The organism is Muricauda brasiliensis, from assembly GCF_003057865.1.
Taxonomy (GTDB): domain Bacteria; phylum Bacteroidota; class Bacteroidia; order Flavobacteriales; family Flavobacteriaceae; genus Flagellimonas; species Flagellimonas chongwuensis.
On sequence record NZ_QBTW01000004.1, the window covers coordinates 1 to 57,671 of the forward strand.

54 protein-coding genes and 1 tRNA gene are annotated in these 57,671 nt (G+C 42.0%); 28 read left to right on the top strand and 27 right to left on the bottom strand.

Annotated features, from left to right (window positions below; all coding sequences use genetic code 11):
* Window positions 1–64 precede the first annotated feature (64 nt).
* The 3 genes from DCK90_RS03115 to DCK90_RS03125 all read left to right on the top strand — a co-directional run bounded on the left by DCK90_RS03115 (window position 65) and on the right by DCK90_RS03125 (window position 2,919).
* The gene (locus DCK90_RS03115) at window positions 65–829 is read left to right on the top strand and encodes a creatininase family protein (protein WP_108244734.1); all 765 of its coding nucleotides are present in this window, start codon (window positions 65–67) and stop codon (window positions 827–829) included.
* A 2-nt stretch (window positions 830–831) separates the two neighbouring features.
* Window positions 832–1,782, top strand: a complete 951-nt coding sequence (locus DCK90_RS03120; protein WP_108244735.1) for a GlxA family transcriptional regulator — start codon at window positions 832–834, stop codon at window positions 1,780–1,782.
* Window positions 1,783–1,881: 99 nt separating this feature from the next.
* Window positions 1,882–2,919 (top strand): DJ-1/PfpI family protein, encoded by a 1,038-nt coding sequence (locus DCK90_RS03125; RefSeq protein ID WP_108244736.1) that lies wholly within the window; start codon window positions 1,882–1,884, stop codon window positions 2,917–2,919.
* A 280-nt stretch (window positions 2,920–3,199) separates the two neighbouring features.
* On the opposite strand, the gene rsmG is transcribed toward DCK90_RS03125, so the two are convergent.
* Window positions 3,200–3,835, bottom strand: a complete 636-nt coding sequence (gene rsmG, locus DCK90_RS03130) for a 16S rRNA (guanine(527)-N(7))-methyltransferase RsmG (protein WP_108244737.1) — start codon at window positions 3,833–3,835, stop codon at window positions 3,200–3,202.
* A 114-nt stretch (window positions 3,836–3,949) separates the two neighbouring features.
* Between rsmG and DCK90_RS03135 the strand changes: the two genes are divergently transcribed.
* On the top strand, window positions 3,950–5,053 hold the full coding sequence (locus DCK90_RS03135; protein WP_108244738.1) for a fatty acid desaturase family protein: 1,104 nt from the start codon (window positions 3,950–3,952) through the stop codon (window positions 5,051–5,053).
* A gap of 14 nt (window positions 5,054–5,067) precedes the next feature.
* Entirely contained in the window at window positions 5,068–6,255 is a 1,188-nt protein-coding gene (locus DCK90_RS03140) for a pyridoxal phosphate-dependent aminotransferase (RefSeq protein WP_108244739.1), read from the top strand.
* Window positions 6,256–6,343: 88 nt separating this feature from the next.
* Here DCK90_RS03140 and DCK90_RS03145 read toward each other — a convergent pair whose 3' ends face one another.
* Together DCK90_RS03145 and trkA are read right to left on the bottom strand one after the other, a co-directional pair.
* Entirely contained in the window at window positions 6,344–7,834 is a 1,491-nt protein-coding gene (locus DCK90_RS03145) for a TrkH family potassium uptake protein (protein ID WP_108244740.1), read from the bottom strand.
* Window positions 7,834–9,183 carry a Trk system potassium transporter TrkA gene (gene trkA, locus DCK90_RS03150; protein WP_108244741.1) on the bottom strand — a complete coding sequence of 450 codons (1,350 nt, stop codon included), beginning with the start codon at window positions 9,181–9,183 and terminating at the stop codon, window positions 7,834–7,836. Before trkA ends, DCK90_RS03145 begins: the two co-directional genes overlap by 1 nt.
* Window positions 9,184–9,377: 194 nt before the next feature.
* On the opposite strand from trkA, the gene ubiE reads away from it, so the two are divergent.
* Both ubiE and porT read left to right on the top strand, forming a co-directional pair.
* Window positions 9,378–10,106: a bifunctional demethylmenaquinone methyltransferase/2-methoxy-6-polyprenyl-1,4-benzoquinol methylase UbiE gene (ubiE, locus tag DCK90_RS03155; protein ID WP_108244742.1), complete on the top strand. Its 729-nt coding sequence runs from the start codon at window positions 9,378–9,380 to the stop codon at window positions 10,104–10,106.
* A gap of 4 nt (window positions 10,107–10,110) precedes the next feature.
* The gene (gene porT / locus DCK90_RS03160; RefSeq protein WP_108244743.1) at window positions 10,111–10,809 is read left to right on the top strand and encodes a type IX secretion/gliding motility protein PorT/SprT; all 699 of its coding nucleotides are present in this window, start codon (window positions 10,111–10,113) and stop codon (window positions 10,807–10,809) included.
* 1 nt (window position 10,810) lies between these two features.
* Here the strand turns inward: porT and DCK90_RS03165 are convergent, their stop codons facing one another.
* A complete protein-coding gene (locus tag DCK90_RS03165) occupies window positions 10,811–11,530 on the bottom strand; it encodes a TrmH family RNA methyltransferase (protein ID WP_108244744.1) in 720 nt (239 codons plus the stop codon).
* Window positions 11,531–11,554: 24 nt separating this feature from the next.
* Here DCK90_RS03165 and tamL point away from each other — a divergent pair, with 24 nt between their 5' ends.
* From tamL to DCK90_RS03220, 11 genes are all read left to right on the top strand, one after another.
* Window positions 11,555–14,143, top strand: coding sequence for a translocation and assembly module lipoprotein TamL (gene tamL, locus DCK90_RS03170; protein WP_108244745.1), 2,589 nt, complete (start codon window positions 11,555–11,557; stop codon window positions 14,141–14,143).
* A 52-nt stretch (window positions 14,144–14,195) separates the two neighbouring features.
* Window positions 14,196–15,263: a class II fructose-bisphosphate aldolase gene (gene fbaA / locus DCK90_RS03175; protein WP_108244746.1), complete on the top strand. Its 1,068-nt coding sequence runs from the start codon at window positions 14,196–14,198 to the stop codon at window positions 15,261–15,263.
* Window positions 15,264–15,290: 27 nt separating this feature from the next.
* Window positions 15,291–16,151: an acetyl-CoA carboxylase, carboxyltransferase subunit beta gene (gene accD / locus DCK90_RS03180; protein ID WP_108244747.1), complete on the top strand. Its 861-nt coding sequence runs from the start codon at window positions 15,291–15,293 to the stop codon at window positions 16,149–16,151.
* 164 nt (window positions 16,152–16,315) lie between these two features.
* Window positions 16,316–16,585, top strand: coding sequence for a 30S ribosomal protein S15 (gene rpsO / locus DCK90_RS03185; protein WP_108244748.1), 270 nt, complete (start codon window positions 16,316–16,318; stop codon window positions 16,583–16,585).
* A 215-nt stretch (window positions 16,586–16,800) separates the two neighbouring features.
* Entirely contained in the window at window positions 16,801–19,041 is a 2,241-nt protein-coding gene (locus DCK90_RS03190; protein WP_108244749.1) for a polyribonucleotide nucleotidyltransferase, read from the top strand.
* Window positions 19,042–19,197: 156 nt separating this feature from the next.
* Complete coding sequence (locus DCK90_RS03195) at window positions 19,198–20,061, top strand: sigma-70 family RNA polymerase sigma factor (protein ID WP_100817395.1); 864 nt, start codon at window positions 19,198–19,200, stop codon at window positions 20,059–20,061.
* 270 nt (window positions 20,062–20,331) lie between these two features.
* Window positions 20,332–21,600, top strand: coding sequence for a serine hydrolase domain-containing protein (locus DCK90_RS03200; RefSeq protein WP_108244750.1), 1,269 nt, complete (start codon window positions 20,332–20,334; stop codon window positions 21,598–21,600).
* A 66-nt stretch (window positions 21,601–21,666) separates the two neighbouring features.
* On the top strand, window positions 21,667–22,326 hold the full coding sequence (rpe, locus tag DCK90_RS03205) for a ribulose-phosphate 3-epimerase (protein WP_108244751.1): 660 nt from the start codon (window positions 21,667–21,669) through the stop codon (window positions 22,324–22,326).
* Window positions 22,326–23,312 (top strand): YpdA family putative bacillithiol disulfide reductase, encoded by a 987-nt coding sequence (locus tag DCK90_RS03210; RefSeq protein WP_108244752.1) that lies wholly within the window; start codon window positions 22,326–22,328, stop codon window positions 23,310–23,312. The genes rpe and DCK90_RS03210 overlap by 1 nt, the downstream gene beginning before the upstream one ends.
* Before the next feature lie 82 nt (window positions 23,313–23,394).
* Window positions 23,395–23,814: a DoxX family protein gene (locus tag DCK90_RS03215; protein WP_108244753.1), complete on the top strand. Its 420-nt coding sequence runs from the start codon at window positions 23,395–23,397 to the stop codon at window positions 23,812–23,814.
* 5 nt (window positions 23,815–23,819) lie between these two features.
* Window positions 23,820–24,293, top strand: coding sequence for a glutathione peroxidase (locus DCK90_RS03220; protein WP_108244879.1), 474 nt, complete (start codon window positions 23,820–23,822; stop codon window positions 24,291–24,293).
* A gap of 5 nt (window positions 24,294–24,298) precedes the next feature.
* On the opposite strand, the gene DCK90_RS03225 is transcribed toward DCK90_RS03220, so the two are convergent.
* The 4 genes from DCK90_RS03225 to DCK90_RS03240 form a co-directional block, all read right to left on the bottom strand.
* Complete coding sequence (locus DCK90_RS03225) at window positions 24,299–25,339, bottom strand: ATP-grasp domain-containing protein (RefSeq protein ID WP_108244754.1); 1,041 nt, start codon at window positions 25,337–25,339, stop codon at window positions 24,299–24,301.
* A gap of 5 nt (window positions 25,340–25,344) precedes the next feature.
* Window positions 25,345–26,061, bottom strand: a complete 717-nt coding sequence (locus tag DCK90_RS03230) for an NRDE family protein (RefSeq protein ID WP_108244755.1) — start codon at window positions 26,059–26,061, stop codon at window positions 25,345–25,347.
* Complete coding sequence (locus DCK90_RS03235; protein WP_108244756.1) at window positions 26,049–26,534, bottom strand: hypothetical protein; 486 nt, start codon at window positions 26,532–26,534, stop codon at window positions 26,049–26,051. The genes DCK90_RS03230 and DCK90_RS03235 overlap by 13 nt, the downstream gene beginning before the upstream one ends.
* Before the next feature lie 61 nt (window positions 26,535–26,595).
* Window positions 26,596–27,042 carry a YHS domain-containing (seleno)protein gene (locus tag DCK90_RS03240; RefSeq protein ID WP_108244757.1) on the bottom strand — a complete coding sequence of 149 codons (447 nt, stop codon included), beginning with the start codon at window positions 27,040–27,042 and terminating at the stop codon, window positions 26,596–26,598.
* Window positions 27,043–27,271: 229 nt separating this feature from the next.
* Here DCK90_RS03240 and DCK90_RS03245 point away from each other — a divergent pair, with 229 nt between their 5' ends.
* Complete coding sequence (locus DCK90_RS03245) at window positions 27,272–27,832, top strand: hypothetical protein (RefSeq protein ID WP_108244758.1); 561 nt, start codon at window positions 27,272–27,274, stop codon at window positions 27,830–27,832.
* 193 nt (window positions 27,833–28,025) lie between these two features.
* Window positions 28,026–30,407, top strand: coding sequence for a 7TM diverse intracellular signaling domain-containing protein (locus tag DCK90_RS03250; protein ID WP_159075749.1), 2,382 nt, complete (start codon window positions 28,026–28,028; stop codon window positions 30,405–30,407).
* Window positions 30,408–30,447: 40 nt separating this feature from the next.
* Here DCK90_RS03250 and DCK90_RS03255 read toward each other — a convergent pair.
* The 15 genes from DCK90_RS03255 to DCK90_RS03325 all read right to left on the bottom strand — a co-directional run bounded on the left by DCK90_RS03255 (window position 30,448) and on the right by DCK90_RS03325 (window position 46,527).
* Window positions 30,448–30,524: transfer RNA gene (locus tag DCK90_RS03255), tRNA-Arg, on the bottom strand.
* Window positions 30,525–30,536: 12 nt separating this feature from the next.
* Window positions 30,537–30,989, bottom strand: coding sequence for a GatB/YqeY domain-containing protein (locus DCK90_RS03260; protein WP_108244760.1), 453 nt, complete (start codon window positions 30,987–30,989; stop codon window positions 30,537–30,539).
* A 100-nt stretch (window positions 30,990–31,089) separates the two neighbouring features.
* Window positions 31,090–33,099 (bottom strand): cell division protein FtsZ, encoded by a 2,010-nt coding sequence (gene ftsZ, locus DCK90_RS03265; protein ID WP_108244761.1) that lies wholly within the window; start codon window positions 33,097–33,099, stop codon window positions 31,090–31,092.
* A 27-nt stretch (window positions 33,100–33,126) separates the two neighbouring features.
* Window positions 33,127–34,473 (bottom strand): cell division protein FtsA, encoded by a 1,347-nt coding sequence (gene ftsA, locus DCK90_RS03270; protein WP_108244762.1) that lies wholly within the window; start codon window positions 34,471–34,473, stop codon window positions 33,127–33,129.
* A gap of 3 nt (window positions 34,474–34,476) precedes the next feature.
* Window positions 34,477–35,196: a cell division protein FtsQ/DivIB gene (locus DCK90_RS03275; protein WP_108244763.1), complete on the bottom strand. Its 720-nt coding sequence runs from the start codon at window positions 35,194–35,196 to the stop codon at window positions 34,477–34,479.
* Complete coding sequence (gene murC / locus DCK90_RS03280; protein WP_108244764.1) at window positions 35,186–36,535, bottom strand: UDP-N-acetylmuramate--L-alanine ligase; 1,350 nt, start codon at window positions 36,533–36,535, stop codon at window positions 35,186–35,188. Before murC ends, DCK90_RS03275 begins: the two co-directional genes overlap by 11 nt.
* Entirely contained in the window at window positions 36,532–37,620 is a 1,089-nt protein-coding gene (gene murG / locus DCK90_RS03285) for an undecaprenyldiphospho-muramoylpentapeptide beta-N-acetylglucosaminyltransferase (protein ID WP_108244765.1), read from the bottom strand. Before murG ends, murC begins: the two co-directional genes overlap by 4 nt.
* Window positions 37,607–38,812: an FtsW/RodA/SpoVE family cell cycle protein gene (locus tag DCK90_RS03290; protein ID WP_108244766.1), complete on the bottom strand. Its 1,206-nt coding sequence runs from the start codon at window positions 38,810–38,812 to the stop codon at window positions 37,607–37,609. Before DCK90_RS03290 ends, murG begins: the two co-directional genes overlap by 14 nt.
* A gap of 3 nt (window positions 38,813–38,815) precedes the next feature.
* A complete protein-coding gene (gene murD / locus DCK90_RS03295; RefSeq protein WP_108244767.1) occupies window positions 38,816–40,150 on the bottom strand; it encodes a UDP-N-acetylmuramoyl-L-alanine--D-glutamate ligase in 1,335 nt (444 codons plus the stop codon).
* A 2-nt stretch (window positions 40,151–40,152) separates the two neighbouring features.
* Entirely contained in the window at window positions 40,153–41,373 is a 1,221-nt protein-coding gene (mraY, locus tag DCK90_RS03300; RefSeq protein ID WP_108244768.1) for a phospho-N-acetylmuramoyl-pentapeptide-transferase, read from the bottom strand.
* A gap of 8 nt (window positions 41,374–41,381) precedes the next feature.
* Window positions 41,382–42,845 (bottom strand): UDP-N-acetylmuramoyl-L-alanyl-D-glutamate--2,6-diaminopimelate ligase, encoded by a 1,464-nt coding sequence (locus DCK90_RS03305; protein ID WP_108244769.1) that lies wholly within the window; start codon window positions 42,843–42,845, stop codon window positions 41,382–41,384.
* A complete protein-coding gene (locus DCK90_RS03310; protein WP_108244770.1) occupies window positions 42,842–44,851 on the bottom strand; it encodes a penicillin-binding protein in 2,010 nt (669 codons plus the stop codon). Before DCK90_RS03310 ends, DCK90_RS03305 begins: the two co-directional genes overlap by 4 nt.
* Window positions 44,851–45,168 carry an FtsL-like putative cell division protein gene (locus DCK90_RS03315; protein WP_108244771.1) on the bottom strand — a complete coding sequence of 106 codons (318 nt, stop codon included), beginning with the start codon at window positions 45,166–45,168 and terminating at the stop codon, window positions 44,851–44,853. The genes DCK90_RS03310 and DCK90_RS03315 overlap by 1 nt, the downstream gene beginning before the upstream one ends.
* Window positions 45,169–45,176: 8 nt before the next feature.
* Window positions 45,177–46,079, bottom strand: coding sequence for a 16S rRNA (cytosine(1402)-N(4))-methyltransferase RsmH (gene rsmH / locus DCK90_RS03320; protein WP_108244772.1), 903 nt, complete (start codon window positions 46,077–46,079; stop codon window positions 45,177–45,179).
* Window positions 46,072–46,527 carry a division/cell wall cluster transcriptional repressor MraZ gene (locus DCK90_RS03325; protein WP_108244773.1) on the bottom strand — a complete coding sequence of 152 codons (456 nt, stop codon included), beginning with the start codon at window positions 46,525–46,527 and terminating at the stop codon, window positions 46,072–46,074. The genes rsmH and DCK90_RS03325 overlap by 8 nt, the downstream gene beginning before the upstream one ends.
* A gap of 264 nt (window positions 46,528–46,791) precedes the next feature.
* On the opposite strand from DCK90_RS03325, the gene DCK90_RS03330 reads away from it, so the two are divergent.
* The 4 genes from DCK90_RS03330 to DCK90_RS03345 all read left to right on the top strand — a co-directional run bounded on the left by DCK90_RS03330 (window position 46,792) and on the right by DCK90_RS03345 (window position 49,616).
* Window positions 46,792–47,556, top strand: coding sequence for an alpha/beta fold hydrolase (locus DCK90_RS03330; protein ID WP_108244774.1), 765 nt, complete (start codon window positions 46,792–46,794; stop codon window positions 47,554–47,556).
* Between the two features lie 2 nt (window positions 47,557–47,558).
* The gene (yihA, locus tag DCK90_RS03335) at window positions 47,559–48,173 is read left to right on the top strand and encodes a ribosome biogenesis GTP-binding protein YihA/YsxC (RefSeq protein ID WP_108244775.1); all 615 of its coding nucleotides are present in this window, start codon (window positions 47,559–47,561) and stop codon (window positions 48,171–48,173) included.
* A gap of 105 nt (window positions 48,174–48,278) precedes the next feature.
* Window positions 48,279–49,007: a pirin family protein gene (locus tag DCK90_RS03340; protein WP_108244776.1), complete on the top strand. Its 729-nt coding sequence runs from the start codon at window positions 48,279–48,281 to the stop codon at window positions 49,005–49,007.
* Between the two features lie 108 nt (window positions 49,008–49,115).
* Window positions 49,116–49,616 (top strand): hypothetical protein, encoded by a 501-nt coding sequence (locus DCK90_RS03345; RefSeq protein ID WP_159075750.1) that lies wholly within the window; start codon window positions 49,116–49,118, stop codon window positions 49,614–49,616.
* A gap of 1 nt (window position 49,617) precedes the next feature.
* On the opposite strand, the gene gldC is transcribed toward DCK90_RS03345, so the two are convergent.
* On the bottom strand, window positions 49,618–49,953 hold the full coding sequence (gldC, locus tag DCK90_RS03350; protein WP_108244778.1) for a gliding motility protein GldC: 336 nt from the start codon (window positions 49,951–49,953) through the stop codon (window positions 49,618–49,620).
* On the bottom strand, window positions 49,954–50,943 hold the full coding sequence (gldB, locus tag DCK90_RS03355) for a gliding motility lipoprotein GldB (protein ID WP_199912643.1): 990 nt from the start codon (window positions 50,941–50,943) through the stop codon (window positions 49,954–49,956).
* A gap of 66 nt (window positions 50,944–51,009) precedes the next feature.
* On the opposite strand from gldB, the gene nadE reads away from it, so the two are divergent.
* Together nadE and DCK90_RS03365 are read left to right on the top strand one after the other, a co-directional pair.
* Window positions 51,010–51,798, top strand: a complete 789-nt coding sequence (nadE, locus tag DCK90_RS03360; RefSeq protein WP_108244779.1) for an NAD(+) synthase — start codon at window positions 51,010–51,012, stop codon at window positions 51,796–51,798.
* Between the two features lie 158 nt (window positions 51,799–51,956).
* Window positions 51,957–52,586, top strand: coding sequence for a response regulator (locus tag DCK90_RS03365; protein WP_108244780.1), 630 nt, complete (start codon window positions 51,957–51,959; stop codon window positions 52,584–52,586).
* A 67-nt stretch (window positions 52,587–52,653) separates the two neighbouring features.
* On the opposite strand, the gene dnaG is transcribed toward DCK90_RS03365, so the two are convergent.
* The gene (gene dnaG, locus DCK90_RS03370; RefSeq protein ID WP_108244781.1) at window positions 52,654–54,627 is read right to left on the bottom strand and encodes a DNA primase; all 1,974 of its coding nucleotides are present in this window, start codon (window positions 54,625–54,627) and stop codon (window positions 52,654–52,656) included.
* A 200-nt stretch (window positions 54,628–54,827) separates the two neighbouring features.
* Between dnaG and DCK90_RS03375 the strand changes: the two genes are divergently transcribed.
* A complete protein-coding gene (locus tag DCK90_RS03375; protein ID WP_234414614.1) occupies window positions 54,828–56,606 on the top strand; it encodes a Xaa-Pro dipeptidyl-peptidase in 1,779 nt (592 codons plus the stop codon).
* Window positions 56,607–56,643: 37 nt separating this feature from the next.
* On the top strand, window positions 56,644–56,955 hold the full coding sequence (locus DCK90_RS03380; RefSeq protein WP_108244783.1) for a phosphoribosylpyrophosphate synthetase: 312 nt from the start codon (window positions 56,644–56,646) through the stop codon (window positions 56,953–56,955).
* Here DCK90_RS03380 and DCK90_RS03385 read toward each other — a convergent pair whose 3' ends face one another.
* Window positions 56,956–57,585, bottom strand: coding sequence for a 2OG-Fe(II) oxygenase (locus DCK90_RS03385; protein WP_234414599.1), 630 nt, complete (start codon window positions 57,583–57,585; stop codon window positions 56,956–56,958).
* Window positions 57,586–57,671 lie beyond the last annotated feature (86 nt).

A 57,671-nucleotide genomic window follows, 5' to 3' on the forward strand; every position in this document is an offset into this window, starting at 1 on the left:
GAGTAACTTCAAGGCCGTCATCCAAACATGACGGCCTTTTTGTTTAACCTAACCCTTCTTAGACATGCCCAGACCCTATATTTTGGCAGAGACCAACTGGAAACACTTGAAAGATGAATCTTTTGACCTTGCCATCCTACCATGGGGCGCCACTGAAGCCCATAATTACCACCTCCCCTACGCCACCGATGTAATCGAAGGAACATCGATTGCGGAAGAATCTGCCAGAATTGCTTGGGAGCAAGGAAGCAAAGTAATTGTATTGCCCACTATACCGTTTGGTGTAAACACAGGTCAATCGGACATTTATCTGGACATGAACCTAAACCCAAGTACACAATTTGCCATATTAAAGGATTTGATTACCGTGCTTGACCGACAAGGAGTAAAAAAATTCATGATCTTGAACAGTCATGGAGGCAATAATTGGAAGGCCATCATCAGGGAACTCGGACTACTCTTTCCAGAAATGTTCCTTTGCGTTACCAATTGGTTCAAACTTGGCAGTAATTCGGGTGTATTTGAAAAACCGGGCGATCATGCCGATGAAATGGAAACCAGTCTTATCCTACATTTAACCCCCGAACTGGTGCTACCTAAGGAGGACTGGGGAGAAGGCAGGGAATTCAAAAACAAAATCAAAGCATTTTCTGAAGGCTGGGTATGGACAGAGCGACCTTGGTCTAAAGTGACCCAAGACACAGGGGTTGGTGACCCCAGTCTGGCCACGAAAGAAAAAGGCGAGACATTCTTCAATTTGGTGTGTGCCAAAATGGGCAAGCTACTTGTTGATCTCTCCAACGCTGATATCAACGACCTCTATCAGTAAAAATGTCCAAAAGCAATCCATTACGCGTATTCTTTTTGATACCACCAGAAGTCCAACTTTTGGATTTTGCAGGTCCCGCCCATCTTTTTTACGAAGCCAAAGAGTACGGTGCCGAAATAGAAATACACTATATAAGTTTAAACGAGAACTCTTCACAGCAATCAAGTGCCAGAGTTGCCATTGGGGGGCTTTTACCATTTACCACTTTTGAATTGAATAGCAATGACTTACTGTTTGTACCAGGACTGGAGTCCAAACTCTTTTTGTCAGAACAGTTTATCAAACAACACCAAAGCTTTTTTGAATGGCTGAAAAAGCAGGGCAAAGCCAAGGCTAGAATTTGCTCAGTTTGTACCGGAGCTTACCTTTTGGGGATTGCGGGGCTTTTAGACAACAAGGAGTGTACCACCCATTGGAAGTATCTCGATGATTTTAAACAAAGATTTCCAGATACAGAAGTGCTGACCGACCGCTTGATCGTAAAGGATGATAACATCTATTCAAGTGCAGGTGTTTCATCTGGCATCGACCTTTCCCTTTTTATTCTAGAAGAGCTTTTTGGAGCAGTATTCGCTTCCAAAATTGCCAAGGAAGTGGTCATTTATGCAAGAAGGACATCAAAAGATCCACAATTAAGTATTTATCTCCGTTTCAGGAACCATTTGGAAAACCGAATACATAGGATACAGGACATCTTGAGCCAAAACCTTGACAAAAAGATTAAAATCGAGGAACTGGCCGAAATGGTACACATGAGCCGAAGAAATCTCACGAGGCTGTTTAAGACCACCACAGGAATCACCATTGGAGAGTACTTGGAACAATTAAGAGTGGAACATGCCAAACAGTTGATTGAAAATGGTTCCAAGGTCAGTACTGCCGCAATGGCCTGTGGACTCAAAAGCAGCAACCAACTTAGGACACTACTAAAAAAGCATACTATCACCCCATAGTGAGGCATCCATCTTGATGGCCCGATACTGAGCACAATTGTCCTTTCAAAAGATTAATTACCCATTTAATTTTGGACCATTCATCAAATCCAAAAGAGAATGAAAAAGTCATTAATCATATTGTGCAACCTAATATCAATGGTCACAATGTCTCAAAATTCAAGTGACCAAGCCACAGCTTATGTTTGTCCACCCTGCAACAGTGCTTGCGACGACATCACATACAATACTCCCGGCACATGCCAGCATTGCAATATGCCGTTTGTCAAAAAAGAAATGTCCAAAACCATTGCATTTTACCTTCAAGACGGAGTGGAGGTATTGGACTTTTCAGGCCCAATGGAAGTATTCAGCTATGCTGGTTATCGCGTTTTTACCGTATCGGCCACCAAAGACCCCATTAAGTCACAGGGTATTTTAACCGTAGTTCCTGACTACAGTATTTATGATGCCCCAAAGGCGGATATATTGGCCTTCTTTGGAGGCAATTCCCAAGCTGCCTCCCAGAACAAGGAGGTTATCACATGGGTAAAGGAACAAAAGGATATTGAATACCATTTCTCAGTATGTACCGGTGCATTTGTGCTGGCTGAAGCAGGTATTCTTGATGGAAAAGTAGCCACAACTTTCCATAACGCCCTATCCGACCTGGAAACGAACTATCCCAAAGTGGATGTGCGTAAAAATGTTAGATATGTAGACAATGGAGAAGTAATCACTACCGCAGGGATTTCTGCCGGAATCGATGGCGCCCTTCACCTTGTGGCCAAATTACAGGGTATAAACGCAGCCAAAAGAACAGCTTTCTACATGGAATACGACAACTGGAATATGGGCAACGGGCTCCTATTATCAGAATCTAATCCTTATGCCGACCAAAAGCATGATGTCTTTTTTAAAGATTTTGAAGGCGTTTATCAATACAAAAATGATACAACCTTCAATCTAAAATATGATAAGAACCAAGAAAATTTATTGGTAGAAATCGACGATGTATTTTATCCCATTTACCATGAAATCGATGATGTTTTCTCTGACGTAAACAGTGAATATGTAGGGTTTCTAAGAAATCCTTCTGGGGAGATAATAGGTTACCAGCTGGAGAAAAATGGTGAAATATTCAAGAAACTTGATTAATCCAAAAATTAAGAAGACACAAAACCAAAAATCTCATATTAAGTCAATTAAAATTATATTTACCTATAAACAGACAATTTAAATGTAAATTTAACGTTAACTAATTGTAAATTAATCGTGACCTATTTATCTTTGATTACATAAACTCAATTAGTTATGACTGTTAGAATATATGCATGGGGGAAATTGATGAGTAAAAAATATCAGCAATTTTGGCTATATGCCAAGGATTATGCCCGAAAATGTAGATTGGTATACAAAAGGATGTACAGTATTTAGTCTATCCTTTATATTTCTGTGGTAAGTAAACCACTTTTTTGGTCTCAAAGAAATCCTCCTCAAAATACTCGTTTAAATCGAAAGTCTGAACGGTTTCATAGCCCTTCAGTTCTTCACTAAGATCTCCGCCCTTTAGATAAAGAATGCCATTTTTTCTCTGATGTGCGGAGTCTTTTTTGATTTTACCTTTGGTCCAATGCACAAAAGTAGGCATGGCTGCAACCGCTCTGCTCACAATAAAGTCAAATCGTCCCGGAATTTCTTCTACTCTGGAATGGTGGGTTTCGACATTCTCCAAGCCCAATCCTTCCACCACCTCATTAACCACTTTTATTTTTTTCCCAATGGCATCCACAAGGGTAAATTTTACATTTGGAAACATAATGGCCAACGGAATTCCAGGAAAACCACCACCGGTTCCAACATCCAAAATTTCCGCTCCCTCATTGAACAGCTGGACCTGGGCTATTCCCAAGGAATGAAGTATGTGTCGCAGGTATAACTCGTCAATATCTTTTCTGGAAACCACATTTATCTTCTGATTCCAATCTTGGTAAAGTGTTTCCAGTTTTACAAACTGCTCTTTCTGTTCCTCGTTGAGCGTCGTAAAATATTTAAAGATAAGTTCCGCTTTCATGTTGCCAACCGTATTTTTGACAAAATTAATACTTTTATAGACCTTAACACCGTTCTAACAAAAGGTTGTAACTCTAAAAAAGCATTTTAGTTACCTTTGTAAAAATATTTTTTTATGGATAAGAATACCGTCCGGTTTTCAAGAAGAGATTCAGCACAGTTTTTTAGAACACTGAACAAGAGAGTAAACGAATACTTCAAAGAAAACGACCTTAAGAAAACCGGGAACTGGAAACTTCACTTGAAAACCATTGTGATGTTTGCCATTTTTTTGACCCCTTATTTTTTAATGCTGACCCTCCACCTCCCTTTTTGGGGCTATCTTCTGCTTTCCATCACCATGGGCGTAGGAATGGCCGGAGTGGGAATGAACGTGATGCACGATGGAAACCACGGCGCATATTCCAACAAAAAATGGGTGAACAAGTTGATGGGGAGCAGCATCTACATTTTGGCCGGTAATGTTTACAATTGGCAAGTACAGCACAATGTACTGCACCATACCTATACCAACATCCACGAACATGACGAGGATATGGAAGCCGGACGCGTTTTAAGATTCTCCAAACATGCCGAATGGAGAAAGCACCACAAATTTCAACACTATTACTCTATTTTTCTATACGGCCTATTGACATTTAACTGGGCCATCACAACAGATTTCCAACAAATGTACCGTTACATGAAGAGGAAATTGAGCTACGGTAAACTGCCCAACCCAGTAATCAACTGGAGTACATTGGTTATTACAAAAATTATTTATTTGACCATTTGGATCGTACTTCCATTAATTTTTGTTGATATAGCCTGGTGGCAAGTATTGCTTGGATTCTTTATTATGCACTACGTTGCCGGTGTGATTCTAAGTGTAGTATTCCAGTTAGCCCACATTGTGGACCACGCGGAAACCCCCCTTCCGGATGAAGCTGGCAACATGAAAAACACTTGGGCCATTCACCAGTTGTTCACCACGGTAAATTTTGGTACCAAAAACAGAATAGTAAACTGGTTTACCGGCGGATTGAACCATCAGGTGGAGCACCATATCTTCCCGAACATAAGCCACATCCATTACACAAATATTTCCAAAATTGTGAAACAGACTGCTCAGGAGTTCAATTTACCGTACCACGAATATAAAACTACCAGAAAAGCTATAATTTCGCACTTCAAACACTTAAAGGAGTTGGGCAAAAACCCGGCACTCCAGTATCAGTAAAAAACGAAGCATCAATGAGCAACCATTTATCTGACAGGATCAAGAACATGTCCACGTCAGCAACTTTGGCCATGGCAGCCAAAGCGCGGGAATTACGAAATGAAGGAAAGGATATCATCGGTTTGAGCTTGGGGGAACCCGACTTCAATATTCCAGATTTTATCAAGGATGCCGCGAAGCAGGCCATCGACGAAAATTATAGCAGCTATACCCCAGTTGATGGGTACGCTGAGCTTAAGACAGCTATTTCCAATAAATTCAAAAGAGACAACGGCCTCGATTACGTAGCAAACCAAATCGTGGTTTCTACAGGAGCAAAACAGTCGCTCTTTAATGTGGCAATGGTAGTACTTAATCCTGGTGACGAAGTAATTCTTCCGGCACCATACTGGGTAAGTTATAGCGACATCGTAAAATTGGCCGAAGGAGTTCCTGTAGAGGTTCCCACTCAAATCGACACCGATTTTAAAATGACGCCTCAACAATTGGAAGCTGCCATTACCCCAAAGACAAGAATGCTTTGGTTCAGCTCTCCATGTAACCCAAGTGGCTCTGTATACAGCAAGGATGAATTGAAAGGATTGGCTGAGGTATTGAAAAAACATCCGGATATCTATGTGGTATCCGATGAAATCTATGAGCATATCAATTTTACCGAAGGTGGTCACACCAGCATTGCTGGCATTGATGGCATGTACGATAGAACGGTAACCGTAAACGGTGTATCCAAGGCATTTGCCATGACCGGATGGCGTATTGGTTACATCGGCGCACCGGAATGGATTGCCAAGGGCTGTACCAAATTGCAAGGTCAGGTAACGAGTGGAGCGAATGCTATTGCTCAACGGGCCGTTATTACAGCTTTGGATGCCCCTGTGAGCAAGATTCAATTTATGATCGACAAGTTCCACGAAAGAAGAGACCTTGTCCTAGGTCTATTGGGTGAGATAGAAGGATTTAACCTCAATGTTCCGGAAGGTGCATTTTACGTGTTCCCGGACATATCCGCTTACTTTGGAAAAACATTGAAAGGTGTGACGATCAACAATGCTTCTGATTTCTCACTGTATCTATTGGAACATGCAAATGTGGCCACGGTTACCGGTGAAGCATTCGGAAACCCTAACTGCATCCGTATATCTTATGCCGCATCGGAGAATGAGCTAAAGGAAGCTATTTCAAGGATAAAGTCAGTACTTTAACATAAAAAAGGAAATGCTGAAGTAAGTACATCGGCTATCCGTCATAATAAATCAAAACCTCTTGAAGTTTACTTTGAGAGGTTTTTTATTAGGTCTTTTTCCAGAAATATGGGGTAAGCACGATCAATACAGTGAACAGTTCCAAACGCCCCAACAACATCAGAAAGGCACACCACCATTTACCTGCATCCGGAAGACTATTATAATTGCTCACAGGGTTCAAACTACCCAAGGCAGGCCCAACGTTCCCTAAGGAGGAGGCGGAACCACCAACCGCGGAAACAAAATCCAAGCCCAAGAAACCAAGCACCAGAGAGCCGATAATAAACAGCAACATGTAGAGCACAAAGAATGCTACTACATTATATACAATATGCTCGGTAACCGTTTTTTGGTTGTAGCGAACCGGAATCACCGCATTGGGGTGCAGGGTACGTTTGAACTCCAGGATACCGTTCTTTATAATCAATAAATGGCGCATCACTTTAATTCCTCCCGCTGTGGAACCTGCAGACCCTCCGAGGAACATCAGGCCAAAAAAGAAAACGGTCAAGAAGTGGGTCCATGAAGTAAAGTCCGCAGAAACAAAACCTGTAGTCGTAATTACCGCGATCACCTGGAACAAGGTATGCCTAAAGGCGCTTTCCGCCTTTCCCCAAACCATCGGATGAAAATCGGATACCGGAACATCCGCCTTAAAATAAACGCCCAATGCGGCCAAAATGGTGAAAATCGCCACAAACCCAAAATAGTATTTGAACTCTTCATCTTGAAAAACACGCTTCACCCGTCCGGTCAGTGCAAAATAACTTAGTACAAAGTTACTGCCCGCCAAGAACATAAAAATGATGATGATGTATTGGATTATTGGAGAATCGTTCCAATAGGCCAAACTGGCATTTTTAGTGGAAAAACCTCCAGTGGACATCGTAGCCAAGGCATGGTTAATGGCATCAAAAAAAGACATTCCAGCAAATTTCAACAATATGGTCTCCAATACAGTATATCCAAAATAGATAAGCCAAAGCCTTTTAGCGGTATCCGTAATCCTAGGATGCAGCTTATCCCCACCGGGGCCAGGCGCCTCTGCACTGAACAACTGCATACCTCCAATACCAAGCAACGGCAAAATGGCTATGGCCAAAACTATAATACCCATTCCCCCGATCCAATGAGTAAGGCTCCGCCACAACAAAATACCTTCCGGAAGTGCTTCGATATCATCTAAAATAGATGCCCCCGTCGTGGTATAGCCGGACATCGTTTCAAAAAAAGCATCTGTTATGGAAGGGATAGAACCCGAAAAAAGATAAGGCAGCATACCGGAAATGGACATTACAATCCATCCAAAGGTCACCACAATATATCCTTCCTTCTTTTTAACCTCCTTTTTATGTCCACGGGTATAGAACATGGCCATCATCCCGAAAAGCATTGTTACAATGGCGGACAACATGATATCCATTGTGGCGCCATCTTTATAAATACCACTGGCCAATGCCGCCAATAGCATAAAGGAACCATTGCAAAGCAACAAAAGTCCCATAATATGGATAATGATTCGTGTATTGAGCTTCATTAGAGGAACAGCTTTTCTATACGAGGAATGGCTTTGGGCAAACAACACACCACCACTTTATCACCTTCTGCAATCCTAAAATCACCCAGTGCTATAATTCCTTCCCCATTACGGATAACACCACCTATGCTCGCCTCTCTTGGAAAGTTAAGCTCACGGATGATTTCCCCGTTCACCAGCGAGGACGCCTTCACCTCAAACTCCAAAATCTCGGCATTTAAATTGTTCAGGCGGGTGAGCGCCAGCACCTCTCCTTTTCTGATGTACCGGAATATACTGTTTGCCGCAAGTAGTTTTTTATTGATGAGGGTATCCACCCCAATGGAATGTGACAACTGGAAATAGTCCATGTTCTCTACCAAGGCTATGGTTTTTTTGATTTTCTTGTTCTTGGCCACCAAGCACGACATAATATTGGTTTCGGAATTACCCGTTACCGCGATAAAGGCGTCCATGGACTCTAGGCTCTCCTCTTCCAACAATTCCACATTACGCCCATCGCCATTGATAACAAGCGCATGCGGCAGTTCATCGGCAATATCAAAGGCCTTCTCCTTATTTTTCTCAATAAGTTTGACGTTGAATTTTTTATTACAAAGGTCGCGCGCCGTTTTGTAGCCTACCTTGCTTCCGCCCAGTATCATAACATTCTTGATATCCTGTTTTTGCATGCCGGAGAGCTTGTACAGCTCCTCGACCCCTTTATCCGATGTAATGAAATAGACTTGATCCCCCTCCTTAAAAACAGTATCACCCCTTGGAATCAAAGTGAATTGTGTTCCTTTTCGTTGTAGTGCAATGGGCATAAAATTAAGTTCCGGAAAAATCCTTGCGGCTTCCTTTACCATCTTGCCCACAAAAGGTGCGGTCTTGGGAAGAATCACACCGAACATGGTCAACAACCCTTCCTCAAATTGATAGGTATCGTTGAAGGCAGACTGGTTAAGCATCAACTGTATTTCCGTGGCAGCAAGACGCTCCGGGGAAATCAGTTCATCGATGCCCAATTGTTCAAACCTGATGAGTTCCCTGTTGTCCATGAACTCCGTATTGGAAATCCGGGCCATGGTACGTTTGCAGCCCAATTGCTTTGCCAGCACACAAAGGGTAAGATTGGTGGTCTCCGACGCGGTCACTCCGATCACGAGGTCGGAACCATCCACATCGGCATCCTGTAGCACCTGTATCGATGTGGCATCGCCCCGCAGCACGCGTATGTCCAAATGGGTATCCGCATAGGACAACCTTTCCTTATCTGTATCGATCAAAGTGATTTCCTGCGCTTCGTAGGACAATAGTTTGGCCAAATGAAATCCAACTTCACCAGCACCTGCAATAATTATTCTCATTGAATAGAATAGGATGTGTTCTTAAATAACTTCGGTTTGCACGCTGCAACCGATACTAAGAATGGTATGCTATACGTAAACTCCATACTTTTAACCAAATACGGAAAATAAATCCCTTTGGAGGGCAAAATTACACAAATATTTTTGTCCGCATCCCCTAACCTAAGTTGTATATTTGCCAGCAAATAAAAGCTATGTCGGAAAAGGTAAAACCTTACAAAGAATCTGAGCTCGGCAAAAAGGAGCAAGTAAAGCAAATGTTCGATAACATTTCCGGGAATTACGATGGCCTTAACCGGGTCATCTCCTTTGGAACAGATGTAAAATGGCGCAAGAAAATAGTGGCCTTTTTAAAAGAGAAGTCCCCCGATTCCATTCTAGATATAGCTACCGGCACCGGAGATTTGGCCATAGCCATGGCAAACACAGGGGCCAAAAACATTGTTGGACTAGACCTTTCGCCCGGAATGTTGGAAGTTGGAAAGAAAAAAGTAGCCAACAAAAACTTACAGAACACTATCGAAATGGTCGTTGGTGATAGCGAAAACCTGCCGTTTGAAGACAACTCCTTTGACGCCATCACCGTAGCGTTTGGGGTACGGAACTTCGAAAACTTGGAAAAAGGACTGGAAGAAATCCATAGGGTATTGAGGCCTGGAGGAAATTTTGTGGTCTTGGAGACCTCGGTCCCCACTAGAACACCTTTTAAACAGGGTTATAAAATCTACACAAAATACGTACTGCCCTCCATTGGCAATTTGTTCTCAAAAGATAGGTCCGCTTACAAATATTTGAGTGAATCGGCTTCTGTTTTTCCACATGGACAGGCTTTCAACAATATTTTGAAGAAAATCGGGTTTATAGGAATAGAGAACAAACCACAGACAATGGGTGTAGCATCCATTTATGTTGCTTCAAAATAGATTGATGAAAAATCTCCTAATCCTATTTGGACTGATTATAGTATCGCACCAATCTGCCGTTGCGCAATTTGGAAGCGACCCCATCCTCAACCTTCAGAACGAGGACAAGAAATTTCTCAACTGGGGATACTACCTTGGATTCAATCAATATGATTTTCAATTTGAATACAAGGATGATATTGGTCAGGATATACTTGTCGATAAAAGCATTGGGTTCAATGTTGGTCTAATCGGTGAGCTCAGGATCAATGAATTCTTGGATGCTCGTTTTGAACCAGGCTTGCTTTACACTGCAAGAACTTTGGGTTTTCCTGGTTTTACTACAGAGAACGATGCGCTTCGTGAGGTACGCTCGACCTATATTCGATTCCCTTTATTGCTCAAGGCGAGCACCCGAAGAATCGGAAACTGGAGACCATTTATTGTTGGAGGGGTTTATACTTCCATTAACCTAGGAAGTAACGAAGACAGTCTGGACGATAACAGTAGTGGCCAATTTAGGATGAAACAAAATGTGTACGGGTACGAAGTTGGTTTTGGGATTGATTTCTACACCGAGTATTTTAAGTTTACACCATCCATTCGAGGGGTTTTTGCCCTTACAGACGAGTTGGTCCCCGATGCCGACCCCAATAGTCCTTGGACAGGCAATATTGCCGCCATGCGCACGCGCGGAATCTTCATCAATTTTACTTTTGAATAACTTATCCTCTACGGATTTCGTTGAGAAGAATCGCCGTGGCCGTGGCCACATTTAAACTTTCCGCAGTAGCTGCACCAAATTGAGGAATCGCAATTTTATGCGTAATGAATTTACCAACCTCATCGGAAACACCATTGGCCTCGTTGCCCATAACCAGAATCCCTTTTTCAGTCAAATTGGAACCATAAACCGGTTCACCTTCCATGTAGGCTCCGTAAATCGGCCGATGCACATTTTCCAAGAAGACCGTCAAATCAGCGTATTCAATATTTACTCGGGCAATGGAACCCATGGTGGCCTGCAATACTTTTGGATTATAGCAATCGACAGTATCGGGGGAGCAGACCAACGTTTTAATCCCAAACCAATCACATAGCCTAATTATAGTACCCATATTTCCAGGGTCCCGAACAGCATCCAACGCCACTACCCAGTCTTCTAAATCTAAATCTTTGGAATCCTTCATACGGAAAACACCGAGTATGCCACTTGGATGTGTCAAGTTGCTCATCTGCTTCAATGTTTTCCCTGAGACCAATTCAGCCTGCTCGAATCTTTGAACCAAACCGGCATCGTCCACAAAAATCTGGTAAGGTTTTAAACCGGCACTCAACAACTCATCCACGAGCTTTTCACCCTCAACAACAAATAGTCCATGTTGAGATCGGTACTTTTTTTGCTTTAGGCTAACAACTAGCTTAATTTGGTTTTTTGTAACCATCTAAATCGTGTATTTTTGGCTTCTATGAGTGGTTATTTTGGTGTAAGGGGCAACTGGGCAAAAATAGGATTATTGTTGCTTTTGCTCAGTATTTTTGGCTGCAATACCTTAAAAAAGGTCGGGGAGGATGAATTATTGCTCACCAAGAACATCATTTTGGTAGATGAAGAAAAAGTGACAAATGCCGAAATCAAAGGCCTGATCACCCAAAAACCGAACAGCAGCGTACTTGGCTATCCTTTAAAATTAAATCTGTACAATCTGGCCAAGGAAAATCCCGACTCATCTTTCCAAGACTGGTTAAACCGAAAAGAAAAAAGGGAAAAACGACTGAAAAACCTATTGTCCGAAAAACAGGTTTATAGATTACAGGAATCGTTTTTGGTGAAAGGATATAGCGAATTTCTCAAAAGAATCGGAGAACCTCCTGTGGTCATTGACACTTCAAAAACCAACAAATCCGTAGACAAGCTCGAATCTTACTACAATAGCAAGGGTTATTTCAATAATACCGGGGAGTATGAGATAATTGAAGGTAAAAAAGCGAAAAAGGCCCAAATAGAGTACCGTGTTACTTTGAACAAACCTTACATTGTGGACACGATCCAGAAAAACATCACCTCCCCCGAACTGGATTCCATTTACAACCAAGCTGTTAAAGGTAGTTTTGTAAAACAGGGACAACAATTTGATCTGGACAATTTCACTTTAGAGCGTGAGCGCCTTACCGCCCTTTTCCGAAATTCTGGCGTGTACAATTTTCAAGAAAGCTCCATAAACTACAATATCTTTAGGGATACCACCCAAGCCTCGGACGACCAATTGATGGATGTGGAACTAAACATCCGCAAGTTTAGGAGCACTAATGATACCACGGACACCAACATGCCCTACAAAGTGGCACGGCACAGAAAAATCAATATCTATGCTGACTATGACCTGAACGGAAGTACAGACTCCCTAAAAACTCTAGAATACGATAATCACAACATAATTTATAGTGGAAAGCTCAGATATCGCCCCAAAGCGCTGACCGATGCCATTTTCTTTGAAAAAGACAGTATTTATCGTGATTTGGACAGGATACGGACCTACCGACAAATCACTAACCTAAATACTTTTAAATATCCTAACATTGAGTTTATCCCAGACTCCACCCAAACACAACTGGAAACAAACATATATCTGGCGGCCAAGCCCAAATATTCATTAAATCTAAATTTTGATGTTACCCATTCCAATATTCAACAGGTGGGGACTGCTTTTAGTGCATCCGTTATCACAAGGAACGTTTTTGGAGGTGCGGAGACATTGAACATTTCTGCAAGGGGTTCCATCGGTTTATTGAGTGATGCCTCCCTATCGGATGGAAATTTTACATCGGAACTCGGTGGAGATGTCAACATCACCTTTCCTCGCATCTGGCTCCCCTTTAACACAGAAGGCATCATTCCTTATTATATGTTGCCCCAGACCCGATTGTCGGCAGGTACCAACTTCCAACGAAACATTGGGCTGGACAAGCAATCCCTGAACTCCATACTTTCCTTTAATTGGACACCTTCTGAAAGGCTGAAAAACAACATTGAACTGCTGAATGTCGAATTTGTAAGAAACGTAAATCCCGACAATTTTTACAACGTATACAGAAATACATTTTCCAACTTGAACAGGGTTGCCGACCAATTTCAGGACGATCCGCAATATTCACAATACTTCAGCCCTTTGGAAGATGTTGATGACGAACCGGTACTTAGCATCCCAACTGGGGCGAATGGTTTTGTTCGAAACATATTGAATGATTCGATTCCTGTAAGCGCGGAGGACAAAGAATTGGTCAACAGCATTGAAGAAAGACGCAGAAGATTAACGGAAAACAACCTTATTTTCGCCACCAATTTCACCCACACCAAAAACAGTAAATCAGGCATCAACGACCTCGATTTTTATCAATATCGAATAAAAGTGGAAAGCGCCGGTGCCATGCTTTCATTGCTCACCAACGTAATTCCTTTCAACAAAAATGACAACGGACAGAACCTTGTTTTCAGTGTCCCCTACTCCCAATATGTAAAAACCGAGTTCGATTATATACGGCATTGGGAAATTGGAGGTTCACAGGTGATTGCCTTTAGAAGTTTTACAGGTCTGGCCATTCCGTATGGCAACTCGGACAATATTCCCTTTGTTCGAAGTTACTTTGCCGGGGGCTCCAACGACAACCGTGCCTGGAACGCTTACGAGCTTGGTCCAGGAAAAACAGACAATATCAATGACTTTAATGAAGCCAACTTTAAAATCGCTTTGAACCTTGAATACAGGTTCCCGATAGCTGGCGATGTAAAAGGTGCCCTTTTCGCAGACGCAGGTAACATTTGGAACGTTTTCGATAGCGAAACAAATCCAGACGCCATCTTCACTGGAATTTCCTCCCTTGCCGATCTAGCATTGGGAACCGGTGTAGGTCTTCGGTATGATTTCACCTATTTTGTGTTTAGGTTGGACGTAGGTTTCAAGACCTACAATCCCGCCAAAGATGGGTCCGCTCGTTGGTTCGATGGGTACAACTTCAAACAAGCCGCCTTTAACATAGGTATCAATTATCCTTTCTAGAGCAAATAATTTATTACTTTTGTTTTCTATTTAATTCGAAACCAATATAACTATGTCCCACAATATCAAGCCCGGTGTCGCTACCGGTGATGAAGTACAGGCAATTTTCAACCATGCAAAAGAAAATGGATATGCGCTTCCGGCCGTAAACGTAATCGGTTCGGACAGCATCAACGCCGTAATGGAAACCGCTGCAACCTTGAACTCTCCTGTAATTATTCAATTTTCCAACGGAGGTGCCCAGTTCAACGCAGGTAAAGGGTTATCCAACGAAAACCAAAAAGCTGCCATTTTAGGAGCCGTTTCAGGAGCCAAGCACGTGCATCAATTGGCAGAGGCCTACGGAGCTACCGTAATCCTTCATACCGATCACTGTGCCAAGAAATTATTGCCATGGATCGATGGTCTATTGGACGCAAGTGAAAAACATTATAAAGAAACTGGCAAATCATTGTTCAGTTCTCATATGATCGACCTTTCAGAAGAGCCGATCGAGGAAAATATCGAAACCTGCAAAAAGTATCTTGAGCGAATGAGCAAAATGGATATGACTTTGGAGATAGAGTTGGGAATTACCGGAGGTGAAGAGGATGGTGTGGACAACACCGATGTAGACGATTCCAAATTGTACACCCAACCGGAAGAAGTGGCATACGCTTACGAAGAACTTTCTAAAGTAAGCCCAAGGTTCACCATCGCCGCTGCATTTGGTAACGTGCATGGCGTATACAAGCCGGGCAATGTAAAACTGACTCCAAAAATCCTTAAGAATTCCCAAGAGTTCATTACCGAAAAATACGGAGTCGAGCACAACCATATCGATTTCGTATTCCACGGTGGTTCCGGGTCTACGGTCGAGGAAATCAGAGAAGCTATCGGTTACGGGGTAATCAAAATGAACATCGATACCGACTTGCAGTATGCGTTCTTGGAAGGGGTTCGCGATTATGTACAAGGAAAAGGAGGTTACCTTCAGGCCCAAATAGGCAATCCTGATGGCGAAGAACAACCTAACAAAAAGTATTACGATCCACGTGTATGGCTTAGAGAAGGACAAAAAACTTTTATTGCCCGTCTAAAAAAGGCATTCGAGGACCTGAACAACGTAAACACTTTGTAAGCCTTAGTCTAACTAAATATTGATTGCATGTCGTCTTGGTTTAAAAGAAAGGAAAAAGGAATACAGACCGCTACGGAGGAAAAAAAGGACACCCCCAAGGGGCTGTGGTACAAATCCCCTACCGGTAAGATTGTTGAGGCCGAAGATCTGGCCAAAAACTTTTACGTAAGTCCAGAAGATGATTATCACGTACGAATAGGAAGCAAAGAATATTTTGAGATTCTTTTTGATGATAACAAGTTTCGTGAACTTGACACAAAAATGACCGCCAAGGACCCTTTAAAGTTCGAGGATACCAAAAAATATTCCGATCGTTTAAAAGCGGCCCAGCAAAAAACAGGGTTAAAGGACGCTGTGCGAACAGCTGTGGGAAAATCCGAAGGCAAGGATATCGTAGTGGCCTGTATGGATTTTGCGTTTATCGGAGGGTCCATGGGAAGTGTGGTAGGTGAAAAAATTTCACGTGCCATTGACGTTGCCAAAAGGAAAAAAATCCCATTTGTAATGATTTCCAAATCCGGAGGTGCCCGTATGATGGAAGCTGCACTATCGTTGATGCAGCTGGCAAAAACATCAGCTAAGTTGGCCCAATTGGCCGATGCAAAGATTCCATACATTTCTTTATGTACAGACCCTACAACAGGGGGAACTACCGCATCCTACGCTATGTTGGGAGACATCAACATTGCCGAGCCAGGCGCCCTTATCGGTTTTGCCGGACCAAGGGTAGTTAAGGATACTACAGGAAAAGATCTTCCCGATGGTTTCCAAACCTCTGAATTCTTGAAAGAGCATGGATTTTTGGACTTTATCACGCACCGTAGGGACTTGAAGAAAAAAATCAATCTGTATATAGATTTGATTACCAATCAACCTGTAAGAATATAAAAAAAGCCCCGAGTTAGGGGCTTTTTTGTTTTGTATGCGATTTTTACGGCATACCTGCCTTCAAAGTTTATTTTTAATAAGTCTTTTGATTTCAAATAAAAGCATATCTTTGCACGCTGATTGAAAGACAATCAATACATAAAAATCATTTAAATAATATTGGAATGTATTTAACAAAAGAAGTTAAAGCCGAGATTTTTAAGAAACACGGCGGCTCTGAGAGCAACACCGGTTCTACGGAAGGACAAATCGCTTTGTTCACGCACCGTATCAACCATTTGACACAACACCTTAAGAGAAACCACAAAGATTACAACACCGAGCGTTCTTTGGTAGCGCTGGTAGGTAAAAGACGTAGTCTTTTGGATTATCTAAAGAAAAAAGATATTGCCAAATACCGTACTTTGATTAAAGAACTAGGTATTAGAAAATAAAAAACACAAGGGGAGGCTAAGGCTTCCCCTTTGTTTTAGTTGAATTTGTTTCAACCAAAAGTCCCGGGTAACCGGGCAAACACAAAAAGCTACAAAATAGTTTTTCATTGGTCAAGTGCCCCAGGCACACACAACAACAACACAACCCGACCGCCCGGATGGCGGTAGACCAAAGTTTAACAGCCTGACCTTTTGGGTTAGGTAAGATTAATTTTATGATTCCAAAGACATTCAAAGAGGTCATAGACCTTGGTGACGGTAGAGAGATTTCTATCGAAACCGGAAAATTGGCAAAACAGGCCCATGGTTCTGTAGTTGTCCAATCTGGCAAGTGTATGCTATTGTGTACAGTTGTCTCAAATTACAAAGCTGCGGATGTGGACTTTTTACCACTTACCGTGGATTATCGCGAAAAATTTGCTGCTGCCGGACGCTACCCCGGTGGTTTCTTCAAAAGGGAAGCAAGACCAAGTGATGGTGAAGTATTGACCATGCGTTTGGTGGATAGGGTACTACGCCCATTGTTCCCTAAGGATTATCACTCCGAAACACAGGTAATGATCCAGTTGATGTCCCATGACGAAAACGTTATGCCGGATGCAATGGCCGGATTGGCCGCTTCGGCTGCCATTCAACTTTCGGATTTCCCGTTCGAATGTGCTATTTCTGAGGTTCGTGTTGGTAGAGTTAACGGTGAATTGATCATTAACCCGACCAGAGCACAGCTTGAAGAGTCGGACATTGATATGATCATTGGTGCTTCCGCTGATTCTGTAATGATGGTGGAAGGTGAGATGGACGAAATTTCCGAAGAGGAAATGGTGGAAGCCATCAAATTTGCCCACGAGGCCATCAAAGTACAATGTGCAGCGCAAGAAAAATTGGCCGAAGCTTTCGGTAAAAAAGAAGTACGTGAGTACGAACCAGAAAACGAGGATGCCGATCTTGAGAAGAAGGTATACGACCTTACCTATGATAAGGTATACGCCGTAGCAAAAGCCGGTTCGTCCAAACATGAACGCAGTGCTGCTTTTGATGCTATAAAAGAAGAAGTGAAGGCCACGTTTACAGAAGAAGAATTGGAAGAGTTTGGAGATTTGGTTTCCAAATACTTCTACAAGGCCGAAAAAGAAGCGGTCAGAAACCTTACCCTAGAAGAAGGACTTCGTTTGGACGGTCGTAAAACTACCGACATCCGTCCTATCTGGTGCGAGGTGGATTATTTGCCATCAGTTCACGGTTCTGCCATCTTTACCCGTGGTGAAACACAAGCATTGGTAACCGTTACCTTGGGTACTTCCAGAGAAGCGAACCAAATAGACATGCCATCTTACGAAGGTGAAGAAACATTCTATTTGCACTACAACTTCCCTCCTTTCTCAACTGGTGAAGCACGACCCATTCGTGGTACTTCCCGTAGAGAGGTAGGTCACGGTAATCTGGCACAACGTGCACTTAAAGGAATGATTCCTGCTGATTGCCCATATACCGTACGTGTGGTATCCGAAGTATTGGAGTCCAATGGTTCTTCTTCCATGGCAACCGTATGTTCAGGTACCATGGCATTGATGGATGCCGGTGTCCAATTGAAAAAGCCTGTTTCTGGTATAGCAATGGGGTTGATCACCGATACCGAAACCGGTAAATATGCCGTACTATCCGATATCTTGGGTGATGAAGATCACTTGGGAGACATGGATTTTAAGGTAACCGGTACAGCAGATGGTATCACAGCTTGCCAAATGGATATTAAAGTAAAAGGTCTTTCTTATGAAATCTTGGTAAAAGCACTTATGCAGGCCAAAGACGGTAGATTGCACATTTTGGGCAAACTTACCGAGACCATTGAAGCTCCAAGACCGGAAGTGAAGTCTTATGCACCAAAAATTGTAACCAGAGTTATTCCTGGTGAGTATATCGGTGCCCTTATCGGAAAAGGAGGTGAAGTGATTCAAGAGCTTCAAAAAACAACCAAAACTACAATCGTTATCAACGAAGACCCAGAAACCGAGGAAGGTATTGTGGAAATTCTTGGTACCGATCAGGATGGAATCAACAAAGTATTGGCAAAAATCGATGCTTTAATGTTCAAACCTGAAGTGGGAAGTGTTTACGAAGTGAAAGTGATCAAGATGCTTGACTTCGGCGCTGTGGTGGAATACACCGAAGCACCAGGGAACGAAGTATTGCTTCACGTATCCGAATTGGCATGGGAACGCACCGAAAATGTATCCGATGTGGTAAACATGGGCGATGTTTTTGATGTAAAATACTTTGGTATAGACCCAAGGACCAAAAAGGAAAAGGTATCAAGAAAAGCTTTGTTGCCAAAACCTGAAGGATATCAAGAACGTCAACCTCGCAACGATAGAGGTGGTGACCGAAGAGGTGGTGGTGACCGCCGTGGTGGTGACCGAAGAGGTGGTGACCGCGACAGAAAGCCAAGAAGGGATTAGTTTTTAAAGTAATCCTAATTAATAAAACAACCCCGGGGCAACACCTCGGGGTTTTGTTTTTTAAAAAAAATGTAACCAAAATGTAACTTTTCAGTTTTTTGAACGTATAACCTAATGAGCTCCGGTTCACAAATTTAATTTGAAGGGAATTTTTAGATGAGACAGTTAAAGATTACAAAACAGGTTACCAACAGGGAAACCGCGTCGTTAGACAAGTATTTGCAGGAGATTGGAAAGGTAGATTTGATTACCGCCGATGAAGAGGTAGAGTTGGCACAGCGAATCAAAGCGGGAGACCAAGTAGCCTTGGAAAAATTAACTAAAGCCAACCTTAGGTTCGTTGTATCTGTTGCAAAACAGTACCAGAACCAAGGGTTAACACTTCCTGATTTGATTAATGAAGGAAACTTGGGACTTATCAAAGCAGCACAGCGTTTTGATGAAACCCGTGGGTTTAAATTTATTTCTTACGCCGTTTGGTGGATTCGCCAATCCATTCTTCAGGCGTTGGCAGAGCAATCCCGTATTGTTCGTTTGCCATTGAACAAGATTGGTTCCATCAACAAGATCAACAAAACATTTGCTTTCTTGGAGCAAGCTCACGAACGCCCACCATCCGCAGAGGAAATTGCCAAAGAATTGGACATGACAGTGGAAGATGTGAAGCAATCCTTGAAAAATTCCGGTCGCCACGTATCCATGGATGCTCCATTGATCGATGGTGAGGATTCCAACCTATACGATGTATTGCGCAGCGGTGAGTCCCCTAACCCGGACAAGGAACTTTTGCACGATTCACTTCGTACCGAAATTGAGCGTGCATTGGAAACCCTTACCCCTCGTGAGGCAGATGTAATCAGGCTTTACTTCGGTTTGGCCGGACAACATTCCATGACCTTGGAAGAAATCGGTGAAACTTTTGACCTTACCAGAGAAAGAGTTCGCCAGATTAAGGAAAAGGCAATCCGCAGATTAAAACACACCTCCAGAAGTAAGATTTTAAAGACATATTTGGGATAAAGTGTAAAAAACACCCACTAAATTACAGTTAAACTATCCTTAAATTTGATTTTTGGCAGGAAAGTTGTAATTTAGTAAGATATAACAGTTTATCATGACTGTTCGTTTTTTGATTGATGAATAAACTCCGGCTGATTACCGGAGTTTTTTTGTTTCTATACTTAGCAACACTTTTTTACAGCACAATGAACCCTGATTTAGGTCTTCAAATAATCCTTACCTTTCTTTAACCGAACCAGTTCACTATTTAAGAACACCAATCAACCCAACATGAAAAGAATATTCCTCTCCATTTTATTTATAGCCTCTGTAATCTCATTAGGTACAAGTCAGGAAAATACAGAAGATATCATTCAAGAAGCCGCAAGGACCAGACTGGATTCTACCTTACAAAGTTTTGTGAAAAACGGTGAAGTGGCCGGGGCATCGGCATTGATTTTTGAAAAGGGCAAAGAGGTTTACTTCAATGCTTTTGGCCATGCAGATGTAGACAAAAAAATCCCTATGCAACGTAATACTCTGGTGCAGATTTATTCAATGACAAAACCTATTACGGGAACCGCTTTGATGACATTGTATGATGAAGGTAAGTTTCAATTGGACGACCCGTTGGAAAAATATGCTCCCGAATTTGCCAACATGAAAGTGTACCAAGGGGTGGACTCCGATGGTGAGATGATACTCGAACCCTTGAACCGACCGATTACCATCCGTGACATTACACGCCATACGGCGGGGTTTTCCACCCGGGACGATATTCCAGGACATAGTGAGGCCTTAAAAGAAGCGGACCCGTTCAACTGGGAGAATACCTTGCCCCAAATGGCAGAAAAATTGGGAAGCATACCTCTATGGTTCCAGCCCGAAGCCAAATGGGAATATGGTCCTTCGGTCGATGTACAAGCATTTTTAGTGGAGCGGATTTCGGGTCAACCGTATCAGGAATATGTCCGTGAGCATGTTCTTGACCCCTTGAAAATGACAGATACCCGCTATGTAGTCCCAGAGGATGAGCGCTATAGAATGTCACCGGCTTATCGTAAAACTGAAATGGGTGAATTGAACCAATCCCCCAACGAAGAAGCGCATGCATTCAATTATAAAAAATGGCCACTGACCCCTGGTGGTTGGGGACTGACTTCCACACTTGACGATTATATGCGCTTTGCCAGAATGTTGGTCAACGAGGGAAACTTGGAGGGAGCGGAAATTCTTGAACCAGAAACCGTGAAGTTGATGTCCACCAACCATTTGGATGAAAACATTACGGAAAGGTCGTGGTTGCCCAGCAAGGGACAAGTAGGCTTCGGGATAGATTTTGCCGTTCGGCTTCGTGCCCCTGCATCCGTTGAAGAGAACAATGGGGTTGTCGGAGAATTCTTTTGGGACGGAGCGGCGAGCACCTTGTTTTGGATAGATCCCGTAAATGAATTAACGGCGGTGTTCTTCGTGCAGATTTTTCCATATAACGGCTCACTTCACAAGCGGTTCAGGGATGCAGTCTATGGCCCAATAGTACTGCCAAAAGGTTCTAAATAGGCATGAACCGATTAAGGTATTGCTTTAACATTTCACTATCTTTGTAGGGAACGAGCAGATTCTCACATGAGCAAAAAAATTATCGCCCCTTCGCTACTGGCATCCGACTTTGCCAATCTTCAACAAGAAATAGAAATGGTGAACCAAAGTGATGCCGATTGGTTCCATTTAGATGTAATGGACGGCGTTTTTGTGCCCAACATTTCATTTGGAATGCCCGTGATACAAGCTATTGCCCAACATGCCAAAAAACCGTTGGACACCCACCTCATGATCATTGACCCGGACAGGTACATTAAAATCTTTGGGGATTTGGGTGTAGATAACCTTACCGTCCATTACGAGGCGTGCCCACATTTGCACAGGACCTTACAGGCCATCAAGGCAGAGGGCATGAAATCCGGTGTGGCCATTAACCCACATACTTCGGTAAAATTGTTGGAGGATACCATTCAGGATATTGACATTGTTATCGTTATGAGTGTCAACCCAGGGTTTGGAGGACAATCCTTTATCGAGAACACCTATCAAAAAGTTGCTGATTTAAAAGAATTGATCAATCGGAAAAATGCCAACACCTTGATTGAAATTGATGGAGGGGTCAATGCCGACAATGCAAAAAAACTCATTGATTGCGGAGCGGATGTTTTGGTTGCGGGCAGTTTTGTATTTAAAAGCACCAACCCGACCCAAACCATCAAAAAATTAAAAGAAGAAATAGCATAATGCAGCAATTTGATGTTGTCATCATCGGGGGTGGCCCCATCGGGATAGCCTGTGGCCTTGAAGCTAAAAAACAGGGGATTTCCTATATCATTATAGAAAAAGGACCTATTGTCAATTCCTTGTTCAACTACCCAATGAACATGCAATTTTTCTCCTCTTCCGAAAAATTAGAGATAGACGAAATACCTTTCATAAGCAAGGAGGCCAAGCCCAAACGCGCCGAAGCCTTGGAATACTATCGCAGGATTGTGACCTCCAACCAGCTTAACATTCATCTTTTTGAAAAAGTACTTGATACCGAAAAACAAGGAGAAACCTTTTTGGTCAAAACAGATAAAGACGAATACCAAGCTAAAAATGTTATTGTGGCAACTGGGTTCTACGATTTACCCAACACCATGGATATTCCCGGTGAAGATTTGCCAAAAGTGTCGCATTACTACAACGACCCCCATTTTTATGCCAGTCAAAAATTGGTAGTGGTCGGGGCCAGTAATTCCGCCATAGATGCAGCATTGGAATGTTGGCGAAAAGGAGCTGAGGTAACCTTGGTAATTCGTGGTCCGGAAGTTGGTCCCCGCGTAAAATATTGGGTGCGCCCTGATATCATCAACCGTATTGAGGAAGGTAGCATTAAAGCATATTATAATTCCACTGTCAAAGAAATCAGACCCCACGAAATTGTCATCAATTCTCCTGAAGGCGAAATTGTGCTGGAAAATGATTTTGTACTCGCATTAACCGGCTACAAGCCAAATTTTGCATTTTTGGAGAAACTGGGCATCGAACTTTCCAACGACCCAAAAAGATTACCTAAATACGACCCAGCCACCATGGAGACCAATGTGGACGGCCTATTCTTGGCAGGTGTGATTTGCGGTGGTATGGAAACCCACAAATGGTTTATCGAAAATTCTCGGATTCATGCTCCAATTATCATGAATGCCATCAAGCATAAGATGCAATCCGTAGCAGAGGAATCTTGATTTGGGTCAACATTTGCCCCTTTTCAGAAAAGGCTTCCTTTTGGATATGATTATCTTTAGGGGAATCTGAAAAAGTCTTCAAATGAAAACTAGCACAACACAAAATGTATTCAGGGTTATACTTGGACTATTGATGATTATGGCCGGAATCGGTCATCTTACCTTTCAACGTGAGGAATTTCAGGCCCAAGTACCCCGATGGTTACCTACTAGCGACGCTTTTATGGATTTTGTGGTGGTAGCTTCTGGTGTAGTTGAGATTCTTTTAGGCCTTGCCATGGTCCTTTTGGTCAAATACAAAGTAAAAGTGGGTATTGTGCTTGCCATTTTCTATGTATTGATATTCCCTGGAAACATTTCACAATACACCAATGGTATAGACGCTTTCGGGCTCGACACCGACATGAAAAGATTAGTTCGTTTATTTTTTCAGCCCGTATTGATACTTTGGGCCCTATGGTCTACAGGAGCATTGAAACATTTGATGAACAAACAAAAATGATACCTATGGAATTCTACAAGTTTGAAGTAGAACGATTGGATGGCACTCAGGAGTCCATGGAAAAATACAAGGGCAAAACCATTGTAGTAGTCAATACTGCTAGCAAGTGTGGTTTAACCCCCCAGTATGAAGGTCTGGAAGAACTCTATAAAACTTACAATGAACAAGGATTGGTCATACTAGGATTTCCCTGCAATCAGTTTGGCAATCAAGAACCCGGCACAGCCGACGATATACAAGAATTTTGCCAGATGAACTACGGTGTCTCATTTCCCATGTTTGCTAAAATAAACGTGAATGGAAGTGATGCCCATCCCATGTTCAAATACCTCAAATCGGAACTTAGTGGGCTGCTGGGCGGAAAAATCAAATGGAACTTCACGAAGTTTGTCATTGATAAAACAGGAAAGCCCGTAAAACGATTTGCCCCCACAACGGAGCCCAGTGCTATGGAGAACTATATCAAGGATATCCTTTAAGTTTTCTAAAACTTTAATTGTGTTTGCAAAGCGCCGGTTTGCTTCAGCATGGCCCTACCCTCTTTAAAGCTTAAATACGTATGGCCTGCCCTTTTATTGGCAATACTAATTTCGCACAACATACTCCAATGGCGGGCCACTTCGCGCCAGGCCCAGAACAAGGAATGTTTGGGGTCATAGATATGGGTGGCTTCCCCTCCTGCACCGTTTATTTCAATAATGCTGAAGTTTTTCCCTTCACAAAGTTCATCAAAACAGTTATAGAGCACATCCAATCGGCCATAGTAAAAGCCATCCATTTGGGAACAGATAAAATCTATCGTCCTTTCCAGTTTCAAATTGATTTTATGGCTGACATCCACAAACTTGGCCCCCCGCGTATGGCTTCCGTAGGGTACAAGCACAAATTCTTCATCTGTTTTCAATACATTTTGAAGTGTATCACCATACTTCTGTTGCAACACGCTTAACTGAAAGTGACTTCGGGGATTTTTTTTGATGAGTTCTAACATGGTGCTTTCACCATCACCTTTGATGGATAAAAACTCCTTAGAAACAATCCCCGTAATCTTTCCATGAACTTCATTGGGTTTACGAACATAGAATATGCCCACCTCCTTTTGATAAGGAATACGTTCTTGTACCAGAAAATGGGAAGGTGTCCAAGCTACATATATTTGAAATTCATTCTTGTTATGGATTTTCTCCACACCAAAGGCCTTCATACCGATATCGGGCTTGGCGATAAAGGGAAAACCGATGCCATGGTCCAGTACTCGCTCCAATGCCTTCTCTGGCGCAACATCCTTATCAAAAAATAGCGTTTGTGGAATAAATTCCGTAGGAATCATGTTGTAGATTCCCATTTTGGATATCATGGCCATACCCCCGTTTTTCATTCCCGGGTTGGCAGCATTAAAAAAGAACAACGAACGCGCCTTAATCGAATAGTACAGCCAAACAGGGGCCATGGGATAATAAATCAGCCAAAATGGCCAATACTCCCAATGGGTGATTCTATGCCATATCAGTTTTAACGAATCCATTTGACTTAAAACGTAAGTTGACTCGGTGAGAAGGGGACTTCAAAAAACTTATCGTTCAATAAATCGAGATGACGCATCACAATTTCATCATCATCCAAAACAGCCTGGGTAACGCTAAAGGTTTTTAGTCCGGAATCCCTATCGATAATAAATCCGTTCTCAAGATCATCATGGTTATTGGAGTGGAAATCTACGACACTACTGCCAGCAATTTGGGTTTTCCCGTCCAGGAACTTTTCAAACAACTTTCTTCGATGCTCGATCACTTCATCGGTATAAAGTGTTGCCGAGGACCATATGTGATTTTTTGTTGCATCCAACGGCCTATAATATTTTTGATGGCCATCCCATCTAAACTCCAACAAACTTCCATTGAACAAAATCAGGGTAAAGGGTTCTATGTTGAAGAGTTCCATCTCCTCGAGTAAATCATAAGGTTGCTCGGATGCGATTACATCCAACAATACCAAACCTCGACTTCGTGCATAGTTCCCGACTGGCACGTGATTCACAAAACCTCCATTTAGAAGCACGGCCACCGAACCATTTTCTTTAAGTGCAAACCAGGTACCACCAGCTTTAGGGTCTTTTGGGAAAAGTACCTTTGCGGAACCTATGGTTTCCTCCTGCGGTTGCAAAGCCAATGGCCTGGAAACATGTTCGTCGCGGTTGGAAGTAATGAAATGTCTACCTCCTGAATAAATAAAACTTACTGTGCACATGCCTTTCTGTATTCTATGGTTGATGGAGCAACCCCAAAGGATTCCGGGATCTCTTGGGTCGAAAAATGCCTTACCCCTATCTTGATCAAAGCTTGGTGATGGATGGTATGCTCCAAATTGTAAATTACCTCCCTAAAATAATTTGAATCCAAACAGGTCTCTTCATCCTCCAACTCATAAGAGACTTTTATCGCCTTGTCCGGTTTCGTCAAATTCATTTGGATATACGTCAATTGTTCCAATGCAAAATCAACATCCTCCTCAATTTTGGTGTTGCGTTCCCGTTTATCATATGAAACATCTGCCACCTCATATCCATTGATCAAACAGAGGTACAGTTCTATAATGTGACGAGTATGCTGCCCAATACTTGCATTGGATAATATTTGGCAGGATTGCGAATAACATCCAGCGGGTAATTCTGACAGCACGTTTTTGAACTGTTCCAATGTTTTCAAAGAAGATTTGAACATGATGGTGGATTATTTATAATTCGTTTTTTGATGATTTTGAGTATTAAGATAGAAAGAATAATCAATTCTTTATTTTTTCCCAGTTTTTATCGGCCTGTTGACGAAGTACTTCTGGTGATTCATTTAACCAAAATTTTAAGGTGTTGTTTCTTCCCTTATTGTAGAAAAGGTAGAGGTTCCCATTCCTAATCTCGTAGGTTTCTGGATTTATGTTCACTTTTTTGCCATTCACAGCGACTGCATAAGCGCAATAACCACCATATTTTGGTAAGTACTTCAAAGGGCTTTCCTTAAACCTTTTTAAGTTTCTTGCATTGTAGAACTTAAACTTAGCCCCATCAAAAGTGGTAGAAAACTCTTCTTTTCCTTCTAATGGGGTCTTATCAAAGTAGGAGACCACATCATAACCTTGAACAGCATACCCGTTCTTGGTATTATAATCAATGGTTTGGGAAAGGCCACATGTACACATCACTAAAAACAAAAGAACAATAAACTTGTTGATCATATCAGTAATTGAAAGTTTAACCCTTTAATAGTCCTAAAAGCCATCTATTCCTTTCAATCAATATTGCATTATAAAAAAATAGAGGGGCAATTTCACCACTTTGTAGGTTTGGTTAAACCATTCTGCTGCTTCAAAGTATGCATCCGTCAATTCATAATCCACATCCATCAATCGGCCCAAAATTTTTAATAACCAAAGCCTACTTTTATTTGAACAAAAGAAGATATCCATGAAAGCAACCAACATAATTTCAAGAAAATTGGCAATCTATTGTGTATTGGGTCTTGGACTCACACTATTTTCATGCTCAGGCGAAGACGGTGCAACTGGACCTGCTGGTGAAGACGGCAATGCCAATGTAATTGTTTCCGATTGGATAACCATTAAATGGACCTATAAGAATCCTCTGGAGGGAAAGGCATTTATGGATATTCCAGTGGCAAATATTGATTCATACGTTAAAGATGGCGGTGTCGCCCTGATGTATTTTAAGAGTGATAAAAATGCCCGTATTCTTCCCTTTAATTTTTCCGAATATGATTATTTTGATTTCGGCTTTGGCGAGTTTATGAAGAACGATAACTATCAAACAGAAGCATTTACAGGGTTCAGGGTGTATTTTGACGGGGTACCCGTTACCGTGAACATCTTGGAAAACGAAACGGAAAATACAGGTCTTCGATATGTTTTGGTCCCTCAACCAATTGCTTCAACAACTGGCATATCCAATACCATTTCCGCGGATTATGAGGAAACCATGGAGCTTTTAGGAATAAATTCTAGCCAATAAGCGGCCGTAGATGGAGATTTCTCATTACAAAACTTCCGTTCATCGAAGTTTTCCCCAATTACATCCAAAGTTCGGCCCTTTCACCACGATAATAATAATAAGTGTAGTCTACATACGTTTTGGATACAAACCAAACTAACTAGGATTCCGTTTTCCCAAAAATGGTGTCAGTAAAGCCTACTTAATGTATCACATGTCTCCCCCAAGACCATTAATATGGTTAATTGTCTTATTATTTATTTCTATTGCCAACGCCCAATTTTCGCAAAACGAAAACACCACGGAAGCAATTTCACTTCGCCCCATAACATCAGTTTTACTGGCAGGGCAAAAGGATTATAGTTTTGAGGAAATAAGAGACAATCCAAATTTGGATTTTGTTCCGCTCTCCGGTTTGAATGAAAACTTAGGTTTTTCCAATGATAACTATTGGTTGAAGTTCAGTCTACATAACGCAGCGGATGAATTTGAACAATATTACTTGGAAACCGCACGTCCAATAACGGATGTCGTGAACCTATACCTTGTCAATCAAACTGGCGATGTACAGAAACAGCTCAGTGGTGATAAAATCTCCTTTTCCGAAAAAACAGTACAACACAGAAAATCCATTTTTGATATAGAGTTGAAACCCTATCAAAAAGTAACGGCCTATATTCATCTAAAAAGTGATGGTGAAGTGGTAATGTTGCCCATGGATCTATACCAAGAAGGAATTTTTTTAAATTTGACCTATAAGGAGCAAGTGTTCTACGGGTTCTTTTATGGTATTTTGGTACTAGCGAGCATTATATACCTGTTCTTCTTTTTCGCTTTAAAGGACAAGGCTTTTGTGTACTACGCCTGCTATGTACTCTTTATTGCATTAATGCAATTTTCTTTGGACGGATTTTTCCATCAATATTTTACCCCAGAAGGTGGTTGGCTCTCTGATAGAGCGGTATTGTTAACAGCATTAACTTCTCTACTGTTTTTCGGCAAGTATGGTGACGTCTATCTCAATCTCAAAAAGAACAGCCCCATTCTACATATTACCAGCAACTTGATGGGTGCATCAATTATTATAAGCCTTCTAATCTTGGTACTCACCTCGAACTTTGAATATTGCTATCCACTGGCGAACGGCATAGGTATAGTGGTACTGCTTCAAATGATTGCCTCATTGGTAACATTAAAAATCAAAAAAGTACGAGTGGATTCCTACTTTGTAATTGGTATCTGCTTTCTGGTATTGGGTTTTGTGGTCTTCATCCTAAATAATTTCAATGCGATAGAAAACTCATTTTTCACTAGCAACGGAACCAAATTTGGAATTGGTCTGGAAATAATCTTCCTGTCCATATCGATGAGCAATAGGATTAGGAATCTTAGAATGGAGAATGAACAGAATCAATTGTTGGCCTTACAAAGGGCCGAGGACATGAACGAGATAAAGTCTTCGTTTCTATCGAACATCAGTCACGAACTCCGAACACCCCTTAATTTGATTATGGGTGTGGCCACATCGCTACAAGAAAACAAAGAGGGGGAAAACCTTGATGAAAAATGCAAAATGCTCTTAAGTTCCTCGAAGAACTTACTGGGAAACATTGAAGACATCTTGGACTTTACCGTTATTGAAAAGGGCGATCAAGAGTTGCAAGAAGTTCCTTTTGACTTGAATTCCACGCTGACCAAAATCTTAAAGTCACAAGAGAAAAAAGCGCTTGCCAAAGGTTTGGAATTCAACATATCGATTTCGGATAATTTACCGTCCAGAATTGTGGGCGACAAGGCTAAACTGGTCCAAATTCTTAACCATCTTTTGGATAATGCCATCAAATTCACCAATCAGGGAAAGGTAGAAGTAGAAGTTTTATGTACTCGAAATGGCGAAAACAAAGCCTCAATACGCTTTAATATAAAGGACACTGGCATTGGCATCTCCAAAGAGAAGATGAGCACTATTTTTGAATCGTTCACCAAAAAATCCTTTATGGACAAACGCGAGTACAGCGGATTAGGATTGGGACTTTACATTGCAAAAACCTATGTAGACCTTCAAAGCGGTATTATTGATTTACGACAAAATACTGATTTGGGCACGACCTGTGAGCTAACGCTAAGTTTTGAAATTGATGAGGACCAGGTAACAGTTGATGAGGAATCAAAAGTAGAAACCCCATTTAATAGGGAAATCGGCAATATACTCTATGTAGAAGACAACAAAATGAACCAGACCGTGGTTAAATTGCTTTTCAAGAAAAATTGGGCCAATGCCAACCTTACCATTGCCAACCACGGTAAAGAGGCTCTGGAAAAAATGAAAGAGCAAAGTTTCGACATTATTTTGATGGATTTACAAATGCCCGAGATGGATGGTTTTGAAACTACTTCGATCATTAGAAATGGCCAAGCGAACTGCAACCCCCAAGTACCAATTATAGTACTAACTGCCGACAACACCAGTAGCACACGAAAGAAGATATTTGAGCTGGGAGCAAACGATTTGGTGACCAAACCCGTCAATGGCCCGTTACTATTCTCAAAAATGAACAAAAACGCATTGGTAAAAGCCATTAGTAAGGTAGCCTAAAAGTTCAATAAAAAAGCACGCTGTTTAGCGTGCTTTTTTTTGGTGACCCAGGGAGGATTCGAACCCCCAACCCTCAGAGCCGAAATCTGATATTCTATCCAGTTGAACTACTGGGCCATTTTTAAATATTTATGAACTCAATTTTGCTTTTACCATGGCCGAAATGGTCTTACCATCTGCCTGTCCCGCCAATTCTTTGGACACAATTCCCATTACCTTGCCCATATCCTGCATGCCGGAAGCACCAACAGCATCAATGGTCTGTACTACTACTTTTTCAATTTCTTCTTCGGTAAGCTGCTCTGGCAAGAATTTTTCTATTACAGCAACTTGCGCCAATTCCGGTTCGGCCAAATCTTCACGACCTTGCTCTTGGTAAATTGCAGCACTGTCCTTTCGCTGTTTTACCAATTTTTGAACCAGTTTAATCTCATCTTCTTCAGATAATTCAGCTCCACCGCCTTTATCGGTCTTAGCCAATAAAATGGCCGATTTAACTGCTCGCAAAGATTCCAAGGCAACGGTATCCTTAGCCTTCATTGCGGCCTTCATTTCTGTCATCACCTTGTCTTGTAAATTCATCTGTTCTGATTTTAGTTCGCGAAGATAAAAAATAAACCCGAAAGTTTCTGTACTTCCGGGTTTATGCTTTCCATTAAAATGGATGTTAATTTAAACACTACTAATCAACATTATCGTGTAAAAAAGAGTTATTGGAACGTAATTGCAAATCATCGTTGCTATCCTCGCCCAAAGAGGTTCTGGATACCTTTTGTTCACGCGGAACGTCGTTCAAGTCAACCCCTTGTCTTTTGTATGCAGGTTGCTTTTCAATTTCATCAATACTGTTCCTATTGTTCTGGAACTTGTAATTGAAATTTTTCAGCTTTCTCCTACGCTCATCGGCACGATCTTTAAGAATATCGCTTATAGAGCTGTTCATTGGATCTAAACTGGCCATAGTTTCCTCATTTTGGGCTTTGGCCTCCTTCTTTTCCTCTACTTGAACTGTCTTCTTCTCAAAAACAAGCTCGTTTTCTACCATTTTTGGCTCGTGGGTCTCTGCCTTGGATTTGGCTCCGGTCAACTTCTCCTCCAATTCCATGTATTCTTGAAGGTCGTATCTGGTCTCACCTTCCTTTTTGTATTCCAAAACAGGTTTTACCTCTACATAATCGTTCACTTCCACATCACCCAAACCGTCATCATCCAGATTGAAAGTTACGGTATGTTCCTTTTCCTCCTCTTCTTCAGCTTCATCATTGTTCAAAGGCATATCAAAACTCAACGTGAACTGGTCTTCGTTGCTTTTGGATGATACTACCTCTGCATCAATAACATCAAAGTTGTTGATAACATTTTTGGCCTCGATAATAACGAAATCATCATCCACTTTATCGGCGATAACCTCCTCATAGAATACATTGAAGTTTCTAATATAATTGGTGGTTGGAATAAGGGGATCCTTTGGTTCCGCTTTTGGAGCAATCGTTTGCTTTACCTCCTTTACCGGCTCATCCTCCATTTCCAAGGTGTGCTTCACCACTTTAGGCTCTGGTTCAGGAATCGAATCGGGCTCAGGTATCCTTTCAACTTTGACTTCTTGTACCGAAGTAGATTCTGGAGTCAGGTCCTGCTCCGCAGTTTGTTCGTCCTCCAAAGTGTAAAACACCTTTTTGGATTCGGTATTTACGATATTATCTTGTTGGTCTACATTAAAACCAGTAGCGATAACGGTTACGGCTATGGCCTCTCCAAGACTTTCATCCTCACCTACACCCATAATGATGTTGGCTCCGTGACCTGCTTCTATTTGGATGTGATCATTGATTTCCCCGATTTCATCAATGGTGATTTCTTGGGAACCGGATACGATAAGCAACAATACGTTTTTAGCGCCGTTGATTTTGTTATCGTTCAGCAATGGGGAGTCCAACGCCTTCATAATGGCCTCGGTAGCCCTAGATGACCCAGAAGCGGCCGATGAGCCCATAATCGCGGTACCACTATTGGAAAGTACCGTCTTGGCATCCCTAAGGTCAATGTTTTGTGTGTAATGATGCGTAATTACCTCTGCAATACCCCTTGCCGCAGTGGCCAATACTTCATCCGCTTTTGAGAAACCGGCCTTAAACCCAAGATTACCGTATACTTCTCTAAGCTTATTGTTATTGATAACAATCAAGGAGTCTACGTTGGCACGCAATTTCTCGATTCCTATCTGTGCTTGTTTGTTACGCATGGCACCTTCGAACTGGAACGGCATGGTAACGATACCAACCGTAAGAACATCCATTTCCTTAGCGATTTTTGCAATAACCGGGGCTGCCCCCGTACCCGTTCCACCACCCATTCCAGCAGTGATAAAGGCCATTTTTGTATTGTTGTCCAACATGGCTTTTAAATCCTCCATGCTTTCCAAAGCAGCCTGCTCACCAACATCGGGATTAGCTCCTGCACCAAGTCCTTCGGTAAGGGAGACCCCTAACTGGATTTTATTGGGCACTGCACTATTTTGCAAGGCTTGTGCATCAGTATTACAGATTACAAAATCCACACCGTTGATACCGGCCTGGAACATGTGGTTAATGGCATTGCTACCACCGCCACCTACTCCGATAACTTTAATTACGTTGCTCTTGTTCTTGGGCAAATCAAAAGCTATGTTGTCAAATTCAGTGTTCTTACTCATGACAGTTGTGTTTCTCTTATGGGGTTATTATTCTGCGTTGTCCAAAAAGTCCTTCAACTTTTCTGACCATTTATCAAAAATGGATTTTCTATCCGTATGGGTAGCTGCTGCCGAAGCTGATGCCGTAGCCTTAGCTCCCATATCGTTTTCTTGTGCTACCAAAACCTCTTCTTCGGTCATCTCTTCTTCATGATGCTCGATACGGTTTTTCTTCTTGGCCTCCAAAGAATTCATTAGCAATCCCACGGCTGTTGCATACAATGGGCTGGCCACCTCTTCATCCGAATCACCAGCAAGATGCTCGTTCGGATAACCGATACGTGTGTCCATACCTGTAATGTATTCCACCAATTGTTTTAAATGCTTTAATTGGCTACCTCCTCCGGTAAGCACAATTCCTGCAATCAATTTTTTCTTTTGTTCCTCGTGTCCGTAGTTTTTAATCTCAACATACACCTGTTCCACAATCTCCACCACACGTGCGTGGATGATTTTGGAAAGATTCTTTAGTGTGATTTCTTTTGGCTCACGACCTCTCAGTCCGGGAATGGAAACGATTTCATTGTCCTTGTTCTCCCCTGGCCAAGCGGAACCAAACTTTATTTTCAATAGTTCGGCCTGTTTTTCAATAATGGAGCAACCTTCCTTGATATCTTCTGTGATAACGTTACCGCCGAAAGGGATTACAGAAGTATGACGGATAATACCATCCTTAAAAATAGCTAGGTCCGTAGTTCCACCTCCTATATCGATTAAAGCAACACCGGCTTCTTTTTCTTCCTGACTCAAAACAGCATCAGCAGACGCCAAAGGTTCCAAAGTAATATTGCCCAAATCCAATCCAGCACTTTTGATACATCTTCCAATATTCTTTATTGAAGATACCTGGCCTACAACTACATGAAAATTGGCTTCCAAACGGCCTCCGTACATGCCCACGGGCTCCTTAATTTCGGACTGGCCATCAACCTTATACTCTTGGGGCAATACATGAATAATTTCCTCACCTGGAAGCATAACCAATTTGTACACTTGGTTGCACAATTTGTCCAAATCCTCGTTATCGATTACTTCTTCTGAATTGGGTCGGGTAATGTAATCGCTGTGGTGCAAGCTGCGTATGTGCTGGCCTGCAATACCTACGACCACGGAACCAATTTTAAGGCCAGAATTTAATTCGGCCTGTTCCACCGCCTGTTGAATAGACGAAATGGTCTGTGTGATATTGTTGACCACACCACGGTGAACACCCAAACTTTTTGATCGTCCGGTGCCCAAAATTTCAATTTTTCCATACTCATTTTCCCTACCAATGATTGCTACGATCTTGGTGGTTCCAATATCCAATCCAACTGAATAATTACCTTGTTCCATAATTTAAATTTTGGTGCAAACCACTTGATTGTTGAATTCCAAACTAACTGTTGCATAATCCTCCAAGGAATTGTCCTTGGCCGCCTTTGCGTAAAAGGCCATAAAATTGCTGAACTTCTTGTTCAGGTTATCCACTCCGCCCAAGTTCACCACAAAATTTTCCATGCGGAACTTGAGCTGATATTTTTCTTCTTCCAGTATGTGTATCCCGATAATGTTCTTTCTCAAGAAATCATCCTTGTTGATATAATCTAAAATCACGTAGGCATCTTCCAGCGTTTTCCCTGTTATCTTACCTGTGATAATGGGCACCCTAGCGGAATGATGCTTTGATAATGGCATGCGATTGCCCTCATCATCCAAATAAAATTTGGAGACACCTTCTACTCTTCCAATTGGCTTTCGCTGAACAATCTTGGATACAAGTTCCCCGTTTACAGTAAGATAGACCTGGGCATTTTTTACCATATCGTTAGATAGTATTACCTCCTCTATGGTATTCAAAACTAACTGTTCTTTAGGCCTGTTCTCGAGGGGTCCGTATTTTTGTATTAACAATTTATTAACCGCATCCTCAGTTAAATACAAACTGTTTTCACCAACGAATTTTACAGTGACATTTTCCACCATTCTTCGTTCATTTCGTTGATCGGCAAAACCGTAAAGCGCAATTACGGCAACCGACAAAAGTGTCAATTTTATGTAATCCCAATTAACGCGCATAGCTTAATTCTTTTTTGATTTTTGGCACCTCAAGTCCAATATCACCTGCTCCTAGAGCCACTAAAACCCCTGTTTTGCAGTTCTTTACTTCTCCCAACAACTCTGATTTAGTTATCAGCTTTTTACTGGGATTTTCAATCTTATCCAAAAGCCATTGCGATGTAACGCCCTCGATTGGCTCTTCCCTTGCTGGATAAATATCCAGTAGAATGATTTCATCAAAATCCGAAAGACTTGCCGCAAAATCATCGGCAAAATCCTGTGTCCTCGAAAAAAGGTGTGGTTGAAAAATCACCGTTACCTTTTCTCCAGCGTGCATTTCCCGAATGGCTTGGTGCACCGCACTGATTTCTGTGGGGTGATGTGCATAATCATCGATAAACACAAAATCCTTTTCTTTTATCTGGTAAGAGAACCTACGTTGAACGCCTTTAAAAGTGGCCAAAGCTTCGGCAAGGCGGTGTGGTGAGCAACCGGTTTGCACCGCCATCGCAAAAGCAGCTAATCCATTGAGCAAATTGTGTCTTCCCGGTTTGTTGAACTTTACGTTCTCAATAACCTCGGAAGGCGTTATGAGATCAAATATGTAGGCTCCATGTTCAATTTCTATATTTTCTATTCGGTAATCGGCCCCATCTTCTATACCAAAAGTGATTCCCTCCAAAGGAAGTCCATTGCGCACGAACAATTTTCCGTCAGGTTTAATTCTATCCACGAACTCCCTAAAGGAAAGTTCAAGTTCCTCTTTGGTACCGTAAATGTCCAAATGGTCTGCATCCATTGACGTGACACAGGCAATAGTGGGCGTCAACCGTAAAAATGAACGGTCGAACTCATCCGCTTCAACCACGGAATATTCTGTGCCGTCCAGTACAAAATTGCTATCGAAGTCTTCGGAAATACCCCCCAAAAAAGCTGTCATCGGCAACTCGCATTCCTTGAGAAGATGTGCCAAAATACTGGAAGTCGTGGTCTTGCCATGGGTACCGGCCACTGCTAAACAAAACGAATCTTTAGTGATAATACCCAACACCTCGGAACGCTTTTTAAGGTTGAATCCACCAGTTTTGTAATATTGATATTCGGTATGTTTGGATGGTACTGCAGGCGTATACACCACCAAGGTATCCGGATGCTTATAAGTATCCGAAACCAAATCGATGTTATCCTCAAAATGAACGGATATCCCATTCTCAACCAATCCATCGGTGATAGGCGTCGGTGTACGGTCATAGCCGGCCACTTCTTTCCCAACAAATTTGAAATAGCGTGCCAAGGCGGACATCCCGATACCACCAATACCGATAAAATAAACGCTATGTATATCCTTCAAATTCACTTCAACAACTTTTCTATTTCGTCCACAATATGTTCCGTAGCCTTTGGCATGGCCATTTTTTTGATGTTCCTTCCCAATTCTTCCTGATGCTCTTTTGAGTTCATCAAATGAGAAAAACTATTTTCAAATTCAGCATCCAAATCATTTTCTCTTAGCATTATGGCGGCATCCTTAGCTACCAAAGCTTTTGCGTTTTGCGTTTGATGGTCCTCGGCCACATTGGGCGATGGGATAAAAACCACAGGTTTGCCCACTAAACAAAGTTCGGAGACCGACCCTGCTCCCGCTCTTGATATGATGACATCCGCAGCGGCGTAGGCCAAATCCATTCGATTTACAAAAGCCAATACTTTGACATTATCCGATTCATACTTTTTGTATTCTTCGTGATACAGCTTACCACATTGCCAAAGCACTTGCAATCCTTTTTCGGTAAAAAAACCAAGCTCCTTTTCAATCAATTGGTTGATTCGTCTTGCCCCAAGGCTCCCGCCCAAAATCAGGACAGTCTTTTTATCACCATCAAGTCCAAAAAATGCAGTCGCCTCTTTCTTGCTTTCCTTTATTTCGACCAAATCGGTTCTGATAGGGTTTCCTGTCTTTATAATCTTTTCTTTTGGAAAAAAGCGTTCCATTCCATCGTAAGCCACACAGATTTTTTCTGCTTTTCCCGCCAATAGTTTGTTCGTGATGCCCGCAAAGGAATTTTGTTCTTGCAGCACACAGGGAACGCCGGAGTTTTCGGCCATTCGCAATAATGGTCCACTCGCAAAACCTCCCGTGCCAATGGCCACGTGGGGTTTGAATTGCTTCACTATTTTGCGTGCTTCTAACAAACTACTTATCAGTTTTAATGGAAACATGAGATTTTTCAATGTCAGTTTCCGTTGTATTCCACTTATCCACAAACCCTTTATTTCATATCCTGCCTGTGGCACTTTTTCCATTTCCATTTTATCCTTGGCGCCTATGAACAAAAATTCAGCATCGGGATACCTTCGCTTCAATTCATTCGCTATGGCCACGGCGGGATAAATATGTCCTCCCGTTCCTCCTCCAGAAAGTATAAACCTATATCTGTCCACTTAAAACTTCTAAAGGATTCGTTTCATCTATTCCATGGGATTGCTCCTCTAGATTTTCTTTTTTATTGCTGGCGCTCAACACGATTCCAATCGCCATACAGGTCATCCAAATGGAAGTTCCTCCCATACTGATCAATGGCAACGGTTGACCCGTAACGGGAAACAACTGCACCACTACGGCCATATTGATGAAGGCTTGGAACACAATCGGCAGTCCGACCCCTATCACCAATAATTTTGAAAAAACCGTTTTGGACGAATGCGCCACAACAACGATTCTAAACAATAACAACAGGTAGAAAAAGAGCAATGCTCCTCCACCCAACAATCCATATTCTTCTATGATGATAGCGAAAATGAAATCCGAGGTACTCTGGGACAACATGTTCTTCATCACACTTTTTCCTGCTCCTTTGCCCACAACACCACCTTCGGCCACGGCAATCTGAGCCAAGGTCAACTGGTGCAAATCATCTCTATCCGCTTGTTCGGGATGGATAAAGGTCTCTATCCTTGATTTCCAAGTTCCTGCACGTTGCGGCAATACTTCTGGTGCTTTGAACAGTACAAACAGGAACATTCCTGCAAATATGATTCCCGTAGCCACCATGGCGAACAAATATTTTAAGGGATATCCCCCCAAAAAACACAATACCAACACCATAAAACAAATAATTGCCGCTGTTGAAAAGTTCTCCGGCAAAATCAACAAAACCACTAGGGCAACCGGCAACCAAAGCGGAAGGATACTCTCTTTGAACGTTATCTTCACGTCCTTGATCTTGGTTAGATATCTGGCTATCCAAATCATTAAAACCACTGCGGCTAATGTTGATGTCTGAAAGTTGACCCCCACCAAAGGAATTTTTATCCAACGGTTTGCCGTCACACCGCCAATTCGAGTTTCCACGGTCAAGGTGTATATCAAAAGCAATATAACTATGGGCATGGCTATGATGGAAAGCCCCTTAAAATAATGTGTAGGTATCCTGTGTACGGCATAAATAATACCGAAGCCCAAAAACAAGAGCACAGCATGCTTTACCAAATGACCCAATGTGGTCCCGTCACCATTGACGTAAACCAAATTGGTACTGGCACTGTACACTGGCAAAAATGAGAAAAGTGCCAATAGGGCCACTACGCCCCAAATGGCTTTATCACCTTTCAGATTTTTGAAAATTGCAAACACGTTTTACAAATTTTTGACTGCGTTTTTAAATTGATCTCCCCTGTCTTCATAATTTTTGAACAGGTCGAAACTGGCACACGCTGGGGACAACAGAACAGCATCTCCGCGTTCGGCAACCTTATAGGCCACCTTAACAGCTTCTTCCATAGAATAGGTTTCAACCATAAGGTCGATTACATTCCCAAAGGCATCCAACAACTTGGCGTTATCCACACCCAAACAAACAATCGCCTTTACCTTTTCTCTCACCAAAGGCATTAACTCGGAATAATCATTTCCTTTGTCCACACCACCTACAATCCACACTATAGGCCTTTTGATGCCGTCCAAAGCATAATACGTAGCATTTACATTAGTCGCCTTAGAGTCATTGATGTACTCCACATGGTTAATCTTCAACACCTTCTCCAATCTATGGGGAACGCCCTGAAAAGATTGGATGCTATTGCGAATCGTCTCTTTTCTGACCTTAACCAGCATGGCCGCCATACTTGCCGCCATTGTATTCTTTACGTTGTGCTGACCTTCCAAGGCCAAAATATCTTCACTCATTTCCAAGGTTTTATTTTCTAATTTTATTTTAATCGTTTTATTCTCCAACCAAGCACCCTCGTTAAGCTTTTGCTTCACCGAAAAAGGTAATAATTTGGATTGAACAGGGTGTTCTTTTAACCAATCCCGAATCACTTCGTCATCTGCATCGTAAATCAAGTAATCATCTTCATTCTGATTCATCGCAATTCTAAATTTGGATGCGATGTAGTTTTCGAACTTGTACTCATATCTGTCCAAGTGATCGGGCGTAATGTTGGTAATGATGGCGATATGGGGTTTAAAATCCACAATACCATCCAACTGAAAACTGCTTATTTCCAGCACGTAGTGATCAAAGTCTTGTTCGGCCACCATTTTAGCATAGCTATCACCAATGTTTCCTGCCATGCCCACATTCAACCCGCCATCCACCAATAAATGATTGGTTAACATGGTAGTGGTGGTTTTTCCGTTGCTTCCTGTGATTCCAATCAAAGTCGCATCGGTATATTTTGAGGCAAACTCAATCTCCGAAATCACGGGCACTCCTTTTTCAATCAACGTCTTTACCAATGACACTTTATCCGGAATACCGGGACTCTTCATTACCACGTCGGCGTTCAAAATTTTGGCTTCGGTATGCTCACCGGACTCCCATTCAATCTCAAAATGTTCAAGAACTTCTTTGTATTTCTCTTGGATTTCGCCTTTGTCAGAAACAAAGACTTCAAATCCTTTTTGTTTTCCCAAAATGGCGGTTCCTACGCCACTTTCTCCACCACCAAGTATCACTAAGCGACCCATTGTTATCTAATTTTTAGCGTAACAATACTGATGATGGCCAGCATGATTCCAATAATCCAAAAACGGGTCACTATTTTGCTCTCGTGATATAATTTCTTCTGATAATGATGGTGTAATGGTGCCATCAAAAAAATTCGTCTTCCTTCCCCATACTTCTTCTTGGTCCGTTTGAAATAGCCCACCTGAAGCATTACGGATAATGATTCAGCAAAGAAGATTCCGCACAAAATTGGTATCAATAATTCCTTTCTAACTATGATGGCGATTACTGCGATTACCCCTCCAATGGTCAAACTACCCGTATCGCCCATAAAAACTTGGGCCGGAAAGGTGTTGTACCATAAAAATCCAACCAACGCTCCCGCAAAAGCAGCAATAAACACCACCAATTCGCCCACACGGGGCAAGTAGAAAATATCGAGATAATCAGAAAATTGAATATTCCCCGATACCCATGCGAATATCCCCAGTGTCATTACAATAATAGCTGAAGAACCCGCTGCCAGGCCATCGATGCCATCGGTTAAATTGGCCCCGTTGGAAACTGCGGTCACAATTAAAATCACAACAGGGATAAAAATGAGCCATGCATAATCTTCGGCACCCTCGCCCATCCATGATATAAAATCGGCATAATCCAATTCGTTGTTCTTAAAAAAGGGCACATTGGTACGAACGGACTTGGTCTCTTCGCCAAATACCTTTTCCACCTTAAAGGTCTCGGTTATGGTGGTGGTGTCTTTCTCTTTTATGGTAACTGCAGGATGAAAGTAAAGCGTCAGCCCCACAATCAATCCCAATCCCACTTGGCCCATCACCTTAAACTTTCCTTTGAGGCCTTGCTTATCTTTTTTGAATGTTTTGATATAGTCATCGATAAACCCAATGATACCCATCCAAACAGTGGTCACTATCAACAGGATGACATAAATATTTTTGATGTCCGCAAAAAGAATAACGGGCAGCAAGGTTGACATGATGATAATCAATCCGCCCATGGTTGGAGTTCCAGCTTTTTGCTTTTGTCCTTCGAGACCGAGGTCACGGATGCTTTCCCCTATCTGCTTTTTCTGCAAGAATAATATGATGCGTTTTCCGTAGACCATGGCAATCAATAGGGACAACAATACGGACAGTGCCGCCCGGAAAGTAAGGAACTGAAAAAGTCCCGCTCCTGGCAGTTGGTATTGTTTCTCTAAAAACTCGAACAAGTAGTATAGCATGGACTACATTATTTTTTTAGGCTCTCCAGAGCTTCTTTCACTTCTTTAAAATCATCAAAATCGACCCGGACACCATTGGTTTCCTGATAGGTCTCGTGGCCTTTTCCCGCCACTAGGATAATGTCGTTGGCCACTGCAAGCTTGCAAGCTGTTTTTATGGCCTGTTTTCTATTTTCAATGGACAATACCTTTCGAACATTTTGGGCCTCAACGCCAGCTTCCATCTCCTCGATTATCGTGGTAGGTGACTCCGTTCTCGGATTGTCCGATGTAAAAATGGCCTGATTGCTCATTTCTGATGCGATATGACCCATAACCGGACGCTTAGACTTGTCTCTGTCACCACCACACCCCACTACGGTGATGACGTTTTCATTTCCAGTCCTCAATGCATTGATCGTGACCAATACATTTTTAAGTGCATCCGGCGTATGGGCATAATCAACAATAGCCGTTATTTTATCTTTTGATATGTAATATTGAAACCTGCCATCCACATTCTCCAACTCGCTCATCAATCTCAAAATCTCCATTTTCTCGAGACCAAGGATATCGGCCGTGGCGTATATGGCAAGCAAATTATACGCATTAAAGTCCCCGATAAGCTTGGACCACAACTCATTGTCATCAACTTTTAGAAGCTGACCATTGAACTGTTTTTCCAAAATCTGGGCCCTGTAATCGGCAAAAGTTTTTAATGCGTAAGTGTATTTCTTGGCCTTGGTGTTCTGCAACATTACCAACCCGTTCTTGTCATCGATATTGACCAATGCAAAAGCAGTTTTGGGCAACCCATCGAACAATTTTTTCTTGGTATCGCGGTACTCGGCAAAGGTTTTATGATAATCCAAATGATCGTGCGACAAATTGGTAAAGATGGCTCCTTCAAAATGGAGTCCTTCTGCTCTTTTTTGATGGATTCCATGCGAGCTTACCTCCATAAAACAGAACTCGACCCCGACCTCATTCATCATGGACAGATAATTGTTTATGGTCAGTACATCTGGAGTGGTGTGAGTAGTTTTGAACTCCTTGTCATCCACCAAAACCTTAATAGTAGAAATCAATCCTACTTTAAAACCTGCTTTTTTGAACAGATGATATAATAATGTGGTAACGGTAGTCTTTCCATTGGTACCGGTCACGCCGATTAGTTTTAGGTTTTTGGAGGGATTATCGTAAAAGTTGGAAGCTATCACAGCAAGTGCACTATTACAATTGTCCACTTGCAAATAAGTGACACCGTTTACCATGAGCTCGGGAAGCTCTTCGCACACAATGGCCCTTGCCCCTAAATCGACGGCTTTCTGAATATATTCATGACCATCGGTAAGAGTACCGCGAATGGCAACGAACACATCATCCATCTCCACTTTTCTGGAATCGAAATGAACGTTGTTCACCATCACGTTGGTATCTCCGCTTACTGCGGAAAGACTTACTCCATATAATATGTCCTTCAATAACTTCATGAAAGCTCCAATACTATTTTTTTGACCTGTTTGATATTGGTCCCTTGGTTTACCGACTGATTTTTTACTTTTCCGTTGCCGTGCACCTCCACTTCAATACCCAAATTCTCTAAAAGAGAAATGGCATCCATTCCACTCATCCCCTTCACATTCGGCACGGTACTGTACTTTTTTTGGACTTGGACATAGTACTGCTGATAGTCCTTGTCCAATTCCACATCTTCTTTGATTCTATTATCCACCTCATCAACCATGGGCGAAATGGCATGGATTTTTTGGGCCATGGATTTAAATACCGGACCGGAAACATCCGCCCCGTAATACCCCTCTTGTTTATCTGGTTCATGGATGACTACGATGCATGAATATTTTGGGTTATCTGCCGGGAAATAGCCGGCAAATGAAGAGATGTAGGCCAATTTATCAGGGTTTTTCTCCACGTAGTTTTTTTGCGTAGTCCCCGTTTTGCCCGCCATGGAAAAGTTTTTGGAATACATCCTGTGCCCCGTTCCATAATCCTTCTCCACAACATCCTTCAGTAGTTGTTGGACCTTCTTTACCGTTTCTTTAGAACAGATGGAAGAATTCAACACTTCCTTGTCAAATCGCTGCACCACTTTATTGCCTTCGCGCACCTCTTGGATCATACGAGGTTTTACGTATTCCCCATTATTTGCGATAGCGTTATAGAAGGCCAACGTTTGAATAGGGGTCAACGATACTTCATAACCGTGCGACATCCAACCCAAGGATATGCCCGACCATCCTTTATCACCCGGATATCGGATTACGGGGTCACCTTCACCAATAATCGGCAACCCCAGTTTTTTATGGAGCCCCATGTTCATCAGGCGGTTCACATATTTCTCGGGCTGTTCCTTATAATTTTCATTGATGATTTTTGCAAAAGCTACGTTGGATGAAACTGCAAACGCTTTGGATAAGGTAATTTCTCCGTGCCCTCCCCATTTAGTATCCTTGACAACCCCATCATAAATACGGTACCTCCCTTTTTCAGTATCGATTACCGTACTGGTATCGACCACTTTATCTTCCAAAGCAGCCACTAGCGACATCAATTTAAAGGTAGAACCCGGTTCATGGGATTCGCCAACAGCATAGTTCAATTTTTCATAATATTTTCCTTCGGAAGTTCTTCCCAAATTGGAAATTGCTTTGATTTCCCCGGTTTCCGTTTCCATGACGACCACACAACCATGGTCTGCCTTATATTTTTCCAGTTGTTTCAACAACTCGTGATGGGCGATATCCTGAATATTAATATCTATTGTGGATACCACATCCAAACCATCCTGTGGTTCCACAATATTATCCAGACCAACGGGCTTCCATTGCCCTTTGGCTATTTTCTGCTTCAAACGTTTGCCTTCCTTGCCGCGCAGGTATGTTTCGCCAAATGCGCCATCAAGACCAACACGGGTGTAGTACCCATTTTCGTCCACACGTTCGTAACCTATGCTCCTTGCTGCCATCTTGCCCAAAGGATATTCGCGAACTACGCGATGCGTTTCAATAAATCCACCTTTGTACGGTCCAAGATTGAACAGAGGGAATTGTTTGATGCGCACATAATCCAAGTAACCCACATTTCTAGCTATAAGTTTGTAGCGATTGCCATTTGCCCGAGCCTTTCGGAACAATTGCCTGTAATAAGATGAAGGTCTCTCGAACATTATCCCCAAGGAATCTGACAACGCAGCAACATGGCTCTCAAAATTTTCTTGTGAAACGGTCTTTGCATCAAACCGGATATCATACTTTGAAACTGACGCCGCCAACAAGCTACCATCTTCAGAATACAGATTTCCGCGATTAGGCTCTATGGTGAACATCTTTTCGGTCTTGCTAAGCGCAAGCTCCTTGTACTTTTCGCCCTGCACCATTTGAATATCCACCAACTTCACCACTACGGCTATGGCCAAAACAAGAAGCCCCCCGGCTACGAGGTACAATCTGTTCATGATATTTTTTTCGGTTATGGCCACTATTCCGCTGATTTAACTTTAATTTTTCTTGGAGGGTTTTGTGATGGCATCAAGCCTTTCTCCGCAACCACCTCTCGCAAGGTTGATTCTAATTTGAGTTGTTGTACACTGGAACGGGCTTCAAAAAACTCGCTCTTTAGCTTACGAACCTCCTCGTTGAGCTCGGCAATCTCCAACACTTTTTTATCTGCATTGTGACTACTGGAAATCATCAGTGCCGCCAAAAAGGAGGCAAACAGCAAAAACATCCAGTTCTTGGGCGCATCTCCGCTTACCAAAAACTTTCCTTTTAATATGTCCAGTAATCCTTTTCTCATTTTACATTTTATATGCGCTCCGCTATACGAAGCTTTGCACTTCTCGCCCTATTATTGTTCTTTATTTCTTCTGCTGATGGAACAATCAGTCCTCCGACCTTTTTCAAAGGGACATTTATGTTCCCATAAAAATCCTTCTCCGGTTCGCCCTCAAATCTACCTGCACGGATAAAGCGTTTTGCCAATCTATCCTCTAGTGAGTGATAACTGATTACACTCAACCTCCCGCCTTCTACCAAAATCTCAGGAACTTGTTCAAAAAATTCTTTGAGTACTTCAATTTCCTGATTGACCTCAATCCTAATGGCTTGATAAATCTGCGCCAAAATTTTATTCTCCTTCATTTTGGGCAAAAACCTTTTCAATACATTTTTAAGATCGTCTGTTGTTTTGATGGGCTCTTCCAATCTTGCCTCAACCAAGGTCTTGGCCATGGCGTTCGCATTACGCAACTCGCCATATTGAAAAAGAACCGATGCTAAATTTTCTTGGGAATAGGTGTTTACCACCCGATAAGCTGATAATTCGCTTTTTTTATCCATCCGCATATCCAAATCTGCGTTGAACCGAATGGAAAAACCTCGGTTCGCTTCATCGAACTGATGGGAGGAAACCCCAAAATCCGCCAAGATTCCATCAACCTTCCGAATGCCATAGAACTTTAAAAACTGTTTGAGGTAGCGAAAGTTCTGATTGATCAATTGAAACCTTTCATCATCTATTGCGTTTTGAAGCGCATCCTCATCTTGATCAAAAGCGAACAACTTGCCGCCACTACCCAATCTTTTCAAAATTTCTGTGGAGTGCCCGCCACCACCAAAGGTGACATCCACATACACCCCATCATCTTTTATATTCAATCCGTCCACCGATTCCTTCAGCAGTACCGGATTATGATACTCACTACTCATCGTCGTCAAAAATCTCCTCGGCCAGATCGGCATAATCCTTCTCCCCTTCCGCCAAGACTTTCTCGTACAGATCTTTGTTCCAAATCTCGATTTTATCAAAAACCGCGTTCAGAACCACTTCTTTCTCGATTCCGGCAAACTCCACCAAATTTTTAGGGATCTGCAATCTCCCGGAATCACCATCAATACTGACCTCCTTCATTCCCGCTACAAAATTTCTCACGAAAGCATCATACTTTCGGTTGATTTTGCTTTTCTTCATCACTTTCTGCATCAGCACATCGAACTCGGCCTTGGGATACAATTCCAAACATTGCTGGAAAACAGATCGCTTGATTACGAACCCATCCTTGATTACGGGCACCAACTGATTCTTCAAAGAAATGGGCAACAACACCCTTCCCTTGGAGTCCGCTTTGCAATCATGTTGTCCTATGATATGGGTCACTAGAAATCAATTGGTTACTTAATACAACTCAAATATATAGATTTTATTTCCACATTTCTCCACTTAACACCACTTTTGTTGATAAATTCCCCACTTTTGAACCATTTCACCCTTTTTGTATAACAAAAACGACAATCACATCATGAGCGCAATCGGAAATAGTTTTAATCAAATTGGAAAAACTTGTGGACGATAAGTCAAAACCTAAAATCTTTGTGATATGAAATTCCTATATTTGCCCCTCTTACTACCAACTGACTATAGATGGAAGAGCATTTAATCGAGGATGGCAAATACCGATATATAGAAAAGGGAGAAGGAACTCCCATGATCATATTGCACGGTTTGATGGGAGGTTTGAGCAACTTTCAGGGCGTATCCGAATATTTCCCCCCAAAGGGATATCAGGTGCTGATTCCCGAATTGCCGATTTACGATTTGCCTCTTTTGAAAACCACGGTAAAAAACTTCGCCAACTTTCTGGAAGGATTCATTGAGCACAAAGGCTTGAAAGATGTCATCTTGTTAGGAAACTCTCTCGGCGGACACATTGGCCTTTTGCACACCAAAATGTTTCCGGAAATGGTAAGAGCACTTGTAATCACTGGAAGTTCGGGCCTTTACGAAAGTGCCATGGGCGATGGATATCCAAGGCGAGGTGATTACGAATTCATCAAAAAAAAGGCAGAGGACGTATTTTACGACCCAAAAGTAGCCACCAAGGAAATAGTGGACGAAGTTTTTGCTACGGTGAACGATAGAATGAAATTGGTAAAGACGTTGGCCATAGCAAAAAGTGCCATTCGCCATAATATGGCCAAAGATCTGCCTCACATGAACACACCGACTTGCATCATTTGGGGAGAAAACGATACAGTTACCCCACCCAATGTAGCAAAGGAATTTCACGAACTTCTCCCCGACTCCGATTTATACTGGATAGAAAAGTGTGGCCATGCACCGATGATGGAACATCCGAACGATTTTAACCATATCCTCGAAGCTTGGTTGAAAAAACGTAACTTCTAAGCATGAAAATCACCTCGGCAGAATTTGTAATGAGCAACTCCAATGTTGCCAAGTGCCCCAATGAACCATTACCGGAGTATGCTTTTATCGGCAGGTCCAATGTTGGCAAGTCTTCCTTGATCAATATGTTGATGGAACGCAAATCGTTGGCAAAAACCTCTGGAAGACCTGGAAAAACGCAGCTTATTAACCATTTTAAAATCAATAATAATTGGTTTTTGGTGGATTTGCCCGGATATGGATATGCAAGAGTGTCCAAAAAGGACAAAAAAACATTTCAGAAATACATTACCGAGTATTTTCAAAAGCGAAAACAACTAGTATGCGGTTTTGTACTGGTGGACATACGTCATGAGCCTCAACCCGTGGACCTGGAGTTCATGGAATGGCTGGGCAGCAATCAGATTCCGTTTGCGATAATCTTCACGAAGGCGGACAAACTGAAGCCAGCCGTTATCGAAAAGCAAGCCAATGCCTACCTTCAAAAACTACTGGATGGTGCTTGGGAGGAGGCCCCTCCACATTTTACCACTTCATCAACCAACCGTATGGGGCGCGAAGAACTTTTGGAGTTTATTGACGGCATCAACCAAGATTTCTTCAAAAGCAATACTTAGGCATCAGCCCTTTACCACCATCGATCAATTTGGTAAGAAACCAGTGGTTTTTACGACAAAAGAACCAGCTAAAACTCAAGTTTTAATTTAATAAAGATTGATACAATGAAGTCTGTATTACACAAAGCAGCAACCCGTGGCCATGCGGACCATGGCTGGTTGAATTCGCACCATACATTTAGTTTTGCAGGGTATCACGACCCCGAACGAATGCATTTTGGGGTACTCCGCGTACTCAATGATGACCAAGTGGCGGCCGGAAGAGGTTTCGGGACGCATCCCCACGATAATATGGAAATCATCTCCATTCCTTTAGAAGGAGATTTGGAACACAAGGATAGCATGGGGAACACTACCACCATTAAGGAAGGGGATGTGCAGGTGATGAGTGCAGGCACTGGAGTTCAACATAGCGAATACAACAAGAACAGTGATCAAGAGGTGAAGTTTTTACAGATTTGGGTTTTCCCGAACAAACGGAATGTAGAACCCCGATACGATCAAACCTCTATTCGGGAAATCGAAAAGAAGAATGCCTTTTACCAAGTGCTTTCTCCAAGTTCCGAAGATGAAGGCGTATGGATCCATCAAGATGCTTGGTTTCATTTGGGCAAATTCGAAGAAGATAAAACGGATTCCTATCAAATCAAAAAAGAAGGAAATGGCGTGTATGCCTTCGTTTTGGAGGGTGAAGTCGAAATCAATGGACAAAAGCTCGAAAAACGAGATGGATTTGGGATTTGGGACACGAACTCGTTCGATTTTAAATCCAATACAGACAGCAGGGTCTTGCTCATGGAAATCCCTATGAGCTTGGACAACATAGAACGTTAAGCTTACAAATGGAAAAGCCCCATATCGGGGCTTTTTTTATTCTGATTTTTACTTAAAATTATATTCCAAGTGCTTTTTGGGTATTTTAGGTCCATAAATATGACACAAATGGCTCAAAAAACATCGAACCAATTCACTCCCGGAGGATTCATTAAGGTAATGTCCTTTTTACATCTCGGTATCGCAACGACCCCCGTTATATTGGCCATCCTATTTTATTTTAATGCAGAAGACCCAGAGCTCGACACTTCCGACACAAACGATATATTTTTGGCCATCGTTCCGGTGGTAGCCTTGGCAAGCATTTTCTTAGGAGATTTCATCTTCAAAAAAATATTGAGGTCCGTATCCCAAAAGAACGGGCTCAGGGAAAAGTTGACCAAATTTCAAACGGCATCGATTATAAAATATGCCTTGTTGGAGGGAGCCTCACTTTTTAGCATTGTTATTTTTTCGAATACCCAAAACCTCACTTACCTTATTATCGGTGTTGTACTGATTGGCTATTTATATCTACAAAGACCAACCAAGCCAAAAATTGAGAGTGCCCTCGACCTAAAAGGAGCCGAAAAGGCAAAGTTCGACCGTACACACGAACCAGTGGATTGAGCTATTTTTTCAATTCCAGTTTTTCTGCAAAATATTCGCAGAAATCCTTCATGGTAGCTGTCATTTTTTCGTCTTGTGTGGCCTTGTAAAAAGTATCGGCCATGGATACCAAGGTTTGATGAAAAAATACCTTCATCTCATCTACCGGCATATCCTTTGTCCATAAATCAATTTTTAAGGATTCTTGATTTTTGCTGTCCCACACGGATAGCATCATTGCTTTGGCATCTTCTTCCTTAATTCCGCCATCCTGTGCCGACCAGGTCAATTCCTCGGGCACTCGGTTCTCATCCAACCCAACCTTTAAGGTTATTTCCGAAGTGTGTTCTACTGCCATTTATCTTTTTGGTTTGTAATTTGACTGTTTTAAAATTTCATCTGCGGGCGTATCCAGCATTTGTCCAAGTCCTGTATTGGTCTTTTCCATAAAGGCCCTCACAATCTGCCATCCCATATACCTGCCCAAACGACCTGGCGACTCATTGTCCAATTCCAGTCCGAATTTTGTAAAAGGTGCAGGGTCCAAAAACTTTCGGTCCAATCCCGTATCGGTACTATATAATAATTCACGCTCCACAAAATATTTCCACATTTGCTCCTCATTGGCTCGCGCCCACTCTATTTCTTCTTCGGAATATCCTATTTTTTGTGCATCGGATGCAGAGGGAATCAATTTATCCTTTAAATAAAGTTCTTTGCCATAATAGACCATCCTCGACAATAGAGTTCTGTTACGCGGATAGGAAATAACCTTTTTGGCAAAGGCACTGGCGACATCCGATGTCATAAATTTTTTATCGAGGGAAGTAGCAATATACCTTTGCATGCCTTCATAAAAATGATGGTCTTCACCCAAATAATTATCAAGTCCAATCAACAATAAAGAGTCTACCAAAATTATACGGCTTTCGTAACGTACATCAGAGGTCAATGTTACAACGTGGGGTGTTTCGATTGCCGGGAAATAATATTTAACGTGCTTAAAGAGTGATTCCAAATCTGCTGATTCCTGTTGAAAATCCCCAAATTCCTTTGCCACTTCTTCGGAAAGCTCAATTTGAAGGGTGTCTGCTAATTTGGCCGACCAAACACTATCGGGAAACTGTTCCGGAAACAAATAGGGATACTTTGATTTCAATTTGGGAATGTCATCAACGGAAGCATTTGCAAATTCCCTATCGAACCTTGAAATTTTCAAATCCACCGGAATTTTGGCGACCTCCTCTTCGGTTTTATCCGTTTCACCACATGATGAAATCGATAAAATCATAACCAAAATAAAACATCTCAATACGGGAATAGTAAAGTATTTCAACAACCGCTTCATTTTTAAGAACACAGGGATTAAATTTACAGGGCACAAAGGTAATTTATAGAATCTAAATAGTAAGATATGCAAACAGAAAAGGTAATAGACCATATTGTTGATTGGTTAAAAACATATGCCGAAAACGCAAAATGCAAAGGTTTTGTCATTGGCGTGTCAGGCGGAATAGATTCTGCCGTAACCTCTACCTTATGTGCAAAAACTGGATTGGACCTTTTATGTCTGGAAATGCCCATTCACCAAGGCACAAACCAGGTTACACGTGCCGACCGACATATTGATTGGTTGATTGAAAACTACCCAAATGTATCCAGGCAACCGGTCGACCTTACACCCGTATTCGATTCATTGGTAGATGCCTTTCCAAAGGTGGACAAAGAAGAAGACCGATTTATGTCCTTGGCAAATACCCGGGCAAGACTTCGCATGACGACGCTTTACTATTTTGCTGCTTTGGAAGGCTATCTGGTTGCCGGTACAGGAAACAAAGTAGAAGACTTTGGAATCGGGTTCTACACAAAATATGGCGATGGAGGAGTTGACCTTAGTCCAATCGCTGATTTGGTCAAAACCGAGGTTTATGAGCTTGGACGCGTACTTGGAGTAAATCAAGACATTATGGAAGCAGCCCCAACAGATGGCTTATGGGGAGATAGTAGGACCGATGAGGACCAAATCGGAGCATCGTACCCAGAATTGGAATGGGCAATGGAAATGGATGAACAAGGCAAGACATCTGAAGATTTTTCTGATAGGGAAAAGGAAATTTTCATCATATATAAAAGGTATAATACCGCAAACAAGCATAAGATGGTTCCTATACCTATTTGCGAGATTCCAAATGAATTAAAGTAGCGATTCGTCCGAAAAATCCCAGTATAAGACGAAAAAAACCATAGAAAAACTATGGTTTTAAGAAAAAAGTTACAATTTTACATGATTAAATTGTTATCTTGCTCGCTATATACTTTAAGTATTAGCAGCTAACCATTCACTAAATAAACCGTTTCATAATGATTAAAGTATTGATTGCTGACAACCATCCTATTGTTAGGCTTGGTATAAGACAGGTACTTGAAACGAGCTCAGATATTGAAGTCATTGCAGATGTATCTACTACAGAAGAGCTTTTTAAAACACTAAAAGACGTAAATCCAGACGTTGTTATTTTAGAAATGGATATTCCGGAAATCAACGGAATCGCCACCCTAAGAAAAATGAAATTGGAGTTTCCGGACATTAAAACGCTAATGTACAGCGGGCAGTCCGAAGATGTTTACGCCCTTAGTACAATTCGCGCCGGAGCATTTGGATACTTGTCCAAAACTGCTGATTTGGAATACATTATTTCAGCAGTTAAAAAAGTAAGTGAAGGCAATATGTTCATCACCAATGAACTTGCCCAACGCCTTGCTTTTGACGAAGGAACACAAAAGCCACGCAGATTCTTTAGAAAACTTTCTTCCCGAGAGGTCGAAGTACTTAAATTATTGGCAAGCGGCAAAAGAAACAAAGAGGTTGCGGAGGGGCTGAACCTCAATGAAAAAACAGTAAGTACATACAAAGCCCGTCTGATGAAAAAATTGAACGTGGATAATTTAGTGGACTTACTCCAACAGGCAAAAGCCTTGGAACTATATTAGGAATACCCAACCAAACCAACTATTGTGGGAACCCCTTTCAAAATAACCTTGGAAGGGGTTTTATAATTTAGGATAGTACACGGTTCAATTTGGCGTTCAACAATTTGTTGAGCTGAAGATAGTTCATGATTTCCTCCAAAATTTCTGTATGGTCCCCTTGGCTATCCTGGGTCCTTTCCTTTAGTTTTTCGATTCGATTCTTTATCAAATTACAGCGCAACGTTAGAATGGTCTCTCCTACCAATTGCGCTACACCTACCTGTTTTTCCTTTGGGTAGATGTCACGTCGCTCCCAATCATGCAAAACATACTGTTCCTCCTCCATTAAAATGGATGATATTTGTGATACGGTTTCTTGATCCAAATCTGACAAAAAAGTACTGACCGAAAAATCGGAATCTTCGTTCAATCGCTCTATCAACTTATAATATATTGCCTTGAATTGTTCATTGGTGAGTTCAATTTCGTCCTCCTGAAGATCTAAGAACACTTTTTCATATACTTTTGCCTCAGAGACTTCGGGCTCGAGTACCAACTCTCCCTCTTCATTTTCTTTGAGCACCAAATCTTCGAATTCTTGTTTTTGGTTTCCATAAAGTAACAGCACCTCAATAATTTTTCGCTCTAACTCGTACTGCACATCTACCTTCTCGACTACAGCATCATTCTTTACGACTTCAAAGGCTTTTCGCTCCTGCTTTACCTTTTTTGAAACATCTGCTTGCTGTTTCTTATCAATCTGAGCCAACGTATTGTAAAGTACATCTTCGGAAATCTGCATAATCTTTGCACATTCCTGCACATAGATTTCTTGTCGGATACGGTCTGGAATCTTACTGATGCTGTTTACGATATCCCTAACCGTATCTGCACGTTTTATAGGGTCATTGGCAGCCTCTTTGGCCAATAAAGAAGTTTTGAACTGGATAAAATCCATGGCATACTCCTTCAAGTACTCCACCAAATCTTCATAAGTGTTATTCTTGGCAAAGCTGTCCGGGTCCTCCCCTTCTGGAAATGTACAGACCTTTACGTTCATGCCCTGCTCCAAAATAAGGTCGATGCCACGGAGAGATGCCCGTAATCCGGCGGCATCCCCATCAAACAAGACCGTAATATTTTTAGTGAGCCTGTTAATGAGTCTTATCTGCTCCGGCGTCAATGCCGTCCCACTAGATGACACCACGTTTTCCACTCCTCTTTGGCACATCTGGATGACATCTGTGTAACCCTCAACCAGAAAACAGTTATCTTCTTTGGCAATGGCTTGCTTGGCATAGTAAATACCGTACAGCACCTTACTCTTGTGATAGATGTCACTCTCGGGAGAATTCAGATATTTAGCGGCTTTTTTATCATTTGTCAAAATACGACCTCCAAACCCCAATACTCTACCGCTCATGGAATGGATAGGAAACATGACCCTGCCTTTGAACCTATCAAATTTTCTGCTTTCTCCGCCAGCCTGCTCCTTAACAATGGTAAGACCGGTTTTCTCCAGAAACTCCAGCTGGTAGCCTTTATCGAGTGCAGTTGTGGTAAAGGCGTCCCACTCATCCAGGCCATAACCCAAGCCAAACTTTTTGATGGTATCATCCGTAAAGCCGCGCTCTTTAAAATAACTTAGCCCAATGGCCTTGCCAGGTTCAGTATCCCAAAGCGTTTCGGCAAAGTACTTTTGTGCATACTCGGACACTAAATACATACTTTCCCGCTCATTGGCCTGTTCCTTCTGCTCATCCGTTTGCTCGGTCTCCTCTATTTCAATATTATATTTTTTAGCCAAATACTTTATGGCCTCTGGATAGGTAAAATGCTCGTGCTCCATTAAAAAAGCCACCACATTGCCCCCTTTGCCGCTACTGAAATCCTTCCAGATTTGCTTTACAGGGGAAACCATGAAACTGGGGGTGCGCTCATCCGTAAAGGGGCTCAGTCCCTTAAAATTGGAACCCGATTTTTTCAATTGTACAAAATCACCGATGACCTCCTCCAATCGGGCGGTTTCATATACTTGGTCTATGGTGGTTTTTGAAATCAAAGCGTTCCGTTAAAATAGCTGTTAAAGGTAAATAAAAACAAAGTTTTGATGAACCCCAAAAGGAATTCCATCTTTTAGATTTAGTATATTAGGACCGCCTTGCATAACTGGGGTATATTTAATGTAAAATCGATTTTATGATAAATAGCATATCTAAAAGACATTGGGGACTTGCAGCATTTCTTTTGGTATTTTCATTGATGGCACATGGCCAAATGGCAGAAAAAGCAGCTCCAATTATTGAAGATGGTGAAGCTCAAGTGGTGGAAGCCTTCTCCGACCCAAGTAAATGGATACGCCATGATCTTTGGGTAGAGACCACTTTTGATTCTGATGGTGATGGAAAACTGGACCGCATGCACGTAGACGTAACCCGACCCGAACAAACGGAATCAGAAGGTTTAAAACTTCCCGTGATTTATGAATCGAGCCCTTATTATGCAGGTACGGCCGGCTTGGACAAAGGTATTTTTTGGGATGTAAAACACGAACTTGGTGAACCGGGAAAACCTAGAAAGCACCCTGAGGTTACACGCTTGGGCGAGCGGCCCATCATATCCAACTCACAAATTATGACATGGGTTCCAAGAGGCTACATCGTGGTTCATTCCTCTTCTCCAGGCACTGGCCTCTCCGATGGAGCACCAACCGTTGGGGGCGACAACGAATCCTTAGCACCAAAAGCAGTTATCGATTGGCTCAACGGAAGGGCAAAAGGATTTACTGAAAGAGACGGAGACAAAGAAGTAAAAGCGTATTGGTCCACCGGAAAAGTGGGCATGACGGGTACCTCCTACAACGGAACTATACCATTAGCAGCTGCAACCACAGGCGTTGATGGGCTTGAGGCCATTATTCCCATAGCTCCAAACACTTCATACTATCACTATTACCGCTCCAATGGATTGGTTCGTTCACCTGGCGGATACTTGGGCGAAGATATTGATGTACTCTATGATTTTATCCACAGTGGCGATGAATCCAAACGGGCCAGAAACAATGAAGTGGTTCGCGATACGGAGATGAAGAACGGACAGGACCGTATAACTGGGGATTACAACGATTTTTGGGCCGGAAGGGACTATCTGAACGATATGGAACCCATGAAAGCAGCTCTTTTGATGTCGCACGGTTTTAATGACTGGAACGTGATGCCCGAACACAGTTACCGTATTTATAAAAAAGCCAAAGAGATGGGGCTTCCGACCCAAATCTACTACCATCAAAACGGTCATGGGGGACCACCTCCAATTTCTATGATGAACCGATGGTTCACACGCTATTTATTTGATGTGGAAAATGGTGTAGAAAACGACCCAAAGGCATGGATTGTTAGAGAAAATGACAACAAGGACAATCCCACACCGTACTCAGATTATCCAAATCCAGATGCCCAAGATATTACATTGTACTTGCAAAAAGGCGGATTACAATTTGGTGGGCTATCATCCAAAAAATCAAAAAATAAGGGCAAAGAAACCTTGGTGGACGACCATAACGTTTCAGGTGCAGATTTGGCAAATGCCGAATCCTCTCAAAATAGGTTATTGTATGTAACCGCTCCTCTGACAGAAGATGTACATATTTCCGGTGTACCCAAAATCAAAATAAAACTGGCCAGTAGTAAACCTGCGGCCAATCTATCGGTTTGGGTGGTTTCGCTACCATGGTCTGAAGCTTTAAACAGCAAAATAACAGACAACATCATTACCCGTGGATGGGCCGACCCTCAAAACCACAGTTCATTGACAGAAAGTAAACCTTTGGTTCCCGGAAAATTCTACGAAATGGAATTTGAATTAATGCCCGATGATCAAATAATTCCAAAAGGACAGCAAATCGGGCTGATGATTTTTTCCAGTGATAAAGAATTTACCCTTTGGCCAAATCCGGGTACAGAGCTGACCGTGGATTTGGATGGAACTGAACTTATGCTGCCTATCGTTGGTGGAAGTATTGATTTTGTAGAACATGATTGATTGATTCAATTACAACAACACTGAAAATTTAATCATAATGGACAAACATAGTTTTAGCACACTCTCGGAAGTTGTCAATTACTTGACACAAGAAGAGGGCTATAAGGAAGACTTTGAAGCAGATGAGTCCTCCATAAAGGCTCTGTACTCAAAGAAAGAATATAATCCGGATGAATTATTGATAATTGATTCATATCGTTTTGAGGGCATGACAGACCCCGCCGATGAATCCACTGTCTTCGCTATAGAGGCAAAAGATGGCACAAAGGGAACCTTGGTGATTTCCTACGGAGCTTCGACCGCGCAGAATGAAGAACTCATTCGTCAAATTCCTGTTAGAAAGAAATAATCAAACATAGAGCTTGCCCACAGAAGAAGGCTGATACAATAACCAACCGGTAAGGCTGAACCTGCTTTTATGCGCCTCGAGGACGGCATGGGGAACCTCCGCACTTTTGAACATCACACAACGGGCGGCCAAGGGCTCCACTAGAAAACTTGACCCATCTTTTTCAAAAATTTCCAATTCCCCTCCATCACCAGGTTTCCAATCATCGTTTAGATAAATAATCATGGAAATCATGCGGTTGCTTCGATTTTCAAACTGATCCAGATGTTTGTCATAATGTCCTCCGGAAGGGTAATGCGCCAAATGAAACTCATATCCTGACAAACTCAAATAACAGTACCGATTAAATATATGCATCGTTTCATCCAACAATTCCCAGTACGTTTTCAAATGGGCGTCCCGGTTTCTATCCAACCAATACGTAAAATCACCTCGTATCTTCGTATCAATTTGATTTTCCGAATGTGCGCCGATTCCTGCCTCCTTAAAATTGGGGAGCTTACCAAGAAAAAAAGATTTGATCTCGGTATAAAGTTCGTCCCGTAGAAAATTGTCTACGATCACATAATCCTTACTGGAGATGTCATCCATCCAGGACAACCAATCCTCCAAAGCGTGGTAGGCGTTCAATGTTTCAAAAATGTGGGCGAATGTAGTTAATATTTAAAAACGAAAATCATTTTTTTCATTCGCCCTTGAGAAAGCTCTAACTTTGA

Excerpts from the sequence above, each read along its gene's own strand:
- DCK90_RS03195 (WP_100817395.1), top strand. The coding sequence starts at position 19,198 with ATGAGACAGTTAAAGATTACAAAACAGGTTACCAACAGGGAAACCGCG.
- ubiE (WP_108244742.1), top strand. The coding sequence starts at position 9,378 with ATGTCGGAAAAGGTAAAACCTTACAAAGAATCTGAGCTCGGCAAAAAG.
- rsmG (WP_108244737.1), bottom strand. The coding sequence starts at position 3,835 with ATGAAAGCGGAACTTATCTTTAAATATTTTACGACGCTCAACGAGGAA.
- DCK90_RS03235 (WP_108244756.1), bottom strand. The coding sequence starts at position 26,534 with ATGTTCAAATCTTCTTTGAAAACATTGGAACAGTTCAAAAACGTGCTG.
- DCK90_RS03125 (WP_108244736.1), top strand. The coding sequence starts at position 1,882 with ATGAAAAAGTCATTAATCATATTGTGCAACCTAATATCAATGGTCACA.
- gldB (WP_199912643.1), bottom strand. The coding sequence starts at position 50,943 with ATGAAGCGGTTGTTGAAATACTTTACTATTCCCGTATTGAGATGTTTT.
- DCK90_RS03365 (WP_108244780.1), top strand. The coding sequence starts at position 51,957 with ATGATTAAAGTATTGATTGCTGACAACCATCCTATTGTTAGGCTTGGT.
- rpe (WP_108244751.1), top strand. The coding sequence starts at position 21,667 with ATGAGCAAAAAAATTATCGCCCCTTCGCTACTGGCATCCGACTTTGCC.
- DCK90_RS03200 (WP_108244750.1), top strand. The coding sequence starts at position 20,332 with ATGAAAAGAATATTCCTCTCCATTTTATTTATAGCCTCTGTAATCTCA.
- DCK90_RS03115 (WP_108244734.1), top strand. The coding sequence starts at position 65 with ATGCCCAGACCCTATATTTTGGCAGAGACCAACTGGAAACACTTGAAA.
- DCK90_RS03240 (WP_108244757.1), bottom strand. The coding sequence starts at position 27,042 with ATGATCAACAAGTTTATTGTTCTTTTGTTTTTAGTGATGTGTACATGT.
- fbaA (WP_108244746.1), top strand. The coding sequence starts at position 14,196 with ATGTCCCACAATATCAAGCCCGGTGTCGCTACCGGTGATGAAGTACAG.
- DCK90_RS03230 (WP_108244755.1), bottom strand. The coding sequence starts at position 26,061 with ATGTGCACAGTAAGTTTTATTTATTCAGGAGGTAGACATTTCATTACT.
- DCK90_RS03210 (WP_108244752.1), top strand. The coding sequence starts at position 22,326 with ATGCAGCAATTTGATGTTGTCATCATCGGGGGTGGCCCCATCGGGATA.
- mraY (WP_108244768.1), bottom strand. The coding sequence starts at position 41,373 with ATGCTATACTACTTGTTCGAGTTTTTAGAGAAACAATACCAACTGCCA.
- nadE (WP_108244779.1), top strand. The coding sequence starts at position 51,010 with ATGCAAACAGAAAAGGTAATAGACCATATTGTTGATTGGTTAAAAACA.
- DCK90_RS03250 (WP_159075749.1), top strand. The coding sequence starts at position 28,026 with ATGTCTCCCCCAAGACCATTAATATGGTTAATTGTCTTATTATTTATT.
- DCK90_RS03340 (WP_108244776.1), top strand. The coding sequence starts at position 48,279 with ATGAAGTCTGTATTACACAAAGCAGCAACCCGTGGCCATGCGGACCAT.
- gldC (WP_108244778.1), bottom strand. The coding sequence starts at position 49,953 with ATGGCAGTAGAACACACTTCGGAAATAACCTTAAAGGTTGGGTTGGAT.
- DCK90_RS03380 (WP_108244783.1), top strand. The coding sequence starts at position 56,644 with ATGGACAAACATAGTTTTAGCACACTCTCGGAAGTTGTCAATTACTTG.
- DCK90_RS03140 (WP_108244739.1), top strand. The coding sequence starts at position 5,068 with ATGAGCAACCATTTATCTGACAGGATCAAGAACATGTCCACGTCAGCA.
- DCK90_RS03275 (WP_108244763.1), bottom strand. The coding sequence starts at position 35,196 with ATGCGCGTTAATTGGGATTACATAAAATTGACACTTTTGTCGGTTGCC.
- DCK90_RS03225 (WP_108244754.1), bottom strand. The coding sequence starts at position 25,339 with ATGGATTCGTTAAAACTGATATGGCATAGAATCACCCATTGGGAGTAT.
- rpsO (WP_108244748.1), top strand. The coding sequence starts at position 16,316 with ATGTATTTAACAAAAGAAGTTAAAGCCGAGATTTTTAAGAAACACGGC.
- DCK90_RS03305 (WP_108244769.1), bottom strand. The coding sequence starts at position 42,845 with ATGAAGTTATTGAAGGACATATTATATGGAGTAAGTCTTTCCGCAGTA.
- tamL (WP_108244745.1), top strand. The coding sequence starts at position 11,555 with ATGAGTGGTTATTTTGGTGTAAGGGGCAACTGGGCAAAAATAGGATTA.
- porT (WP_108244743.1), top strand. The coding sequence starts at position 10,111 with ATGAAAAATCTCCTAATCCTATTTGGACTGATTATAGTATCGCACCAA.
- DCK90_RS03190 (WP_108244749.1), top strand. The coding sequence starts at position 16,801 with ATGATTCCAAAGACATTCAAAGAGGTCATAGACCTTGGTGACGGTAGA.
- DCK90_RS03245 (WP_108244758.1), top strand. The coding sequence starts at position 27,272 with ATGAAAGCAACCAACATAATTTCAAGAAAATTGGCAATCTATTGTGTA.
- ftsZ (WP_108244761.1), bottom strand. The coding sequence starts at position 33,099 with ATGAGTAAGAACACTGAATTTGACAACATAGCTTTTGATTTGCCCAAG.
- DCK90_RS03345 (WP_159075750.1), top strand. The coding sequence starts at position 49,116 with ATGGCTCAAAAAACATCGAACCAATTCACTCCCGGAGGATTCATTAAG.
- yihA (WP_108244775.1), top strand. The coding sequence starts at position 47,559 with ATGAAAATCACCTCGGCAGAATTTGTAATGAGCAACTCCAATGTTGCC.
- murD (WP_108244767.1), bottom strand. The coding sequence starts at position 40,150 with ATGGGTCGCTTAGTGATACTTGGTGGTGGAGAAAGTGGCGTAGGAACC.
- trkA (WP_108244741.1), bottom strand. The coding sequence starts at position 9,183 with ATGAGAATAATTATTGCAGGTGCTGGTGAAGTTGGATTTCATTTGGCC.
- DCK90_RS03315 (WP_108244771.1), bottom strand. The coding sequence starts at position 45,168 with ATGAGAAAAGGATTACTGGACATATTAAAAGGAAAGTTTTTGGTAAGC.
- DCK90_RS03220 (WP_108244879.1), top strand. The coding sequence starts at position 23,820 with ATGGAATTCTACAAGTTTGAAGTAGAACGATTGGATGGCACTCAGGAG.
- DCK90_RS03215 (WP_108244753.1), top strand. The coding sequence starts at position 23,395 with ATGAAAACTAGCACAACACAAAATGTATTCAGGGTTATACTTGGACTA.
- DCK90_RS03375 (WP_234414614.1), top strand. The coding sequence starts at position 54,828 with ATGGCACATGGCCAAATGGCAGAAAAAGCAGCTCCAATTATTGAAGAT.
- DCK90_RS03120 (WP_108244735.1), top strand. The coding sequence starts at position 832 with ATGTCCAAAAGCAATCCATTACGCGTATTCTTTTTGATACCACCAGAA.
- DCK90_RS03165 (WP_108244744.1), bottom strand. The coding sequence starts at position 11,530 with ATGGTTACAAAAAACCAAATTAAGCTAGTTGTTAGCCTAAAGCAAAAA.
- rsmH (WP_108244772.1), bottom strand. The coding sequence starts at position 46,079 with ATGAGTAGTGAGTATCATAATCCGGTACTGCTGAAGGAATCGGTGGAC.
- DCK90_RS03260 (WP_108244760.1), bottom strand. The coding sequence starts at position 30,989 with ATGAATTTACAAGACAAGGTGATGACAGAAATGAAGGCCGCAATGAAG.
- accD (WP_108244747.1), top strand. The coding sequence starts at position 15,291 with ATGTCGTCTTGGTTTAAAAGAAAGGAAAAAGGAATACAGACCGCTACG.
- ftsA (WP_108244762.1), bottom strand. The coding sequence starts at position 34,473 with ATGGAACAAGGTAATTATTCAGTTGGATTGGATATTGGAACCACCAAG.
- DCK90_RS03330 (WP_108244774.1), top strand. The coding sequence starts at position 46,792 with ATGGAAGAGCATTTAATCGAGGATGGCAAATACCGATATATAGAAAAG.
- DCK90_RS03135 (WP_108244738.1), top strand. The coding sequence starts at position 3,950 with ATGGATAAGAATACCGTCCGGTTTTCAAGAAGAGATTCAGCACAGTTT.
- DCK90_RS03145 (WP_108244740.1), bottom strand. The coding sequence starts at position 7,834 with ATGAAGCTCAATACACGAATCATTATCCATATTATGGGACTTTTGTTG.